This window comes from Lysinibacillus sp. Ag94 (genome assembly GCF_023242215.1).
In the GTDB taxonomy this organism is placed as follows: domain Bacteria; phylum Bacillota; class Bacilli; order Bacillales_A; family Planococcaceae; genus Lysinibacillus.
Genome location: NZ_CP096780.1, coordinates 1,593,533 through 1,651,203, shown reverse-complemented (window position 1 = coordinate 1,651,203; position 57,671 = coordinate 1,593,533). Strand labels below are relative to the sequence as shown.

Sequence of the window (57,671 nt, the reverse complement as noted above, 5' to 3'; positions counted from 1 at the left end):
AACTCCATTCCTCTGCATGCTTGCGTATATAGCGTGCAAGTTCAACAAGTAGCTGTCCACGTTCATATGCCTTTATTTTCCTCCACTCTTCACTTTCAAACGCTACACGTGCAGCACGAACTGCCTCGTCGACATGCGTTTTACTCGCATTCGTAATCTGAGCCATGACTTCACCAGTAGAGGGGTTCATAACATCTAATACTGCCTCGTCCATAGCATCGTAAACCCACTCACCATTTATAAACATCGGAATTTTTTTCACTTTATCCCTCCTAAAGTCCGCGACCTCCGTCTACATGTAATGTCGTTCCAGTAACCATACCCGCTGCATCAGAAAGTAAATAACTTACTGCTCCCGCAATGTCTGATGGATTCACTAAGCGTCCAAGGGGGACCGATTGAACAAAAACACTTTGCTTTGTTTGCTCGATGTCTGCTCCTTGTGGCGTAAATTGACCGAGCATCTGAGTATCGGCTGGCCCTGGGTGAATCGTGTTAACACGTATTTGGCAAGGTGCTAGCTCAATAGCCAATGCACGTGTAAAACTCTCCGCCGCCCCTTTAGAAGCAATATAAGCTTGTAACCCTGGGCGTGGACGTACAGCAGAAATGGAAGCAATCGTAATAATTGAACCTTTGTGCAGCTCTTTCATGTACGGAACGGCTGCCTTTGTTGTAATAAACAAACTTTTAACATTGACATCCATTAACCGGTTCCATTCGTCCATCGTTACTTGCTCAAGCGGTGTTGCTGCCTGCGCTATACCAAGCGCATTAACAAGTCCATCAATGCGTCCATACTTGTCAATAACCTGCTTGAACACTTCGTTCACACACTGCTCTTGTAGGACATTGATTTCAAAGCACTGTAAAGTATCCTGCGCTAAATCACTTAACGAAGCTATTGATAAATCTAGCCCAACTACTATATTGCCCTGCGTTAGTTGTTCCTGAATAATGGCTTTCCCCATACCGCCCCCTGCACCTGTAACGATAATGACCTGTTGTTCTACTGCCATGCTATACACCCCTTGCCGCTAAATTCGTTTTGATAATTTCCTGACAAATGGCATCTCCCATTTGCGCTGTTGTCGCCTGTCCACCAATATCTGCGGTTTTCACAACACCATCTCGAAGCACCTTCTCAATCGCACTCACAATTAACTGTTCTATATCTGGTCTCCCAATATGTCCAAGTAACAAAGCAAGTGACCAAATTTGTGCGATCGGGTTTGCTATGCCCTTTCCTGCGATATTTGGTGCTGACCCATGTACAGGCTCAAACATAGACGGAAATGCTTTCTCCGGATTTAAATTAGCTGATGGTGACAACCCAAGGCCACCAACAATAGCTGACCCTAAATCTGATAAAATATCTCCAAATAAATTGGAGGCAACGACAACCTGAAAATCTTGTGGTCGCTCTACGAAATAAGCTACTAAAGCATCGATATAGATAGATTCTAACTCTAGCGCAGGTGAGCTTTGTGCTAGAACTCTATTAGCATGCTCATCCCAGAACTTCATGGAATGGATAATGGCATTCGATTTTGTCGCACTTGTAATTTTGGTTTTGCCATTTTTATAGGCATAATCACAGGCGGCTTGGACAATTTTTTCAATACCGATACGTGTCATAATCGTATTTTGAATCGTCATTTCCTGCGGTTGATTATGATAAACCCGCCCACCACTATCTGAATATTCCCCCTCCGCATTTTCCCGGAAAATCACAAAATCAATATCCCTTCCGTTAGCAAGCGGTGAGGCTATACCAGGTAATGATTTAATCGGACGGAAATTAACATATTGCTGGAAGCTTTTTCGTATCGGCATAATTAATTCCCATACAGTCACATTATCCGGAACACGAGCATCTCCAATTGCCCCGAATAAAATCGCATCGTATGCTTTTAATATGTCTAATGCATTGTCTGGCATCATACGACCGTGCTTGAGGTAGTAATCGGAGCTCCAAGGAAAAATTGTCGTTGCTATTTGTAAAGATGAATCATGTTCCTGAAGAGAATTCAGTACCTTTAATGCTTCCACCATAACCTCTTTTCCAATGCCATCGCCTGGAATGATTGCGATTTTTGTGTGAGTCATTGTGCATCACCTGCTAAAAAGTTTAGTGCTGCCAAACGGTAAATGGCTGTTGTTTCTGCTAATTCTTCAATATCGACATATTCGTCAATTTGATGAGGAATATCACGATCACCCGCTCCAACGGTAACGATTGGTACTCCATGTACATGAAGGAACGTTCCATCCGTAGCCCCTGGAACACCGTTATATTTCGGCTCTTTTCCCGTTACCTTAGCGACTGCCTCATAAATGGCTTGTACAACAGGATCCTCCTTCGCTGTTGCTGTTGCAGGACGGTTATCTAGCACTGTTAGCTCAACTTTAAAATCTGGATCATCTGCTTGCAGACGTTTAATAATGGTATCAATTTTACCGAGAAGCTCATCATGATCCTGTGCAGGGACTGTACGAATATCAAGTGTTGTCATACAATGATCAGGGATGACATTAATTTGGGCATCTCCTTTTACAGGTGCTCGTAAAATCGTTGGTGTAATAGATGGCCAATGAAGCATCGGATCACGTCCTAAACGTGCCTGCTCTTCTTTTTCTAATTTTTCAAGCTCTACAATAAAACGTGCCATGCGCCAGTTCGGATTAATGCCACTCCAAGAAATTGCACCGTGCGCCATTTTACCGAAAATATCTACTTTCAAACGTATTGCGCCACGCTGTGCAATACAAACATTGTTTTCCTCTGGCTCACAAATAATCGCCCCATCCACATCATCTGCCCAGCCATTTTTTATAAAGTGTTTAATCCCAAGCATCATTCCTTCTTCATCACATGGAATACATAAAATAATCTTGCCTGTAAATTCCTCCTGGTCCAGTAACAACGACTGACAAGCTGTAATCATACAAGCAAGATTTCCTTTTGTATCATTTGTGCCTCGGCCATACATTCGACCATCAATAATTTCTGCACTGAATGGATCGTACGTCCATGCCTCACGATTTCCTTCTGTAACGACATCTGTGTGTCCTTCAAAGAGTAGTGTTTTTCCTGGCTTACCCGAATCAATAATACCAATAACATTCGGCCTTCCGGGCATAACCTCCTCCACATGTGTTTCTATCCCAATATCACGTAAATATTGAGCGACAAAATTCGCAACTTGTTGTTCATTGCCATTTGGATCTGGATCACCTTCTCGATAAACGCTATCTATTCGTACTAGCTTTTGTGTAAGCTCGATAACTGCTTGTCGATCGCGCACATAAGATTCCGTTGTCTTTAAACTTGTTACTGCCAATCAAATGCCCCCTTGTTTTTAGAATATTCTAGAGATCAATGATGCCTCGAAATAATAGCGTCCGGAATCGGCTTTGTGCTTAGGCCTACACGAGGGCCGACACGATGACGTTCATTTCGGTAATGCCACAGGACGTGGTGCTTTTACCGATGCAGGTCAATTAGCCGTTATCGCATGGATGCAATCTTTTTAGGCTAACTAAGTGAACTCCTTTCCGATTCCGTGACATCCGCTGGAAGCTTTAATATTGTCCTATTAGACAAGTATTAGACAAGTATTAGACACTTTGTTAATAATACATAAAATGCTATTAACTTTTTGTTTAGTAGTAAAAAGTTAGAAAACAACAAAATTATCTATCTTATGTTGTTTTTCGATAATAAAAGCTCAGACATTTACCATAATGTGGGATGCATTTCCGTTCTATTGGGCTCTTTCCGAGGAAGTTCGATTTTCACAACAATCACCTTATTCGCATGTCATAGGTTTTATCAAAATGCCATCTCATTTTTAGGTGATAAAAAAATAAATAGCTTTTCATTTTAAGCTGTTTTCGAAAAGATTGTTGCTATTCAACTGGCGGAACAGTTTAGTGCAGTGAGGAAGTAGGATAATATCAAACATACTATGCATTTAAGGTGATTAAAATGAAGAAAGTTTTTGTCGTAGACGGGCATATTTTTTTAAACTTTAAGAAATTATGTAAGGAGAGTTGTTCTTTTTGGAAAGTATGAGGTAGTTTTGGAGAAATTGCTCCGATAAATCTAATAGTGATTTTGGATATGAAGAAACAATAATTAAACTTAATGAAAAGTTGAAAAAATGACATCCAAGTAATGATAAATATGTACTACAAGAAGGAATAAAAAAGAGGAACTGCTTAATGGCAAGAAAATCAGAAAGAATATGTCACAGTTATTTCTTTATAATAAATACCAAGAGAAATTGCGCTATGCAATTTCTCTTGTTGCTTAAACTGAAATTAATTATAATTCATCCTCGGTAACTTCATTATTATTTTTATTACCATTGCCGTTGCCATTCCCTGGCTTCACAACCAACACATCAAATGTTAGTGTGTGCTCACCATACTTTACTATAACCGTCGTGTTACCTTGACCTTTTCCTTTTACAGCCCCTGCTTTTACAGTAGCTATTTTATCATTCTCTACTTCGTAGGTTGCAAGCTTTGTAACATCTTTTTCTGTTGTTTTACCATCAAAAGTAGTTACTTCAGTAATTTTAACTGGAACTTCTTTACCTATTCTAGTTTCCACCTGAGCTTGGTCAATTTCTAGTGTTACTATTGGTTCTTTTACAGCAGGTGCTTTAACTGTAACATTTATAGGTACTTCATTATCACCATATGAAATAGTTATTGTCGTCGTGCCCTCACCTACTGCAGTTACTAATCCATTTACTATTGTTGCAACATTTTCATCTCCAACAACATAAGTAGCTTTTGAAGTTACGTCTTTCTCTGTTGCAGCACCTTCTGCAGGCGTTGTCGTTTCTGTTACCGTAAGTTGTGCAGTTTCTCCAGCTGTTAAGTCTAGCTTAGTTGGATTTACAGAAAGTGCTATTACTGGTTCTACTACTTCTTTTTCATATATCTTCGCTTCACCAACATTCCCGGCAGCGTCTTTAATGATTACTGAAACAGCATTTGTTTCTGCTGTTACTGGGAATGTGAAGCTACCGTCTTGATTTAATTCAAAAGCTACTGGCGCTTGTACTTTACCATTTATCGTCGAAATATAGGAAGCTTTTAATTTATCATTTAAATTGTAATCTAAACCGTATAAATATAGCTCTTCATTGTAGTCGATATATTTATCTGTTACTTGTCCTGTAGCGACACCTTTAGCTACTGTACCAGTAATTTCTGGTTTAGTCGTTTTCACGATAATTGGTCCAACATAATCGGAAACTACTCCTGATGCTGCAAGACCGGTGAAGTCAATTGTATATAGACCATCTGGAATCTTTGTGGCAGGTGCTGTGCCCCATGGTTTGTACTGCCCAGCAATATTCAGCGTATAAGAGCCTTTTCCTAGTGCAGTCCCAGCATGTAGATAACCAATGTAGCCGTCTCCGTATTCTCCACCTTTAGGATTCATAATATCCCAAAGCTCGATATAGTTAGTTGTTACATCTCCAGTTAATGTGAATGACAGTACAGCTGAATCCTTTACCCCATCTCCGTTAAAGGATAGGTCTGTTTCTGTAATCTTAAAATCTTTAATTTCAGTTGCTGCCGCGCTACCAAAGTCAGCTGCGAATGGCAATGAAATTTCTGTATCTCCACTGCTGATGTAAATATACCCTAGTATTTCAGAGCCTTTTGGTGCGTTAGCTTGCGAAGCCGTTAATGTAATATTTAAAACTTGCTCTCCGACTAGATTAAATGTCGGCTGATCGACTGTAACAGCTGCATCACCAAATGTTTTTGTCACATCAATTGATACGTTATAATTGCCGCCGTTCCCTTTAATATCTTTTACTAAAACTTGTTTCGTGACAGAAATATCCCGGTCTTTAAGAGATTGAGGACCGAAAGTAACTGTACCTTTCAAGTTTTCTGCAACTGCACCAGTTCCATCTAAAATTGCGCTATCAAGTGCATAGGCAAGAATTTCCGGATGAGCTGCTGCATAAGCATTTACACGCCCTGCACCTTGAGAAAACACATCGTATTTTGTTTTATCTAAAACCTTTGCTGTATTAGAAAGCGCCACTTTTACATCGAAGGCGTTCCAATCAGGATTTGCTTGTTTAACTAATGCAACAATACCTGTAATATGCGGTGTTGCCATAGAAGTTCCTGTTTTGCGAGCATATGCTTCCCTATAATCTGCAGCAGGGAAATCTTTTTTATACATCGGAATTGTTGACATAATGTTTGTTCCAGGTGCACTTACATCTGGTTTAATATCAAAATTTGGTGTAGATGGTCCACGTGAACTTGAAGAGTTTACATCATCTCCCAGTGTCTTTGTGGAAGCAAATTTACTAAAGCTTACTTTTCCAGTTCCGCCTGCTAATGCAGCGCGAATTGCATCGCCATCCGTTTGTGACATATCAAATGTTGGCAGAAAATCAAATGCATCACCAAGGAATGTGCCTGAAATGTTCGGTGCATTCGTTCCACCAGCAAAGTTATGAATAATTGTTGCGACTGCTCCATTTGCCTTTGCATTCGCAATTTTATCAACGAATGCGATACTGCCACGGGAAATCAATGCCACTTTACCTTTTACATTAATTCCTTCGAAGTCTTTTACTTCCCCGTTTCCAGGAACAGCAACTAGGTCAAATTCCCCTTGAAGCTGTGTTGCTAAATTTTCCCCAAAAGTCGTGCCCATTAACGGAAGCTGCTTTGTTAAATTGTAGTTGCCAACTGTAACATTCACTTCTCCGTTATACATTGTTTCAGGATTTGTTGTATTACCAACAGCAATTCCTAAACGGGCCGTTGCAGGCGTGCCTATTGTTCCGCGATTTGGACCTTCGTTCCCTGTTGCAATTACTCCGATTGTTCCAGCCATCATTGCATTATTAATAGCAAATGAGCCCGCATCCGTTTCAGAGTTTGCGCCCCCGCCAAGTGAAAGGTTGATAACGTCCATTTTTTCTTTTACAGCGGTTTCAATTGCTTTAATAATACCAGATGTAGCTCCACTTCCGTACGCTCCAAGAACACGGTAAGCATAAAGGTCTACTTTTGGAGCAATTCCTTTTATACCGAATTCGTTAGCTCCGATTGCTGCAATTATTCCAGCAACATGTGTACCGTGAGAAGTATAGAACGAGCTTCCTTTTTCATTAAATTCAGGTATTCCGACAGGACGCTCCGAAGGCAATGTTTCCGATGCGTCGTCATCTGCCCGAGGCTTCGTGTAAGTTGCTGAATTCGGAATGAAGTTTTTTCCACCTTTGTAAACTCCAACGAACTCGGGATGATCTGCATCAATACCAGTATCTAATACTGCTACTTTTATTCCTTGTCCTTCAATTCCTTCCTTCCAAAGCTGTTCGATGCCAAGGAAAGAATTACTTGTATTCATTCGAGCTTCTAATGGATCTTCCTTCTTAAGTTCCGATGATTTCATCGGCTTATCTTCCGATGCGTATACAATTGCATCAGGTTCGATTAATGTAATTCCTTCTACTGTAAGCAATTTCGGGAGATCGTTTGCTTTCACTGTTGCCGCAAAACCGTTTAAGACAGTATCAAATGTGTACCCTTGAGTCATTTGAACTTTTTTAGCAGCTAACTCTTTTTTAACTTCTGCTTGCTGTGCTTTTACATTTGAACGAACTTCATTTGCTTGGGCATTAGAGAATTTTTGGCCTTTGACTAGGCTCATTCCTTGCTCTAGTGCCACAGGCTTTTCAGATAAATGAACAATGACTGCAATATCCTGATTGCCTGATACATTTTGTAAGCTTTCGTGAAGAGTTGGTCCATCTTTAGACAAGCTTAGCTGTTCAGCGATAGCCGCCTTTAGTTGAATGATACTTTCACTTTGACTATCCTGCTTGAATAGTTTCGATTCTTCAGCATTAGCACTCGACAATGGAACCAATAGAGAAAGCGCCATAAAGAAAGCTAGAATACTACTTAAGAACTTCGTAAACTTAAACTTTTTCAAATCTCAATTCCTCCCCTGCCTTTAATTGTCACACTTTTCAGTTTAGTGTGATATTTCCAATTTATCACAAGAAAACTATTTCGAGTATCCTGATATTTGAATATTCCGAAATATTGATAATTAGTATCAGTTTATCAAATATAGATTAAATCTATCTTCCTAGTAATTTAATAAAAAAGTAGAACTTTCAAACGACCGTAATTTATTAATTTTTTGCTATAGTTGAAGAAGAAGCCAAACAAGAAATAACAACTTGGAGAAAACAACCTAGTTTTAAAAACATTGCGCTTCGACATCGGAAGACTTAAGACAAATTGGAACTTCCAAAAGAATAGTCATGCTAGAGACTTCCTGTTCGTCATTTGGCCAGCTGGAAAAGTGTGAAATGGTAATAAAAAACCAGCGTCTCTGTTGAACTACATTCATAACAGAGAGCTGGTTTATTTCTTTTATCCACATTATCGGGTCACTATTAAAACTCTTTATTGCTGGCGAGATTCTGTCATTTGCTTCCAAACAGAACCTTTTGCTTCCTCACCCTGTTCGATGCGGGCAATCGCCATTTTTACTTGTAGCTTCACTTCAAACTCTTTATCTTCTGCTGCAGCCTTTAATGCTGCTAATGAATTATCAGTGCCAACCTCATATAAGTACATAGCTGCACGCCAACGAACAAGTTTGTTTTTATCCTGTAATGCTTGTTGCATCACGTCTTCAAATTCTACAAAGCCGAGGTCACTCATACAATCTCCTGCAGTTCGACGGACCGCTGCACTTTTGTCCTGTAATGCCTTTTCCAAATATGGCACGACTGCCACATCTTCAATCATTCCTAAATAAACGGTTGCCAGTCGACGGATAGACATTTGCTCATCTTGTAACGCCAAATCTAAAAGCGGTAAATCCTCTAGCTCTGGATCTGCCATTTGGTCAAGCAATTGGAAACGTTTTTCCCATTCTGGTTGCTTAAACTGTTCAACAGTAATTTTTAGTTTAGCTGGCTTCTGAATAGTTTTCTCTGAATCATTAATCGTTGCAACAATCTCCGTTAAACGTTCCTCAGAATATGTCACATCGATTTCTTGTTTTACTGCTTCCGCAATTTCCTCAAGCTCTCCGTAACGTACGCCATAATCGATCCATTTACGTTGGAAAATATAATTCTCATCCACTGCTGTTTCAAGAATTTTATTGAAAGCTTCCACAAAGCGCTCACCACAGCTTACACGGTACTCACGTTGATTATCAAATACCTTTACTTGCAGTGGTACCTGCTTATAAAATTGCACATGAACGTACACTTCCCCATAAAATTCATTGGCTACTTGTTCTTTGTTTTCTTCCTGTACATCTTCACCTAGCGCTTGGCGAATGCTTGCTAAAATACCTTCCCATGCATACTTTGCGTTACGCTCAACAGCGAAGAAATCCGCTACATGGTAAACACCTTTAACACCTTCGATTGCTAAAATTGCTGCTACTTCACCAGTTGCTTCATCTTTATTATCTTTTGTAAAATTATAGCTTTTGCCAAAAGGTAACTCTGTATCCACGACAATCTTCATAGAATTAGGACTTGGTGTCGGTTCAATTGTGATAATCTTCATGTCTATCGCTCCTTATCCATTTACGATTTCATCTAAATATGACCATCTTTCAATAAGGTGTTCATATTGTGCATTTAGCTCATCTAGCTTCGCCGTTAATTCCTGTAGCTTTGTAAAATCAGCACCAGCGTTGGCGATACCTTCTTCTGTCTCCATAATCGCTGTTTCTGTCTTTTCTATTTCATCAGCAATTGTTTCCCATTCTTTCTGCTCTTTAAAGGATAACTTTTTCTTGTCCGATTTAGGCTTTTCGGTCTTAGTTTTTTCAACTTTTGGCGATTCTACCCTTACAGCGGATTCCTGGTCACGCTTTTGTAAATATTCACTATAAATATCAAGCGTTTCATTAACATGCCCAAGACCATCTAAAATCCATAACTTTTTCGCAATGCGATCTAAGAAAAAGCGATCGTGAGATATAGTGATAACAACTCCAGGGAAATGCTCAATGAAATCCTCGAGTACACCTAGTGTTTCAATATCCAAATCATTTGTAGGCTCATCCAGTAACAGTACGTTTGGTTGCTCCATTAATAATCGTAATAAATGGAGACGTTTACGCTCACCACCCGATAGTTTACCGATAGGTGTACCGTGTGCATGAAGTGGGAATAAGAAACGTTCCAGCATTTGTGCTGCCGAATAACGTACACCCTCCGCATCTGTGATATCATTGGAAGCTTCTCGGATATATTCAATCATGCGCTCGTTTTCATTCATTTTTGGTAAAGTTTGTTTGAAATGCGCTAACTTCACTGTCGATCCAACTAGAATTTCACCAACATCAGGTGTAAGCTCTCCTGATAACATGTTCATTAATGTTGATTTTCCTACACCATTTGCTCCGATAATGCCAATACGGTCGCCCTGTTGCAGTAAAAATGAAAAGCTTTCGAGAATTTTTTGATGGCCAAAAGCCTTTGAAATATTTTCAGCCTCTAAAACTTTCCGGCCAAGACGAGTTGTTGCTAGGCCCATGTCAAGAGAAATATCCTCCGATTTACGCTCTAAGTTATCCTCCAACTGCTCGAAGCGCTGGATACGTGCCTTTTGCTTCGTAGAACGCGCTTTCGCTCCGCGACGAATCCATTTTAATTCTGAGCGATAGCGGTTGCGGTCTTTTTGTGCGGAGGCCGCTTTCATTTCCTCACGAATAGCACGTGCTTCTAAATAATCCCCATAATTCCCAGTATGTCGGTATAAGGTTTGATCAGCTAGCTCGTAAATATGAGTAGACAGCTCATCTAAGAAATAACGATCATGGGTAATAAATATAACTGCTCCCTTTAATCGTAACACCATTTCCTGCAGCCACTCTGTAGACTGCACATCTAAATGGTTGGTAGGCTCGTCCAATAAATATAAATCTGCCGGCTCAATTAATACTTTAGCTAAAGCAACACGCTTTTGCTGACCGCCTGACAATGTTAAAACCTCTTTATCAAACATTTCAATGCCAAGCTTCGTAAGCGCCGTCTTTGCAAGTGCATTGACATCCCACGCCTGCTCCTCATCCATACGATGCTGCAAGCTAAATAGCGTTTTTTGTAAACTTTCTGAAGTCGGATTTAACGCAAGTGCAGCAACGGTTTCTTCATATTCACGATTCAGTTTTAATATAGGAGAATCCCCTGCAAACACTGCTTGTAACACTGTTTCTCCACTTTGAAAAGTAGGCTCCTGTGGTAAATAGGCAACACGATATTTATTTGGGCGGTCTACTTCCATTGAATCCGCTTCGATTTCACCAGCTAACATAGAAAGCAATGTGGATTTACCAGTACCATTAATACCAATTAGCCCAGCTCGCTCTCCTTCATAAATCGTAAATTCAATATTTTGAAAGAGCGTTTTATCGCCCACTGTTTTCGTTAAATTTTGTACTATTAAATGACTCATTACACTTGTCCATCTCTTTCATTAGGTGTTGTTTAGTGTCCATACTACTTTTATATGTAGTTTATTATTGATATCCATTTTTATCATAACACCAAATGACAGGTAAACAAAGGACAACAAACTCTTCTTACCTATCTAAAAAACGGATCCTCACCAAACGTGTGGTTGATCTCCGTTCCGGCTGGGTGCTTACCAGGGGGCGTCCGATGAGCCGCTTCACTTGCGATGCTCGCTCCAGGGTCTCGGGCCAACAGATGTTTTTTGCGCGAAAGCGAAGCGGCAGCAGCACCGATGTTGGTCACGAAGGCGTTATCACAGGATGTGATGCTTTTAGCCTTAGTTCCTCTATTGCTAATCCCCAAGGAATCGCCCAGCCTCCACTCCAATCAACTTATTCACATAGTAGACGTTAAGTCATCCACAACTTTTGATGATAAACAAAAAACGCTCTCTCATGAATTGTAAATTGAAGAAGAGATAGAGTATGTAAAAAAAACATGTAAAAAAACTTCTTAAAAATCCAAAAAAAATATCCGGATAGAAATATTTCTATCCGGATACAGACGCTAATTATTTTACCAATAACCAAGAGCCTTCCACCATAGTCCTCCTACTATGACAAAAATCAGGATGGTAACAATGGAAACGACAAATCCAACTGTCCACCATTTTTTTTGATCAATATAACCTGCACCAAAGAAGACCGGTGCTGGACCAGAACCGTAATGAGTAGTGGCGCCAAATAAATTACTAAATGCCGCTAATAATATAGCTGCCAACATAGCAGGTGCACCCGCTTGCAACATAACAGATAAAAATGCTGCATACATCGCACTAATATGTGCAGTGGAACTCGCAAAGAAATAATGAGAATAGAAATAGACTAAAGCTAATATGACAACAGCCCATATCCAACTATACCCAGATACAAGTCCACCTACTTCATTACTAAACCATGGAATCAGCCCTAGTTTGTTCATAAAAGATGCCATCATAAATAGCGTTGCAAACCAGATTAGTGTATCCCATGCTCCTTCTTCCTTTTTAATATCTGCCCATGTTAATACATCTAACAATAACAGCAATGAAAGACCTATAAGAGCTGCCGTTGTTGCACTAATACCTAAGTAATCTCCACCAATCCATAACGACAACACAGCAACAAATACAACGATCATTCGTTTTTCAGAACTTTTCAGTGGACCAAATTCATCCAGCTTCTTTTTAGCGATTGCTGCTGCCTCTGGTGTTTCTTTGATTTGAGGTGGATAGATTTTATAAATAACATAAGGAACAACGATTAAAGCCGTCAATCCAGGGACAATCATAGCCATTGCCCAACCAAACCAAGTAATAGTTACTCCAGCTGAATCACTTGCTAGCTTAACAATTAAAGGATTCGCTGCCATGGCTGTCATAAACATAGCTGATGTTATTAAATTACCTTGAAAGCCTACCTTTAAAAGAAAGGCCCCCATCTTACGCTCTGTCCCGTCATCTGGTTTAGATCCGAAAGTATGAGATAATGACTGGATAATCGGGAATATAACACCACCTGCACGAGCTGTATTACTAGGAATAGCAGGTGCCAATATTAGATCACTCGCTAGTAAAGAATAAGACAGACTCAATGTTTTTTTCCCAAAAAGACGAACAAATACATAGGCAATGCGTTCCCCTAGTCCCGTTTTTATAAATCCACGAGAAATAAAGAAGGCAATAACAATTAGCCAAATCGTTGAATTACCAAAACCGCTTAATGTCTCTTCAATCGTTAATGTATTTGTTATGGCAATCATAGCCATAGCAATAAATGATATTGCTCCCATTGGCAACGGTTTCGTTATAAAACCTATAATGGTCGCAACAAAAATAGCGAACAAGTGCCACGCTTTTTCATCTACTCCTGAAGGTACTGGACAAAACCAGATAGCCACACCAACAGCAAGGGATATGAAGAAAGGAATCCATTTGACTGCGCTTTTTGCTTCTTTCATGATGTTAAAACTCCTTTGACTATTACCCCAATGTATTTAAAAGGAGATTTCTCCCACGATCTACTAATTATAATGAAAAATAGACCTAATTCAAGATTCCCTTTGTCGAAAAACATAAGTAATTATATATGCTTTATGTAATGAATGAAAAGATTTTTAACTCATTACTAAGAAAAAAATGATCTCGCTTCAGAAATATTTCCCTTTTTGTTAATATTATTGGGAAAAAGTTACTTTTTATCAATTCATTAAAATTAGCATGTGCACAATCCATTAAAAAGATACACACAATGTTTATATCAACTTATATGTCGGGGATCAATCCTCTTTCATTTCATACAGTAAAAAAATTAATCATCTCACGGCCTGTCATTAGAATACAATGTAATATTCTACAAAGCTCAATTATCCCTCGTAAGCTCCTGATGATAGGAATGACTATTTCTCAAAAGATTATTTTGAGGTTCTCCCAGATAATATGCAAGCTTAATAAAAATGCTGTACTTTGAATAGGTCCTCGTTATGTAAAATTTTTTAAGATTTCTTAGTATAAGAATTGCTGGATTATTACAAACTGATAGTATTTATCAATTAGAAAATTATAAAAGGAGTATTCATAGATGCCATTTGTCACCATATTTGGAGGAAAAACTTTTGAAGTAGAAGAAGGAAAAAAATTAGTATTAGCTCTTGAAGATAATTATATAAACATTTTGCATAAGTGTGGTGGAATAGCAAAATGTACAACTTGTAGAGTGGAGGTATTAGCGGGTGAATATAAGGACATTTCAAAAATAGAAAAACACGCCTTCGCTATAAAAAATATTGATGAGAATTTATATGAAGACTGTTTAAGGCTATCTTGTCAAATTCGTGTAATAGGAGACATTACTGTTCGACCAATTTTAACACTAGAAAATACACAGGGCGATAGAGGTCCAAGACCAGCAGATTAACCTAGTATCGATTATATAATTCAAAAGGCATGGAAGTGGTTGCAATGCCCATTAGCTTCCAATGCCAGTTTTTATTTATTTAATATTTTCGTCGCGTTACTTATCCACAGCCTATTTGGAAAGAAAGGTTTAAAGTCATTACACCATGAGCAAATAGAATGATCCCTGTTCCATAACTAGCTTGTGATGAAGCAAACCATGCTGCTACATCCGCATTTTCCCCCGGTCTTCCTTTGGATTTTTTCCAGTTATCGCTACCCATTATGGGTTTCTACGAATAATATTATCTGCCATTCGTATCGCAAGTGCAACCGTTGAGTTTGTCGGGTTTGCTGCAGCAAGAAAAGGTATTACACTGTTGTCTGCTACATACAGACCTGAGACACCATGAATTTCTCCATAGGAATTGGTTGCCGAAGTAGATGGGTCGGTACCCATCCGACATGTACAGGATTCATGGACGTCACTTCCTGGTGGCATTAAGGTAGGCTCACCATCTAATGTAACTCCCATCGCAGTAGCAGATTGAATGATTCCCTCACGCATTTGATTAATAACAACCTTATCCCTTTCACTATAAGAAAAGTTTACTTGCCCTAGTGGAACACCATATTCGTCTCGTTGGTTAGGATCTAAGAAAACCCTGTTCTCTCTTCGAGGCTCTACCAAACCGAAAGTTGCATAGACAACACTAACTTGGTTAGGAAGTACCTTATCTTCAAACTGTTGGTAAGAAAAATATTGATTAGGACCTAATATTTGTATTTGATAAGGAAATTGCTTTGTTTCACGTTTCAAAATTGCTAAATTACCGATATTCTCTGAGAACTGCTTGCGACTTATTTTTCCCGTACCTAATACAAATGAATGATTAGTTAAATAGCGCCCTATAGCTGGACCATCAATACCGGAATTTAGCAAAATTCGAGGTGTCTCTAATGTACTTGCAGAAACAACCACATTTTTGGCCCGAATAGTGTAAGTTTTTTTGTCTTGTGTTGATGCAACACTTACCCCAACAGTTCTTCCGTTTTGAACCAATACTCGCGTCGTATAAGCATTTAACGCAAGATCAAATGGTCTATCATTGAAGGCATACGCAAGAAATTTGATTGAACTAAACCATGCGTTAGAGTAAATTTCCCCCATGCGTGGTCCTCTCATATCAATGGCAAGAGGCATATTCGTGGCTTCTAGAATACCACCAGCGTGAAGCCGATTCATAAGAATCCGTTGCATTGAAGAACCATCTGCATAGGATGTTGTACAATTCAAGACATGCTCTGCCATTCTGAAATATACATCTAATTCATCTGGATGTACAGGCCAATTCTGAAGATGAAACTGAGCAGGTCTCGGACAGGCAGCATTCCAAAACAATGTCCTGCCACCCAGTGCAAATGTTAATCTTGCACCTGAAAATTCTGGTAAACTTTCTCCTACAGGAGTAGAATTATCAGGCCATAGCTGATCGCGCATTCGATCGACATTCATTGTGGGAATATTCAGCGCATGTGAATGAAATAGTTTCGTCCCTTTCTCTAAAATACCGATTCGCTTAGCCCCTTGATGCTTCCACATTTCGCATAAACGGTAAAGCGTTGCCCCACCACCTGCACCACTTCCGACGATTAGAACATCATAGTTCGTATTGGCCATATCCTCCAGCGATTTAGTCGGGATCCAATTATTTGGATAAACCCACATAATACACGTCCTTTCGTGTTAGTCTTTGACATTTAAGTTTATGACTTTCGCTAATTTGATATCACCATTCAAGAACAAAGACCAGGTTTAAAGTGGGTGATGCTCCTATTATTTCTCTTTTTCCTAGAACATAAAGAAAGGCATTGGGAAGGGGAAAATATCTGATAGCTTCCAATGCCAGTTTTTATTTACGCTAGTTTTTAATTAAATCAGCAAGTGCAATCCATAAATTTAACTGTACTGAATGCGGGAATTAATTATATTTTCGTTGCCGTTACCCACGACCTGCTTGAAAAGAAGGATATAAAGTCATGCCACCATCTGCAAATAGAGTGATCCCTGTTACGTAACTAGCTTGGGATGAAGCAAGCCATGCTGCTGTTGCTGCAATCTCCTCTGGTTTTCCGATATAACCCATTGGTACCATACTTTCAACATCTGCACGTTTTTCAGGATCGGCAAATTTCTCAGCATTAATAGGCGTATTGATCGCACCAGGTCCGATATTATTGACACGAATTCCTTTTGGGGCATATTCTAATGCTAATGTTTGTGTCATTAGTTTAATGCCTCCTTTACTAGCTGCATAGTGAACAAACAAAGGCCATGGAATAACTTCGTGAACACTGGACATATTGATCACGGTACCTTTAATATCATGTTCGACGAAATACTTAATTGCTTCCCTACTTCCTAAAAATGCACCTGTTAAATTCGTATTGATTACTTTATTCCAATCTTCAAGCGACATTTCATGTGAGGGTACTGGATTTTCTATACCAGCGTTATTAATTATCACATCGAGTGTTCCGAACTTACTCACAGCTGTCTGGACGAGATTGATAACATCACTTTCGACAGACACATCTCCTTTTACAGCTATCGCTTCCCCTCCTGCTTTTTTCACTCCTTCAACAACAGCATTTGCCTCTTTTTCATTTGAGCGAAAATTTACGATAACTTTTGCTTTCTCCTCGCCAAAGCGTAATGCCATTGCTTTTCCCAATCCTGTTGAAGCACCTGTAATAACAATAACTTTTCCCTCTAAATCTGGATACATCTAAAGTTCTCCTCCTTATACTTTCGCCATTCCTACCATAAATCCAGCAGCGACATAACAATAATCCCAATGAAAATTACTATAAGTTGTCGTTTTGTTTTTTTCTCACCTATGAAAAAATCTGCCCACCGGGTTTCCACTTTCTTAAAACGTAATAATAATATGGAACGAAGCAAAACTTTTATACCATTGAAAAACGTTACTTTAAAATAAAGAAGAATCCATGTGAACATTCGTTCAAAATGGATTCTTAATATGATGCTATAAAGGTACCGTCAGGAAAATGCAAATTTGCAGCGCACTGCCCGTTTCCGAGATAATTTCCCCATTTCTAACAACGCTTAGAAATCTAGATAAAACGAATTAAACAATAACCAGTCACTGGTTCAATACCGTAACTGGCTATAAATAGTATTTTCTTACTGTTAAAAAAGAGATAATTATTTGTAAAATTTCACTCGATCTTCAAGTGATTGGAATTCTTTTTCGCCTGGTGTTACCGTTGGATTGCCAAAGGGCATTTGTGCAATGAGCTTCCAATTTTCAGGGATATTCCATTCTTTTTTCACTTCTTCATCAATTAGTGGATTATAATGTTGTAAAGAAGCTCCTAATCCCTCTGCTTCTAATGCTGCCCACACAACTAATTGGTGCATACCTGATGCTTGATTTGACCAAATTGGAAAGTTCTCAGCATATGCAGCAAATTGCTCTTGAAGCGATTTAACTACAGCCTCATCTTCTAAGAATAATACTGTACCATAACCCGCTTTAAAAGAATCCATTTTTTGTTGAGTGGCAGAAAAATCTCTTTCTCCAACGACTTTTCTTAATACTTCAGTCGTAATGTCCCACAATTTATTATGTGCCTCACCTGATAATACAACAATACGTGCAGTTTGAGAGTTGAATGCTGACGGGGTATATTTCACAGCAAATTCTACAATTTCTTTAATTTTTTCATCCGATATTTTTACCTCTTTATTAATTCCATAGTAAGTACGTCTTTCTTTAAGTGTAGTGTAAAAATCCTTTGTCATCATTTTCCTCCTCTTAAAATTATAAATGGCACTTTTAACTACTAAGTCCTCGCCTAATTACAGCAGGAACCACTTGTTCATAATGAGCATGATAATAATATGGTATCCAAACAAACGAAAGAGTATTCAAAATGTAAAATGTCTAATACAATTTTTTCAAGTTTGCGGGTGTAATGTTGCATCGGCTTTTTATGCAGTAAAGGTAACTTAACTTTCACATTTGAATATATCGCAATAACTTACATGTTTTTTCTCCTTTCCAAGTAAATGAATCAACCTATTAGCCCTAAAAAAATCCGTTATCTATTGAAATAGACAACGGATTTTTTAGGGTGAGGTATTACTCACCTATTTCATTTTGTAATTGCTCTAAAAACTGTACCATAAATTGATGGCGTTCTTTAGCCATTTGCTTACCCTTCTCGGTAATCATTAAATCCTTCAGCAATAATAGCTTCTCATAAAAATGCGTAACTGAGGATGTATTTTTATTGCGATACTCCTCCTCTGTCATATCATTACGTGCATTCTCTTCCTTATCGTAAAGCTTTCGACCCTTAGCTCCACCATAAGCAAAGGTGCGCGCAATACCGATTGCTCCAATCGCATCTAAACGATCTGCATCTCGTACTATTTTTGCTTCTAGAGAAGTTATTTCAAGCTCATTGCCACCATTAAACGATACTTGTGCTATGCAATCTCGAATATGTTGCTTCTTCTCCTCGCTTAATGACAGCTCAGCAATTAGCTTATTCTCTTGCTCCTTACTATCGGTATACTTTTTATCACTAACATCATGCAACAGTACAGCAATTTTTACGACCTCTGCATCGGCTTCTGGTTCTGTTTGTAATATCGTTAACGCATTTTGATAAACACGTTCAATATGTTGAAAATCATGACTAGCATCAAATTGCTCGTAAATCCCTCGTACTTTGTCCATTAAATTGTTCATATTTTTAGTTCAGTCCCTTCATCCTTTATTATACGGTATCTCTTAGTATAGTTGGTAATTAAGTAACGTCTAGGCTTAAAAAAATTGGGAAGTTGTTTTCAATTGACTGATTTTACAGAATATTGTATGATAAATGAACAGAACAACTATTTTTGTTCTGTAGGTTTACTATTTCAGTGATGTACAAAAACTATGTTTTGAACAGATTAAACAACTTCAGCGGGCTTTACAATTGAATACTGTGTTGAAAGATGACGTTCGTATAATGAAAACCAATCATCTAAACAAATAAAAGTGAACACTTTCCCTTAGAAATTCTTTGTTTTAACCCGCATAGTGAATGTACATGACGAGATAAGTGAACAAACAATTATTTTATTTTCACAACCGAGAAAGCTTGGAGCATATGTAGCAAGCGTGTGATATTTTTATCATTAATAGACGTTACCTTCTTCTATTCATTATCTTGAATATGTGTGAACGTAACTCCTCCTATTAATGGCAAATAGCATACCAGTTTCTTGCCAACATTATGCGAAAAGTCAAATCATCAGAGTTGTGCTAACAAGACTAGAGAATTCTTTTTTAGGCAACGATTTTTATGAGTTTTATTGAAGCCGTAAGTATTAGAAGGAAGTAGGAACGATAGTTATGTTATGTAATACCAACCCGCTGAAGAAACAATAAAAGCTGCCCATCTGATTTCTTGTAGATGCTGGCAGCTTTTATTGTTTCTTCAATGCCCAACACGGGAAATTTTAGGGTTATGACGAGCCTTATTACCCTTTTTGTTATTTATTTTCACGATTTTGAATTTGCCTCTTGGATTTGGATACGCTACACAGATTAAAAAATCAATATCCATTCCGGGCTATTAATTTTCTCTTCCCTTTTTTAGTTTTTAGCGGTTGTAACTGAAAAAGCTGCCCTTAATAACTTATAGGAGCAGCTTTTGCAGTTATATATTCTTTTGTACTTCTTTCACGCTAGAACAACCCTACCGCATGTCCTTCATTATCAACATTCATACGCAAAGCGGCTGGTGCTTTTGGTAAACCTGGCATTGTCATAATATCCCCAGTTAAGCATACTAGGAAGCCAGCACCAAGTTTTGGAATGACTTCGCGAATAGTGATTGTAAAGCCTTCTGGACGTCCTAAAAGACTTGGTTGGTCTGATAAAGAGTATTGCGTTTTCGCCATACAAATCGGTAGAGAATCCCAACCAAATTTTTCAATTTGGGCAATTTGTTTTTTTGCTTGGTCGGTAAATTGCACATCTTTCCCACCATAAACTTTTTGCACAATTGTACGTACTTTTTCCTCAATAGATTCTGTTACATCATATAAAGGTGAGAAATTGTTGTCTTCATCAAGAACAGCTAGCACTTGTTCTGCTAAGCCTAGACCACCTTTTCCGCCTTCCTCCCAGACATTTGTACGTGCGATACGAACATGATTTTCTTGACACCAATTCAGGACTGCTTCTAACTCAGCCTCTGTGTCCGTGATAAAACGATTTAAAGCGATAATCGGCTCAACGCCAAATGTACGAATCGTCTCAACGTGCTTGGCTAAATTTTCAATTCCTTGTAAAAGTGCCTCTACATTTTCGCCAACTAGTTCCGTTTTCGCTACACCACCGTGCATTTTTAATGCACGAATTGTAGCTACGATTACAACTGCACTTGGCTTAAAGCCCCCTTTACGCGCTTTAATATTCATAAATTTTTCAGCACCTAAATCTGAACCAAAGCCTGCTTCTGTCACAACGATATCTGCAAGCTTACGAGCTGTTTGTGTCGCCATAATCGAGTTACAGCCGTGTGCGATGTTAGCAAATGGTCCACCGTGAATAATGGCAGGTGTTCCTTCAAGCGTTTGCACTAAGTTTGGTTTGAAGGCATCTTTTAATAACAATGTTAAGGCCCCTTCTACTTGAAGATCACGGACGAATATAGGCTCACGATCAAATGTATAACCGATGACGATACTTGATAAACGTTCACGTAAATCTTCAATACTTGTAGCTAAACAGAAAACGGCCATAATTTCTGATGCAACAGTAATGTCAAAGCCATCCTCACGTGGCATCCCTTGAACAGGACCACCTAGACCCACAACTACTTTACGCAGGGCGCGATCATTTAAATCCATTACACGCTTCCAAATTATACGGCGAGGATCAATGTTTAAAGCATTTCCTTGATGGATATGATTATCAATAAAAGCTGATAATGCATTATTCGCAGTCGTTATCGCATGAAGGTCACCAGTGAAATGCAAGTTAATATCTTCCATTGGTACAACCTGTGCATATCCACCACCTGTTGCGCCACCTTTTACACCCATTACAGGGCCAAGTGATGGCTCACGTAAAGCAACAACAACTTTTTTATTTAATTGATGAAGTGCATCAGCAAGCCCAACCGTTACAGTTGATTTCCCTTCACCTGCTGGAGTTGGACTAATAGCTGTTACTAATACAACCTTAGCATCCTCACCATGTGCTGTAATTTTTAATGGATCAATTTTTGCTTTGTAGCGACCATACTGTTCAAGTGAATCTTCTGGAATACCTACTGCTTTCGCTATTTCAGTAATAGGTTGCATAACCGCTTGATTAGCGATTTCTAAATCTGTCAAAGGTTGTTGTTTTTTCGTTGTCATTTGGCATCCTACTTTCTATGTCGGTCAATTATGCCTCGGCATAATTGCGTCCTGAATCGGCTTTGTGCTTAGGCCTGCACGAGGGCCGACACGATGTCGGTCATTTCGGTAATGCCACAAGACATGGCGTTTTTACCGATGCAGGTCAGTTAGCCGTTATCGCATTTAGGCTAACATCCTCTAAGACTGCTTTTCCGATTCTGGGACATCCGCCGGAGGCCTTAACTTTTTTCAGCAGAAATTTGCTGAAAGAAGTTAATTCCATTATAGACTTTATTGTGAAAAAAATCATAGTAAGTTATTCAAGTATTTCGACAATCGATTGACAACATTGCACAATTCATGTATGTTCTAAATGAAAATGCATTTTTTCACATTTTCACAATTTATGTCACGACTTAATTGATTTTATTCTACATTCAAGCGCATGGGAGGCGAATGCTTATGCAACAGGGAATCGTAAAGTGGTTCAATAATGAAAAAGGTTATGGCTTTATTGAATGTGATGATGGAGAAGATGTATTTGTACATTTTACGGGAATCCAAGAGGAAGGCTTCCGTACACTTGATGAAGGTCAAAAGGTATCATTTGAAGTGGTCGAAGGTAATAGAGGGCCACAGGCGTCAAATGTAGTGAAACTATAAACTCAAAGGAGCTGTTCGGTGGATGAACGGCTCCTTTTTTTCAAATGCTGAAATTAGCGCTACTTTATAACACTATAACTTCAGCGATTGATCCAATAAAAAGCTCCGGGAAAAACTAGCGTTTCCTTCGTTCTATTAGTATCTATAAGAGTAACCCCAAACGCCCCTTCATGTAAATGACCTAGTGTCATAGCAGCTGCAGCCACTTCGTCATAAAAATCCAGTCGAATATTGGGTAGATGTAAGGAGATAAATTGCTCATGTTGTTCAGGTTCAGGTAGTTGTAATACTTCTTTCCATAACTTCACTGTTGCTTGCACATCTTTCACATAAAATTGGACAGATTCCATCGATATTGTTTGATTCGTATCAATGGCTCCATTTGCTTTTAATTGTGCAAAACGTTCCTCATCTGTATCCGTCCACTCAATCAAAAATGGAAAATCAATTGCCTGCTCTGGCTTCCCAAAATGCAATAGCTTCCATTCTACTACAGAGCCATCTGGTCTTGTACGACTACAAGCATCAGGCCCATATACTTCAAATCCAAGCGCACGTAAACGTTGTGCCTCTTGTTCTATATTTTTTGTCCGTAATGCAATTCTTGAAAAACCATAGCGCTCGTTAGCACGTTTAAACGTATAATGTAGGGAATAAGGTAATTTCACTGCATTTTCAAATAAAGTACGATCATAAATCGCTATTTGCTCAATATAGTTTAATCCAAAATAGCTTAACGTATTGTATGTCCCCCACATTGTATGTTGACCACCGTTAACTGTATGGATATTACGTTTATTTAAAAAAACCTTTGTATTTTCTGGTGATTGAACTTGATGAACTAGATGGTCAAAATATAAAGTCATGACTGAACCCCCTTTTTTTCTCTATTATATACTTTACCTGTTAGTTTTGTTGGTTTAAAATAAAATTTAGAATATTATAATTATTAAAAGTTGCTATATTTTACGATATCAGCAACAAAAGGATTTCGATCTAGTAGTTTATTAAAAAACAATAAAGAGGTGATTAAAATGACAGACAAAGTAGCTGCTTTTAAACTAGCATTAGGTAATTACCCAACAGGTGTTACCGTTGTCACTGCTTGTAATGACGTAGGTGAACCTATTGGCTTAACTGTCAATTCCTTTGCGTCAGTTTCCATAGACCCACTCCTTATTTTGTGGTCGCTCGATAAAAAATCACAGCTACATCCATATTTTACAACGACTCAAAAGTTTGCTGTCAATATTTTAGCGAGCAATCAAGAACACTTATGTACGCTATTTTCAAGTAAAATCCCAGATCGTTTCGCCCAGGCTAAATGGTCAACCTCTGCTTTAGGTCTACCGGTTTTACATGATACTGCGGCCATTTTGCAATGCACAACATCTCAGCAAATCGATGCTGGAGATCATACGATATTTATTGGGCAGGTTCTAGAAATTGAGAATTCACAGAAGGAACCCTTACTCTATCATCGCAGGCATATTGGTGAAATCCCAAATAGTTTTTATGAATAGGCTATTGCAAGAAAATATAGACGCAAAAAAACAGGATGACTCGTCGTAATCATCCTGTTTTTTTGACGTATTTTTCCGCTCTTTATCGAAATAATAAGTTTGATTGATGAAACAATAATTAATGAGGTGAATGACAAATGTTAAAAAAATCCCTTTACATGTTACCTATTATTTTTTTACTTTCGACTAATGAATGGGTAACCGCAAATTTTCACACCGCCCCTCCTTCGTTTGAAGAAAAATTCGCTGAAGGTGGATATATATCCGTGGAAAAGGCCGTTAAGGAATTTGAATATCATTGTAAGTGCAAGGTAAAGTTACCTCAATTTATGCCACCGATTTCCTTCACACATCAATTTGGGAAATTTTACGAAGATAAAAAATATAACGTGAATGAAGCATTGAGTATTATGTTTGTTAATAAAGAAATAAAAGAAAATATTTATAAAATTGAGATTCGATCAATAGAGCATAAAATAAACTTTAAAGACAAATTGAACTTAAAAGGTAAAGAATATACTCTTCTAGATGATACAAAAGCAATTTATTTTGAAGACCAACTATTTAACTTTTTTGTCTTTGAAAAAAATAATTTGCAATATTTACTAGGTATTTATAAAGAGGTAACTAACACTGATACACCTTACACATTAGTTAAAATAGCTAACTCTTTAACATAATCTATGCTGTTGCTATGGAGCGCTCATCAGTTCCTAAACATAAAATAGCCAACCTAAACAATCGAATTATCCCCTATACTGTTATTTTTTCTGCGGAAATCTTTGTTTTTCAAGTCTGTTAATTTGCACAATGACACCATCTTGAATCGTAATGTGTACTTCTCCAAATTCCAAATTTTGAATTGCCTTTGCAATTGCCTCTAGTTTATTGTCATTTACCTTTGCCTGTTGAGTCATCCAATACACCCCTTCTTTTAACATATTTGAGGCCAAAACATTAATTATAGCCACTTATCGTATATAGCTCTTTGGATTTGACCTACATATTTATAAAGCTTCTTTTTAGGCCAAGTTGTAGGTATTTCGCTTCTTTGGAATAATTCTATAATTCTGAAAACCGATTGTCAACATAAATATTATAAAACTTATTTGTTTACTAAGGAATTAAAAAACGAAAAAACACCAAAACAAAAACTGTGTAGATTTATTTACCTCTACACAGTTTTTTATTAATCATTTTGTAGGCAATCCATTAGTGCTGTCGCTGTCTTTTGCTTGCCCATAACCTTCATCGGTTTTCCTTTAGCCGGTACAATCCAGTGTGGCTCATCACCACCATATAAAGATTGTGAGCTATTAGCTACCATAAACTGAGCGTTGGCAGATTCCATCCGTAGACGTGCACGGGATAGTAAAAATTCCTCGTCATCTGTTGCCTCGAGTTTAAAGCCTACTAAAGTTACTTTAGGCTGCCACCCTTTTATTTGACCTAATACTTTAGGCGCCTTTTTAAAGTGAATGATAGGTGGCTCATCAGATGGCATTTTACCTGCTTCCTCCATTAAATTTCCAGATTGGTCATACACTTTGTCAATGAGCCAATCAGAACCTGCAGCTGCCATAATAACGATATCCACATGTTCTTCCTGAACAGCATGTCGAACTTTGTCGCCTAAATCTTCAATACCTTCAAATCGAATGGTACGCATTTTGTCTTTGTTCGCCGGAAGCTGTGCAAAATAACCGTGCATATACAATACGTTTGCTCCAGCCTCTAGTGCCGCTTCAGCTAAATAACAGCCCATCGACCCTTTCGATAAATTCGTATGTCCACGCACACGATCCCATTTTTCAAGTGTTCCCCCACTTGTAATGAGTACGGTCTTACCTCGTAATGTCCCCATACACTCACCTTTTTCTAGAAAATATACAATTACTATTTTATCGTAATGCTATGTTATGCTTCAATGTTGTTTTATAAGGTTGGCATTAAATTAATACTATTTCCTATTTTGCTCTTGTAACCAGGAACTTAATATCTCAGCAAATTTCTTGGTCACTGGTGAAGCATGATGTTTCATAGCAATTCCAATTGTGCGATAGCCACCTTGTTTTAAAGGTATAGCTTTTATCGTAGGAGGTAAGTTATACGTCACTAATTTCGGTAAAATACTAATGCCAAGCTGGTGAGCAATCATTGAAATGATCCCTACTTCTTCCGATAGTTCAAAGCGAATATTAGGCTTCACGTGATATTGCTCTAACAACACTTTTACATCATTTGTCCCTTTATATGAAGTCATGATAAATGGCATGTTTTCTAGTTCAACAATATCAATTTCGTCTTTATGATAAAGTGGACTTTTATCGGAGACAATACACAGCAACGGATCCTGCTGAAGTTCGGTAAAATGATACTGTTTAGACTTTTGACCATTTAAAAATCCCGCATCAACCTCTCCACTTAATAGCCATTGTTCAATTTCATAATAATCTCCCTCACGCAATTCGACTTGTATACCAGGAAATTGATTGTCCATAATACGAACAATTTCCGGCATCCAGTTCGAAGAAATACTTGAAATTACACCAATTCTTACTTTTCCTCTCGTAACGCCAAGTATGTGTGCAGCTTCTTGCTGTAATAGTTCTTGTGCATCGAGGACATGTCTCATTGCCCTCAGCATTGTATTCCCTTCACTCGTTAACGTGACACCAGCTCGACTTCTGTGAATGAGTGCAAAGCCGAACTCCTTTTCTAAGCTTGAAACAGCATGACTTACAGCAGATTGGGTTAATCCCAATGCATCTGCTGCTTTTGTAAAGCTAGCTACCTCAGCCACTTTATTCAAAATCTCATATTTGACTAAACTCATCGCCTTGTCCTCTATATACATGAATTTTTTTAATACCAACCATTATAAACATTCGTTTTACTAATCACAATACAAGATTTATAGTAAATTTTAGAATAAAAACTGTTTTAGTACACAGATTGTAGGTGAGCATAATGAGTATCCAAGGAAAAGCAAATTTATTAATGGTTATTGTGACAATGTTTTGGGGCTTATCTTATACTTTTATGGTAATGGGGCTTGAAACATTGGCTGTTTATAATGTGGTGGCTTTGCGTTGTATCATCGCATTTTTCGTAGCTGGTATTATCTTTTATAAACGCATGATTAAAGTCGATGTGAAGACACTAAAATATGCAGCTATACAAGGGTTTATATTATTCATTGTGTTCGTTCTAAGCTTATTCGGACTAGAAACGACATCGGTATCAAATGCTGGTTTTATTTTAAGTCTAACAGTTATCTTAGTACCTATTTTCAGCAGTTTTATTGACAAGAAATTACCTTCAAGAGCAGTTAGCTTTGCAATTATTTGCACAATGATTGGGATTACAATTTTAACGGCACATGGCTCATTTACCTTTCAAAAAGGAGATATTCTAGTAGCCATTGCTGCACTATGTTATTCGTTTTACTTACTATTAAACAGCTCATTTACACGGAGCGTTGAATCAATTTCTTATGGCGTTTACCAGCTCGGTTTTGCTGGACTTTATGCACTTGTATTAACATTTATTTTCGAAACACCAACACTTCCAAATACAACGACTTCTTGGATTGCTATTATAGGACTTGGTGTCATTTGTAGTGCATTTTGCTTCGTAGGTCAAACTGTTGCACAACAGTTTACCTCTGCTACACATACAGGACTAATATTTTCCTTAGAGCCAATTTTCGCGGCGATGTTTGCCATGCTGTTTATCGGTGAAGGAATAACAGTAAAAATAGTAATAGGTGGTAGCTTTATTCTAATTGGTAATCTCGTTGCCCAATTAGAGCATCTCCATGTTTTACGCTTTATTAAAAAACATGAACAAGAAAAAGCTATAAATTAATTCAGAGTGGTGCATGTGCACTCACTCTGTTTTTTAAAACTCACCTTGTTAAAGTGAATCAAGGCAAATAGCAATTATCATCAAAGTATATATTATGTCGTCATAGGTTCAGCTGACTGCTCAGCGAATAATACGATAACACCCTGTTCAACGAGATGAGCATAGTAAGCTGTTTGACCTTCCGTAAGGTCAAATCGCTTAAATCCTTCTTTTACAGCCGATTCACCGGTAAACCAAGACTTAATTTGATCAACCCAATTCCCCACCTCATGGGTTTTAACATTAGCACCCCATTTTACACCATCAAATTTGCTTGGATCCTTTGCAATAACATAAATGTCCTCTATTTGACATGCCTCTAAACGCAAACTTTCTAAAATATGGAGCATTTCTTCCCTCGTATGGGCCACTTCAATTTGTGGGTTTTGCTCATTTATCATGTTCAATTCCTCCTAATTTGTTTGGCTTACTAAGAATCTTACCTTCCTATTCAAGAAATAAATCCATTTTACCCATTCTTTTAACGAACTTTAATATTTGTAATATCTTTGTGATCCATGTTCACCTTTTGAAACAATGGTCTAATACTTTTATGAAATATTAAAAAAATAGGCAATGGAAGTACATTATAGTCCCCTTTGCCTATCATTTAATTGGTTTTCAATGCCCAAGGAATGCCTTCAACATCCATGTATGCTTCTCTAACGATTGATACATAGCATTTAGTATATCCTCTGTTCGATCGTCTCCTTCTTCTGCCGCAAGCTCCATCGTCGAATTCAAAGCCTTCATAAGTTTTTGGAAATCTGCAATGATTGTTGCTACCATTTCTTCTGTCGTCTCATTCCCTGCCGCTTCCTCTATAAAGGATAGCTCAAGATGCTCTTTTAACGTAGCAACTGGTTTTCCATCTTTCGAAAGAATACGTTCTGCAATTTCATCTAGATTTAACGTTGTTTCATTATATAATTCTTCAAATTTTGCATGTAGTGTAAAGAAAGCTTTCCCCGTCACATACCAATGATAATTGTGCAATTTCGTATAAAGTACAGACCATGTAGCGACAAGTTTATTTAATTGTTTGTTTAAGTTTTGTGACATTATTTCTCCTCCAATGTACCAGTTATTCTAGTCTCTTTAGTATGCGTTGCAAAGTATGCTAGCTATACACACATTTTTCTCATTGGAAAAAATTCTAAGGTCATCTGTAGATAAAAAATACAAAACCAAAACATTTTCCGCTACATAACCAGTCCTAAAATACAAATGGATACCATCAATTGGAAGTTTAAAAATCATCAAAACTAATAAGAGATTGTCATTTACAATTAGACTACTTTAGTTCCTCTTTTATCTTTGTCACTGGAAGCTTTGAAACTTAGCAATCCACTCTTACATCCCCCTTACCTTAAATACAGTATAACTATTACGAACATAAGTTTCTAAACTATTGTTACATTTTTAAGAACATTGAAACTATTACCTATAATTATTTCACTTTCCGAAATAGTTTCGTTATAATGGAATCACTTACTAAAAAGGGGTGTTCATAAATGGAGGTATTACCATTACGAAAAGATGTACCAGTAGAACAAACATGGGACTTAACAGATTTACTTAAAAATGACGCGGATTTTGAACGTGCTTTAGCGCAGCTTGTAGAAGATGCAATAAATTTCGAAAGCACGTATCAAGGTACAATTACGGGTGCTCAAAAGGTAATTGATGTTTTAAAAGCTTATGAAGCACTATATGAAAGCATAGTTCCTATTGGTACTTATGCAAGCTTAAATAATCAGGCTGACCATACAAATAACGAAGCTCAAATGCGTGCTGCAAAATATGGTACGGCAGTCGGAAAAATAAGTAGTACAATTTCTTTTGTACGCAGTGAATTACTAGCACTAGATGAGTCTATTTTAGAGGAAGCTGCTACATTAAGCCCTAATTATAAAGTCTATATAGAGGAATTATTAAAACAAAAGCCGCATCAGCTACATCCAGAGGTGGAAAAAGCACTAGCTGCATTTAGCTCTACTTTTGATGCACCGTATGAAACGTATAATACGACAAAGCTTGTAGATATGCATTTTGGAGAATTTGATGCCAATGGCGAAAAACATCCACTTAGTTTTGTATTATACGAGAATGATTGGGAGTTTGACGCCGATACAAATGTTCGCCGTGCAGCTTTCCAAGCATTTTCGAATAAGTTGCGCGATTATCAGCACACAACTGCAAAAATTTATAACACACATATTCAACAGGAAAAAACGATGGCTGATTTACGAGGTTTTGATTCTGTCATTGACTATTTATTATTTGATCAAGATGTTGATCGTACGCTCTATAATCGTCAAATAGATTTGATTACGAAAGAGCTTGCTCCACATATGCGCCGTTACGCAAAGCTTATTCAACAAGCAAACGGCATTGAAAAAATGACATTTGCCGATCTAAAGATTGCCCTTGATCCAGACTATGATCCGAAATTAACAATGGCTGAAGCAAAAGAATATGTTGAAAATGCATTAGACGTTATGGGTGAAGGTTACAAAGAGATGCTCGAAAAGGCCTTTAACGAACGCTGGATTGATTATGCACCAAACAAAGGAAAATCGACTGGGGCATTCTGCTCAAGTCCATATGGTAGTCATCCGTATATTTTAATGTCTTGGAATGAACGTATGAATGAGGTATTCACTTTAATTCATGAGCTTGGGCACGCAGGTCATTTTGTGAATGCACATAGCCATCAATCCTATTTTAACAGTCGTCCGTCGTTATACTTTATCGAGGCACCATCAACAATGAATGAAATGCTGCTAGCCAATTATTTATTAACCCATAATGACGATCTTCGCTTCAAACGTTGGGTAATTTCAAATATTGTATCCAAAACGTATTATCATAACTTTGTCACACACTTACTAGAGGCAGCTTATCAACGAAAAGTATATGAATTAATCGATGCGGGAGAAGCTGTGAATGCTACTGTTTTAAATCACTTAAAACGCTCCGTATTAGAAGATTTCTGGGGTGACACCGTCGATATTACGGAGGGAGCAGAGCTTACTTGGATGCGTCAACCACACTATTATATGGGCCTATATCCATACACATATAGCGCTGGCTTAACAATTTCCACACAAGTATCTAAGCGTATCTTAAAAGAAGGGAAGACGGCTGTAGATGAATGGTTAGCAGTCCTTCAAGCTGGAGGTACAAAATCACCTGTGGAGCTAGCTCAAATGGCGGGTGTCGATGTTACAACAGATCAGCCGCTTCGAGATACGATTGCTTATATTGGTCACCTTATTGATGAGCTCGAAAGATTAACGATAGAAATGGAAGCTGTCAAAGGCTAAACAAAGTAATTAACCATCTATGCTATTTTTAAAGCGTAGATGGTTTTTTAGTTCTAAGCAGGGAAATATATACATATACTAGAATCAAGCCACCCCCCTAATGTTTTTTTTGATATTTCTAAATAGACAATCATTTTTCTTCGTACAAATGTACCGTTATTATTAATTGTATGCAATTTATTTAGCAAAATTCTACTAACAATTTTCAAAGGAAGTGTTTCTAATTATGGTAAAACGTAATGATCCATGCCCATGCGGTAGCGGCAAAAAATATAAAAAATGTTGTGAAGGTAAACAACAGGTTACCGTAGAAGCTGTAGCAATCGAAGAATTAGAGCGTGTACTACAAACATTTTACTTAGAATATCCAGAACGTAAAGATGTTCGTGCCTATATAGAGCATGTAGGTTCATGGCAGCCTAAATTAGAGAGCGTACTACAAAGAGAGCTGATCGAGGCGATCGCGTTAGACGACTTCTTCTTCCATCAGGAACCATCAATTTGGAAAGGTTACTTAAAGAAAACAAAGAAAAAAACGGTAAGACCTTCTACGGTAAAAGTGTTAGAAGGCTGGTCACAACCTCGTTTATTTATTGGTTCGGTGTTAGTTGTAGAAGAAAAATATTTCAAGGCTACACATGTGTTAACAAATGAAGAGATTCATATTCGTCGTGAAAATGACAAACCAATCCCTGAAGGTATGCATGTCTTTGCATTCATCTTACCAGATGGTACAAAAAAATCGGAACATTATTTAGCTGTATCAACGCTTATCTTCTTCCCAGAAGATCATGCTAAAGTATTTGAGCAATTTAAGAAAACTTTTGATGCTTCTGAGAAGAAGGCAGGAGCATTCCTAAAAGAAGAGCATTTATCCTTCTGGGAACTACTTGTGTCAAACGGTTATAAAGGCGAGGAGTTCACGAACTTTGAGAGCAATGTAATCACTCAGGTTAAAGATTTCCTTGAGCAAAATGAGCGTGAAACAGCTCCTTTGTTAGAGCTTTTAGAGGACTATTTAATTGAAGGACAACCATCTGCGCGCAAAGAGGCTGCTATTGCTGCCGGCGCGATTCGATATGGTCAAGAAAAAGAGTTATTCGAGCCGTTATCACTGACTGTAAAAGAAATTGCGGCGACGTTCGATATTTCAGCTTCCTCTCTCACAAAATACTACCAAGACTTAAGTAGCTATGCTGCAACTAAATAATGCTTAAAATAGCGCCACACACCCTGGAGGAGATTTAGAGTGTGTGGCGCATTTTAGTTACCATAGAAAAAAGCTACTTTTATTATCGGCAATGAGCCAACAACAAAGTAGCTTTTTCTATGGTAACCAACCAATACTATTATTTCCGAACATATTGTTATTTATGCATCGAAATTAGTAAATATGATTATTTATTGAGCAAAAATGAAATAAGCTTTATTTTATTTAAACATAGTCTGTTTAGTTCCTATGATTACTTTGCGACATTTCTGTACTGGTTAAAAACATTATTTACTATACACCTTCAAGAGCTCTTCTCCAAGAAATTGTAGTCGCTCTCCTACGGTGCACGCTTCAATACAAAAGCGGTGAGCTCCAGGTTTACCACGATCTTTTCGTAATTGCTTTATCACTAAGCAATCGGCACAATACGTATCATGTAGTTCGTCAATATCTTTCATAACCGTCACTTTATCCAAATTGAACTCTCGCTCCTTTCACGTCCAAATTTTACTTCCTACTATTATGAAGTGAACATTTTGAACAAGCAACTATTTTGTTTATCCATTAACATCTTTCTGCAAATCTCTTTTGTATCGACAGGCACAGGTGATTTTGTAGTTACAAAATGCCTTTTGTATCGAAAGCATAGCGACAGGTACATTTCTCATCTTTTTAAGCAGTGAGATAAAAGCGGATTTGGGCTACTTTCTTTTCAGCAGGTGTCTAAACCTTGCTGAAAGAAGTAAAGCCTCTGGCAGATGCCACTAAAATTATGCCAAGGCATAATCGATCTTCTACTTAGATATTGTGAAAAAGCACTATTGATGTACAATTAATGTATAATCTAAATCAAAAAGTAGGGATTTTATGTTAGAAGTATATATTGATGCTGCTAGTGCAGGAAATCCTGGCCCCAGTGGTATTGGGATATTTATTAAAGGAGAAGGCCATCATATACAAATCAGTGAGTATATCGGGCAAACCAATAACCACATTGCCGAATTTACTGCCTTAGTACGCGGTCTTGAGGAAGCACAAAAGCTTGGTTCAAACCTAGTCTCAGTGCGCTCCGATTCAAAAATTGTTGTAGCCTCTATGGAAAAAGAATATGTGAAAAATGAGGAATTTAAACCTTATTTTGAGCAGGCACTTACACTTGCAAATAGCTTCGATTTATTTTTCATTAAATGGGTTCCAGATATACAAAATAAAGCGGCAGATGCACTTGCACGTAAAGCGATTCAAAAAGAAAAAAATTAAACAATGGGGACTGTCCCTTGCCTTACCAAGAGTCGGTCTCCTCCCTTCCTTTATTCAGATACTTACTATCCCCCAATATTTCATTTTTATCATTCTTCATATATAAAAAAAAATATAGACTTATGCTTATGAGCAATCTCATAGCAATCGCCAAGTCCTCATCCAATTAACTTACATACATGGCATTTATATATAAATATCACCCCTGATTTTTGATGATGAACCATAAATCAATATATTTTCCAATTATTATTAGTATAATTTGTATCTTGAATGTTATTTTATTGACATACTTTTGTAATATTACAATGATAATATCATATATGTATTAAGTTTTTAAAAGTTTTCAGGAGGATACATATTATGAAAAAGAAGAATAAAAAGTATAGATGGGGATTGAAATTAGCTACATTGGCTTTAAGTTCATCTGTACTTTTTTCAACAATTGACACAGCATCGGCAGCAACTTATACAGTAAAATCTGGTGATTCTTTATGGAAGATTGCCAATCAGTACGGTGTTACTTATCAAACATTGATGAAATGGAATAACTTATCTTCTACGACAATTCGCGTTGGACAAAAGTTAAACCTCAATACCCCACTCACATCAGCAACAATATCAACACCTACACCTAAGCCAACAGCTGCACCTAAACCAACAGTTACACCTAAACCAACTACTAATCTAGTGCAAGTTGCTAAAAAACAATTAGGCGTAAAATATACATTTGGTGGAAGTAAGCCGAGTACAGGTTTTGATTGCTCAGGCTACGTCACTTATGTGTATAATAATGCTGGTATTTCTACAGCTCGTAAGTCTGCAGCAGGTTTTTACAGTTCAGCTAAAAAAGTAAGTTCACCTCAAGTAGGTGATTTAGTATTCTTCGCTAATACATATAAAGCTGGTATTTCTCATGTAGGCATTTATATTGGAAATAGTCAAATGATTAGTGCAAGTGACGGTGGTGTTTCTGTTGCTAACTTAAATAGCTCTTATTGGAAATCACACTTTGCTGGATATGGTCGTATAAAGTGAATAAAAAAACAGTTGGGATGCCCGAAGGCACTGAAAAAGTCTATATCTTCTCACATTGCGAGGTATTCAACGATATAATCGTTGAATACCTCGCTTTTTTCATTTGGCACTGTGACTCTACTGTTGTTTTCCGAAGCATTCCGCTCGCTTTCCGCGGGCGAGCGCCGAGCCTCCTCCTACGCTTCGCTTCGTGCGGGGGCTCGTCTGTCTCGCTTTCCCGCAGGAGTCGAGCGATGCTTCTCCAAACAACGCAATGTATCACACTATTATTTTAGTCACGCTTTCCTTTATAATAAAAGAATTAATGTGCAGGTGGTGCCCCCGCGACAAGAAAAGCACGTACGGGTAAAAAAGGGACGAGTAAGAGTCAAAGTCAGACCTATTATTTTGACATTGAAAAATGCAAAGTATGTCCAATGAGAGAGGGCTGTTATAAAGAAGATGCAAAAAGTAAAACATATTCTGTCACAATTAAGTCGGATACACATGCCGAACAAGAGGCATTTCAAAATACGGAAGCATTTAAGCAATTAGCCGCAAATCGCTACAAAATAGAAGCGAAGAATAGTGAATAAAAAAACGGACATGGATATGATACGGCATCGACTGCGGGTCTATTTGGCATGGAAATTCAAGGTGCTACAACGATATTCGCTGTCAATTTGAAACGGATATTAAAGCAACTAAACGAAAATGAATAAGGAATAGAGACAGAAATAAGGCACTTCTTGTTCAATTTTGAACAGGAAGTGCCTTATTTTTATCTGAAAAAGGTTCGCTATTTTAAAACCGTAAGTTTTTCAGTACCCACGGGATGCCCCAACTGTTTTTTATTTATACATGTGCTACTTTTTTCGCTTTTATTTTTAATAAACGTATTAAATAAATGATAAAGACTACAACTAGCGAGCCTGCTCCAGTTAGATAGACAGAAGAATAGCCTACTTGCACGGCCACCATTCCTAAAATATAAGAGCCAAGCGCAATACCAATGTCAAACATCGTAAAGAACGTTGCTGTTGCATAACCGCTGCGTGTATGTGATGTGGACTGTATAGCTAATGTTTGTAAGCTTGTAGTTACTGCCCCATAGCCAAATCCAATAAAAATGGCTGCCAATAAAAATAGTGCTGGTCCTGAGACAAATGCGAGCATAACAAGACCGATAGCAAAGAGTATAATACCAGGTATAATAACAAACTGCGGCCCTTTTGTATCATAAAGTTTGCCTGTATATGGACGTGTAATAAGCATTGCTGCTGCAAAAACTGCATAAAATAGACTTGCTACAGCCATTAAATCTTTTTGCTGAGCGTAGACTGATAAAAACGATAAAACACTCGAATATGAAAATGCTACTAAACTAGCAATCGCTGCAACTGGAAGTGCACGATATTCAAATAAATCATTAAATTTAAATGTCAATTTACCCTGATGTTCTGACTTAGATAAATCATCAGTATTTATCGTTACAGCTAAAATGCCCCCTGCTAATATACAAATACTCATCACAATAAATAGCACATTAAAGCTACTATATTGAATAAGTAGCAAACCGATAAATGGTCCAATAACTACTGCTAAGTTAGTAGACATTGCGAAATAGCCTAGCCCTGCACCTTTTCGATTGGCTGGCACTATATCTGCGGCTAAAGAGCCAGCTGCTGTTGTAATAACACTAAAAAATATCCCTTGAATAAAACGTAATCCTAGTAAAAGTCCAAAAGGATGAATAAATAAATAGAAGACTGTACATAAAAAATAGCCTATTATTGATATAACTAAAAGCTTTTTCTTCCCAAAAACATCTAATAATTTACCCGAAAAAGGACGAACTATAATAGCTGATAATAAAAATCCTGATATTAACAATCCCGCTTCCTTGTCTGTCTGATGCAACTCACCGATCGCATATAACGGCAAAGTCGTTACCAATCCATAAAAAACAAAAAATACCGAGATATTTGTTAAAAAGAGACTAATAAACCGTTTCGTCCATATTTTTGTATTCCCCTCTTGCTGCACATCTATCAACCTTTCATTTTTTCCAATAAAATTATAAATTGCTGTTGTTCTTCATCTGTCAATGCCCCTACCATTTCTTCCTCAAAAGCTAAGATGGTTTCAGTGATAGCAGGCAAATGTTCCTCTGCATATGGTGATAAAGTAACGATTTTTTCACGTTTATCTTCACCATCCATTCTAAGCACCCAACCTAAAGCCTCAAGTCGAGTAATTGCTCTAGTTATACTCGGTGCCTCAACATTTAAATACTTCCAAATTTGTGTTAATGTCATTGGCCCATGATTATGTAAGCAATATAAAATAGCCCATTGTGAGCTATACAAGTTGTGCTGTTTCAGTACTTCATTTAAACAATTCGTTAAATAACGACTTTTTTGGAATAAAGCATGAAAAATAGGATTCATGTTAGCGTCCTCCTTATTTATTTACCTAGCTAAATAAATACTATACGCTTCATTTTTTTCACTGTAAAGTGTTTGAAGTTTTGATGGCGCATAACCACAGCAACTTACGTATTTGTACATCAGTGATAAGCTTGCATTTTATCAGCGATTTTCTCCGAAGCACTAACTATCAGAAGGGAATTTTTTAAAAGTGTCGAATTAAGCTAATAGATTACAAATAAAAGGAGATGGAAGCATGGGGAAAAAGGTATTAATACTTGCAGGAGACGCAGTTGAAGCTTTAGAAATTTTTTATCCTTATTACCGTTGTCTTGAGGCTGGCTATGATGTAACGATTGCAGCACCATCCGCAAAAAAATTACAGACTGTATTGCACGATTTTGTCGATGGTGTCGATACATACATCGAGCGTACAGCATATGGTATAGAAGCACACGCATCCTTCGCAGAAGTAGATCCAGCACAATTTGACGGACTCATCATTCCTGGTGGACGAGCGCCAGAATACATTCGTTTAAATGAACATGTTCCAGTACTAGTGAGCCATTTCTTTGAAAAAAATAAACCAATCGCTGCGGTATGTCACGCACAGTAGCAGGTGCAACGTATGTCGATTCTACTCTTCATACAGACGCTAATTTAATTAGTGGTCATGCATGGCCAGATTTACCTGGCTTAATGCGAGAATTTATTCAAAAGCTAGAAAGCTAACGGAATGAGGATGCCTGAAAGGGCATCCTCTTATTTTATGGAGTGGTTTCTTGGAATTCAATTTTCACTACTTTCTTTGTATTGGTGTCATATTTAATTCGAACATGTACACCGAATTCCTTGTCACTTTGTTTTAGCAAAAGTTTAAATTTTTCAATAGTGGCATCTTCAACAACCTCGCTTCCCTCATACAAATAATCGAGGATTTTTGCTTGAGGGTATTTTGCGTGTGTCTCTTTTATTACTACTTTTCCCCATTGAGCATGGGCTGGAATTCCCTGTTGAGCATAAGTAATCGTTGGAGTGATGTATACAGTAAACAAGACAAGAAAAATGCCAAGTTTCATACAAAATTTTCGCAAGTTCATCAACCTTTCAATTTTTTGGGTATAAAGTAGCCAAAACAGCAAAAAATAAGTGCTCCTTAAGCATTCACAACCTTAAGGAGCAATTTTCATTATCTTTTACTGGATTGTTTTGGTTGTTGAGGATTGTTATGAATTACTTGATTAAATTCTGCTGAATATTCTTCACGATCATTTCTTTTATGTGTATCTTCTTTCTTTTTCTTTTTGAAGCTCGTTTTATTTTTCTTTGCCATTATTTAAGCCTCCAATTTCGGTTATTTATTTTTGTTGGACTGCTGATTTTTCTTATGGTTCGTTTTATTATCTTTATTTTTGGCTTTCGCATCAAATTCTGCAGCGAATTCTTCATTGAGATTGTCATTCGGGTTATTGTTATTACTATTTGATTTATCGAGGTCTATTTTTTTGTAGGTATCAAAAGGATTATGCGTTCTCACATTCATTGTTTTATTGTTGTTTCTGTTGTTTCGATTGGTGTTTCTATTGGCCACGGATATTCACCTCCTACATGTAATGTGCTCAGGATAAAAGGTTTTATGCTTTGGGGATAACTGCAGGCATTACTAAAAGGTTTCCAGTCCAATCAATTTTCGCCTTGGCATAATTGCGTCCGAATGAGGCTTTGGGCCAACATCGCGAAAGCGGCATGATGTTGGTCAAACAGTCGTGTGTTGTTGTTATTGTTGCTGCCGCTTCGCTTTCGCACAGACAAATTGCCGCAGGATGTGGCGTCTTTTACAGTAGGTGTTTGGAAAAAAACAGATTCGTTCAGCTCTTCTTTCCGTCGCTCCGTTTTCATCCTTCTTATAGGTAGAACTCTTCTACTGAATGAAGATAAAAAAAATGTACATCACTAACTTTAATTAGTAATGCACATTGTATTTAGACAATCGTATATTCAGTTATATTTAATAATGCACCAACTGCACCTGAAAAACCGTGGTCATTAATAAAGACGGGTGTATGCTTTTTCGTACGAGTGTAATTGGCAATAACACGTGTAAGATGATCATTATTACTTAAAGTTGAGCCAATATAAACGATATGTTGAGCATTTTTTTCTTCAGCATATTGAATACTAAGTGTGGTAATAACCTCACCTACAAGTCCTTGTACAGTTGCAATAATATCTTCTGTTGGATGTTTGATGGATTCCGTAATACCAACTTTCCCAAAATTACTAGCTGTCAGTTGCCCATCAATAGGTGTGTCCATCCCTTGATAAATATCCTTTACTAGTAAATCAATTTCTTCTCGATTACCTTTAGAGGCCAGTTCTCTTATTTCATTGTAATCCGTGATGCCAGTTGTAAGCGCTGACAATCCAATCACTGTTCCACCACCAACGCCTGTACCACCAACACGAACATGCGTATTATCTTCCATATAATGAATTGAAGTACCAGTACCAATATTCGTAATCATACTTCTCTCGAAGAAGTAGCCCTCTTTATGCAATAAAAATCGAACGCCCTTCAATGTGGCTTCAAACTCTACTATATAATGAATCGATTTCATTGTTTTGATGACATCCAGTAATTGTTCTGTACGCCCTCCCGTAACACCAATATCCTCAATATCTGGATGATTAATAATCCAATTTTGCACTGCTAGCAAATCATTTGACGGGAAAGTTATTAAAACGAGCTCATTATGCTCATCTAAATAAGCAACTTTTGTCAATGTTCCGCCTGCATCAATACCTATAGCCTTTGGCATACCATTCTCCTTTGACTTTACGTACAATCTCTATTTCAGATGGTGAGATATATACTAGATTTTGCTTGTATTCAAGAGGCGCTTAGAAGCCAGTTGAATATCGTTCATGCCTCCACAAATATCACGGATTTTGCAAGGAGTTATTGTGCCAAAATCCGATGTATTGTAATTCAGTACCGAAAGCAAATCAACTGCTACAATTACTCGAAAAGTGAAGTTGTATCTCTGTCCTTCCTAAACTTTAACGCTGTTGAAATAAATGTGCAATAACTTAGCAAACTTTCATGAAAAAAAGACGAAAAATATCAATTTTTTTCTATTAATCACACGATTTTCGTCACATTTTTATAACTTTAACATTATTCTACTATAAAAACACAAAAGAACTGAAAATGCAATGACACTCGAGTGCATTATCGATTCTAGCAAGTGGATATCGTTAAAAATTTAAAAGTTGAGCGCTAATTCCTAAAAGTGTTCGATAAAACTAATAAAACGTATGTCCTATGAACTAGTTGATGGCAACTCCTAGCGGAATTAGCTGATATCCTCCAAAAGTTCGCTTCTTGAAATCAATTTTGCTATTGAAGTCCTACCTATAAAAATTGCAATCTCGTTATTCGTTATTAATCCCCACTTTGTCTTCATTTATACCATTTGAAAATAGTTGATTATAAATTGAACAATCTGTTTTATCTTTCATCACTTTTACGATACGATATACTATAGATGTGTGACCATTTGAACGGAGGAATACAAGTGAAAGATCAAAAAAAACTTTATAAAGAAGCGATGCAAGTTTTAAAGGAAACTAGTCGCACTTTTTATATACCGATTACTTTTTTAAAAAACGATTTAAAATTGTCTGTGGCAGCCGCGTATTTAGCAATGCGTGCTATAGATGAAATTGAGGATCATGAAAATCTTTCTAATGACGTAAAATTCGATTTACTTAATGCAACAAGTGAGTTATTAAAGGAATCATTTAATGCTGATGCCTATGAAGCATTATTAGCGCCATATGTAGATCAGCTACCTGAAGTATCTCTTCGTTTAGCAGATTGGCTAACGTTTTGTCCTGAGGGCTCCCGTAAAATTGTCCAAGCTTCAACAAGTGAAATGGCATTTGGGATGGCAAAATGGGCAAAAGCAAACTGGCAGGTGCATACGCGAGAGGATTTAGATGATTATACATACTACGTTGCAGGGCTTGTTGGGACAATGCTGTCTGAGCTTTGGGCGTGGGGTGCTGACATTCAAACAGATCGCGATTTAGCTATTGGCTATGGCCGTGGTCTCCAAGCAGTCAATATTTTACGTAATCAGCATGAGGATATGGACGAGCGCGGAGTAAGTTTCGTTCCTGATGGCTGGACACGTGAAGATTTATTTGCATATGCAGAGGAAAATCTCGCGAAAGCGGATCTTTATATGAAAGATATTAATAAACGTACTGTATTATTATTCTGTCGTCTACCACTTGCATTAGCCCATAAAACATTGAAGGCAATGCAAGAAGGTCGTGAAAAAATGTCACGAGCAGAAGTAGAACAAACAGTCGAAGAGGTACAGGCTGACTAAAACTTATACCATTTAAACAGCCCCAGTATGAGAAATTCTCGTACTGGGGCTGTTTTAGTTATACGGACTGAACTAGATTAACAATCATTTCATAACTAAAAAAGACTGAAAGCATCGTTAACAACATAAATACTACCTTTTCAGCTTTACTACCCGTTTTTATAGTCATAGGTAGACGTACTGAAATGGATACTGGGAAGAACAGCTTAACACCCTTCTTCGTCCCCATATCAAGGAAAACATGACTTGCCATCCCTAATAAAATGCCTAGTGAAATGGATTCGTAAGGTATAAACGTATGTAGTAACATCCCTACTAGAAATAAAAAAAGCAAACTATGTGTAAATGAACGATGTCCAAACAAAGTATTGACGATCTTTGAAATAACGGGAAACTTCCTCCCGATTTTGCTGCCTCCATGGCAAATATCTGGAAGTAATGCACCGATAACGCCCGCTCCTACTAAAACAAGTGGATTATCATTAGAAATTTGTGCAAAAGCAAGGCTAGCAGTGATGCCCCCGATAATATGTGTATTCCCTTGCATTATTTACTTCTGCTCCTTATATCTCTATATTTTTATCCTTCTTAATTTACCACACTCCAGCACAAAAGGGAACATATATTCCGAACGTATAATCCCTTTTTTTGTTCACGAAATTAACTTTCATATCAAATTCAGAAACATTTCAGGTTCTTATTGTATATATAGGATATTTAGAGATAAAAATGAATATTGGAGGTTATTTATGAAATCTATCAAAGGAATTTTGTTTATCATACTAATCATGAGTAGTAGTGCTTTACTGTGGTCTCTCGCTACACCTATAGAACCTATCCAGTCAGTTAACAAGCTCAGTCACATCATTGGAGGCATGGCCATTACAGGCTTTTTTCTTGTCTTTTTGCTAGCAACAAGAATGAAAATGTTTGAGCGTTGGTTCCATGGTCTAGAAAATGTTTATTTTTATCATAAATCTTTAGCTATTCTTTCACTAGTATTAGTGGTTATTCATGGACAATTACAAGATCTGGTCCCCCACTGGGATAAAGTACAAAGAACTTCACTCAGCGAATTTGCGAAAGAACTAGGATCACTTGGTCAATATGGTTTCATAGCGTTAATTGTCATTGCGCTTTTTGCTAAATTTCTAAAATATGAGCATTGGCGGATCTTTCATCGATTAATGCTTATTCCTTATACATTTGGAATTTATCATGCCTATTTTTCAAGCAGATACGATTTATTGCAGCCTACACCTTTAGGAATTTTCACAGCAATCACTACAACTATTGGATTTATGTCGGCATTATATATGTTGACGATGTATCAGGATATGTTTTTCAAATATACAGGCAACATTACAGGAATCAAGAAAATGGGCTCCAATGTTATTGAACTGGAGCTAACTCTTGAAAGAAGCCTCCCCTTTCGTCATGGACAATTTATTTTTATCAAAATTTTGCAAGATGGCATAGAAAAGGCGCCTCATCCCTTTTCAATTTCAGGTGGCGATGGAAAAAAATTATTTGTCACTATAAAGGCGGTTGGTGATTTCACAAAAAAAGTATATGATTCAGTTCAACTGAATACACCAATCACACTCGACGGTCCTTATGGGCATTTAAACTTTGAAAATGGAACACAGCAACAAGTTTGGATAGCTGGCGGTATAGGTATTACTCCATTTTTATCTTATTTACAATCGCAACCATTGGATCGTGATATTGAGTTATTTTACACTTACCATGGTCAAAACAATGCTATCTATAAAGATTTTTTACAGGAGTATGCAATAACTAATCAACAATTCAAAGTAAACTTTATTGATACTACCCAAATGGACAGACTTTCATTTGAAAATTTTCCAGTGCCCCCACAAACAAGTATTTTTATGTGTGGCCCCGAAAAAATGCTAAAACATTTTGCCAAGCAATTGAAAACCCACAATAAAGATATAAACGTTGACTTCGAGGCATTTAAATTTAAGTAATAATTATCGATTATGCCCTAGCATCATCGCGTCTGAAATCCGTGGAGGCTTTAGGTCAACACATGTTTTTTGCGCGGAAGTGTAGCGCAGCTGTTTGGACACCCGTTGACAGAAGTTAATCAATTTCGAGCAATTTACTTGGAATTTCAAAAAGTATATCGTATAGTAAAATCTCATTAAAAATAAAGGAGATATTTTGACTTGACTACACCAATAAGTTATTTAAATAAAGTAATGCATGATCGTAAATCTGTTCGTAAATATGAAGCAAATTATAAAATTCCTCAATCAGATTTAGAGGAATTACTTGTGATAGCAACAACCGCTCCATCATCAAGTAATTTACAACCTTGGCGCTTTTTAGTGATCCAAGATGAGGAAGTAAAAAAGGAACTACGTTTAATTGCAAATAACCAGGAGCAAGTAGAAACTGCGTCTGCCATCATTGCGGTATTAGGCGATACTGCAATGTACAATAATGTTGAAGAAATCTATACAAAAAACGTCGAGCTTGGCTATATGGACGAAGCAACAAAAAACATGATGATTGAAAATTCGTTAAAGATTTATTCAAACCTTCCTACAGAAGTTCTAAAAAATATAGCTACATTTGATGCAGGCTTAATTTCTATGCAAATTATGCTTTTAGCAAAAGATATGGGCTATGATACGGTTACAATGGGTGGCTTCAATAAAGAGGCTTTTGCGAAGCACTTTGCATTAAAAGATAATCTAGTGCCAATTGTCTTAATCGCTATCGGAAAAGCAGCAGCACCAGCTTACGGCTCATCTCGTTTAGCGCTAAATGACATCGCAAAATTCATTTAATCCAAGGGAAAGAACTGTATCAATAAGGCTTGGCTTAAAATGCTCGCTAAAATGAAGAAAAATGTTCTTTTTCGAATAAATATGATACACTAAATATAGAATAAAAAAGACTGGATGCGTCAACATCCAGTCAAAGCAACAATCATGCCGCAACGATGGCGGCTGACCAAGTTAAAGTTTTAGCAATAGCCACCTTACTTAGCCGGCAGGGTGGCTATTTCTTTTTATTTTGAGAGACAATAATGCTAAGCATCAGTGTCAGTACTGCAATTAGCAAAAGGCTACACTGCACAATCAAACTGAATGCTTCAAATACTGTCATCCGCCTCACCCCCCTTCAAAAGGGAGTTCAGCCGCCACCTGCATAATGAATTGTTGCTAATGTTAGTCTAACAATTTTACGAAATATATTCTATGGAAAATCCCCAGAAAATTTAAAATTGCTACTCACTTACATAATTAGTCAAAAGACGCTAAAAAGTTGCTTTGTACATTAATCCAAGTCTGACAATTTAGCTAATGACTCTTTCAAAAGCTGTAATTCTGACAGTGACAACGTAACACCTTTCCCCATCTTTGTACGATCTTCCGACCAATCTCTAATATCGTATTTCGGCTCACGACCATTCCAGCTAATTAAATTTAATTCTTTTTTCCAGCCTTTATTGCCTTCCGATAATACCGCAACAGTTTCCACAATTTCGTATTTAATTTCAGCCATATTCATTCCTCCTTGTTGTACCTGTAATAAGAACTATATCTTGAACTAATAGGATTATCAAACGTGACAACACTTGCCAATAATTATACTGCCTAAGAAATGTAAAATCCGTCAGAATTAATGACATGCTTCCTCCTACTCCTTCACCTCAACTAAATATATACCTTTCGCAAAGCCTCCGCATTTGTTCTTCTTCTGAGTACGTATTTGTTCTAATTGTTCATAGGGCACGTCGTACATTTGTATAGCTGTATGTACTAAAAATATCCGCAAGTTCCTCTACGGCCTCTTTTGGTGAGGCTGCCTCTAGAAATTCTAATGCTTCTTCTTGCATTTTCACTTTTATTTCCTCTAAGTGATCTCCTTGTTCTAATACTCTTATGCTACATGTTTTACCATTCTCTTCAATTACTTGAGGAATTAAATCACGTACTAATTTATTGTATATTGGCATGCCAACTGTCCCCTTTACATAAGATTATTTTCCATATTTCTGCTGAATCGTTTGAATATGTTGTTTTTTGACTTCATTGGATACTTGCATTTGAGGTACAAGCTTATTGTAAATTGCTTGAATATCGTCTTGAGAGAAAAACTGTTTTGCAGTTTGCTTTTGTGTTTGGATAAAACGCCCAACATTCTCTCGTTTTATAACATGAACATTTTGGGAAGTTACTACCACTTTTTTTAATGTACAGCGTTCACTAAAAACAATGACTGAATGAATTGCATCTTTCGGGAGGTCTAAAAAATCTTGAATTGCACGGATATGCGTAGCATTTTGACGGATTGGATTGAAAAATTTATATTTTTTCTTATTCGGCATCGTTTGTGTCCATTGTTGTTGTGTTTCATTACCAAAAATCCAACCACTATAGTTTTTTGACTCAATTACATAAAGACCAGTTCGATCAATATAAAGTAAATCAATCTCCGTTAATTCATCTGAATTTCTTTTTGGAATATAGACATTTAATAATTGTCTATGACTTTGTAAGGCATGCCGTTCAATAATCTTCGATGTTAAGTACTCACCATTTCTCCCTTTATTTAGTTTAACTGCAAAGTAATTATTTTTTGTCTGTTTATAATAGACACTTTTCCGATAATGTTTTTCCATAAAGTAAAAGCTTATTACTATCGATATTAAAATTATAATTAGCATAAACATACTCCCCTATCTATTGTTTCTTTTACCTCAATAAGCCAAAAATCCTAAAACTATTATACCAATATTATCATGGATATTTTTAGGATTTTTTACATTAGTACTCAATTTTTCATCAAAATAGTTTCTTGTTTGGAAGCTATCTGTTTAAACACTGTTTTTTTGGTGACATCTACTACCCTTTGCTAACCCCTTTTTTGTTCCAATCATTCATTTATTAGAAATTATCATTAATACAATTTTTACATCTATCGGAATAGTACAAATACATCATTAACATTAAATTCCGGATAAAATTAACTGTAGATATATGACTTTAGTATTGTTATTATTATGAAGTATTTTTTTGAAAGGGGGGTTTTCTTATGTACGATTCTTCATATTACAATGATTTCGATGATTTAGATTTGGAATTTCTCATTATTATGTTAATTTGTATTGCATTGCTAAGTATTGCAAGCTATGTCATTAGTTCACTTATTTATTACCAGGCATCTAAAGTAAATGGCTTTAGCAAACTGGCTTACATTGCTTGGATTCCGATTATTGGTATTTATAACCTTTTCTTATTAACAGCAAAGGGTGATAATGACGCAACAGTTCGAGCAGCAGCAATGAAAAATGCTATTATTTATGCTGTATTGGTATTTGTTTCATTTATTCCGTTTCTGTTTCTAGATGTGATTGCTTCAATAGGTCTTCTTGGCTTTATTTTCTATTTCACATATCGTCTTTTCTATCGTTGGACTGGTGGAACTGGGAAAGCTGTACTTTATACGATTTTATCGTTCATCACATTAGGACTATTCTATTCGATCTATGGCTTACTAAAAATGAATAAACCTTTCGTTGCATAATACATATGCCCGTACAAAAACCTCTTTACACCATTTTAGGTGAAAGAGGTTTTCTAGTTATTCACGTAATTTTACACTATAATGTCTTATGGACTTAGGAATACCTTTTAATGCGAGCACCCCACTATAGACTAAAAATCTTATTCTAGATTCTAAAAAGAAGACACTAGGAAGCTCTTCAATCAAAGGTAAGAGTTCCGCAATCACTGCCCCTGTCTTGATAAAATCTGTTGTTGCTTGTTCACTATGTAGCCTTTCTATCGTCTCTATAATAAGTGGATCAAAATAATTTTCTGGTACCCCTTTTATTCCATTATTAGTCCATAAGCGCAGAATATCGTTAGTTTGCGATAATGTTTCCCATTCATTTTGGAACATACGACGCTCCTGGATAGTTAATGGCTTTTTTTCTTCCATGTTCATAAAAAGCTGCGCTAATTGCTGTGAACTAAGATGGCTTGTCGCACAATTATCCTTACTTTGTTCTGTTGTATTAATAAGAAAAATCTCATTTGATTTATCTCGCAATAAATAGAGGAAAAAACGAAGCCCGCATTGTTCATCGGCATTATTACCATACCAAATATAGATAGGAACATAATTCGAAATATCTTCTATTTCACGCAAAGTATTTGTAAACTTATTTTGATAAACATCTTCCTGTCCATCGTTAATATTTTCAAATAACCAATTGTTTCGGGATGTTTGACCTCTTTTCTCCTCTAGCTTCCACAATGGTCCAATTGAAAAGCAATCTGGGAATCCAATCACATGTTTTGGTGGTGCAAGTGCTACTCTCACTGAGCCAGCTGCAGATTCAGAGCTCACAATATGAACAGCCTGTGTTGTTATTCGTTGATCCACAGAACAATGTTTTTGAATACAGTCATTAATAATTTCTACGATATCGCTTAAGTCATGTTGCTCAAACGACAACCCCCACCCGTCAATTGCTTTACTTTCTTCATGGTTGAACGCTTCAAATTGAACATGATGCTGTAATTCATAAGCCTCCCATTCACTCCTATCTATCAAATCCGATGCGTTCAAATAATTATGTGATTTAATTCGATAGACAAAAACTATATTTGATTCCAGCAAAAAATAAATATATGGATACTTTACTTTCGATTCCATCACTTAGCCCCCTTCTATAAAATTTTACCATACAAAAATTAGGAGCTAATCAGCTTTATTTTCTACTCTCTTACGACACTCGATCTATCAAATTTTGAAAAATAAGTTAGATAACAGAAAAATATGCTATATTATAGTTAGAAAATTTCGAATTTCTAATTTTTAATACAAAGGGGTTTGATGATTGTGTATGAAAATATTTTAAGACATCCAGGACCTACGCCAATTCCTAAAAAGGTTCAACTTGCAATGAATCGCGATATTATTAGTCATCGAAGCAATGAATTTGTAGCACTTTACCGTGAAACAATTGAATTAGTAAAACCTATTTTCGGGACAAAGCAGGATATTTTACTTCTTCCATCAGGTGGAACAGCAGCTTTAGAGGCCGCGGCGGTTAACACTGTTTCTGCTGGTGAAAATGTTGTTGTGATCACTGTTGGAGCATTCGGAGACTATTTTGTTTCGATTTGTGAGAAATATGGGTTTCATGTACATAAGCTTGAAAAAGAATGGGGACAAGCTTGCACAGCTAAGGAGCTACGAAAATTCTTGCAACCGTTGAAAGATATTAAAGCTGTTTTTGTCACATACAATGAAACTTCGACTGGTATATTAAACCCAATTGCTGAATTAGCACAAGTTGTACGTGAGGAAACAGATGCATTATGTATTGTCGATGGTGTAAGCTGCATAGGTGGAGCTCCAGCTGAAATGGATGCCTGGGGAATTGATATTCTTGTTACTGGATCTCAAAAAGCGATGATGCTACCTCCAGGACTTTCTCTTGTCAGCGTTAGTGATAGAGCTTGGAACGTTATTGAAGAAAACAATACACCGTCCTATTATTTAAACCTATTAAGCTATCGTAGCTGGGCAGAAAAAGGGATGACGCCAAACACGCCTACTGTAACACTTATTTCTGGACTTCATGAGGTTTGTAAACTTATAGAGGAAGAAGGAGGCTTTGAACATACAGTTGCCCGCCATGAACTAATGAAAAACATGGTACGTCATGCGATGAATGCCCTTCATATTGAACTTCTCACTACAGATGAGCATGCTTCTCCGACCATTACAGCGATTATGGCACCAAAAGGGATTGCACTCGGTAACTTCTTGGCACATTTAAAACAACAATATCATTTAGATTTTGCTGGTGGCCTCGGCCATTTGCAAGGTGAAATTTTTAGATTCGGCCATATGGGCTATTGTTTCCCAAGTGATATTTTACAAGCAGTTTCTTTAATAGAAGCAGCACTTCAAGACTTTGAATATGACTTTGAGCCAGGTGCAGGTGTACTGGCAGCACAGGAAGTATTTTTAACCGCCCAGCGAAAACAATGCCACGATAAAGTGAAACTTTAATCAGCGAGGCCTTCTTCATCCGCACAGATATGATTTGTCTTCACCAATTAGGATTATATCGGTAATTATTCTTCCTCTTATTGCTTGATAAATGAGATAAAGATTTAAACTTCCAAATCTATGTATGGATTTGGAGGTTTGTTTATTTATTGGCCAATTGAACAAAAGGGCCTTTATATCTATACGTAAAAAAGTAAAACCCTTTTAGACTAAACATCTCAAAATCTTCAACATTAATCTCATCAAGTATACCTGTCATTAAATCTTAAGTTCATAAACAAGCATAGAAATCGTCAGAGAACGATATACCTAAGTAAAATTCCAATTTCGGCCAGTACTTCACGGCATGATCGACTCGAATTATGAATATAAGTGCATTTTCAAAAGCTAAAAGTGTTATACTAATAAACACGTTATAAATTGAGGAGTTAGACAGTATGAAATATTTTAAACCACAAATGCAGCAACTTGTGAAAGAAAACCGTGAATTACATGATCGCCTAAAAGAATTAATGTCTGAAATGGATTTGCAAAAAAATTATGCTTTAAAAGCTTTATATCACGCTGAAGTAGCGGACGGTGGACGCTATCAGCAAGATTATCAAGCGTTGGACTATTTATATAAATAACTTTAAAAGTAATAAACGCAAGAATGTTGATTCCGATAACATTCTTGCGTTTTCTTATTAACGAACTACCTTAATCATTCATTCTGCTACCGGCACATCTTGCCATGTATTCCTCACGCATTTCCTCCGGCACCATACTTCCACCTGTTGCCCATACAAGATGGGTAGCTTGCTCCATCTTATTAACTAAATCATGCTTTTCTAAATAACTTTGTCCATTTTTCATTAACTGAATTGGTCCGAACATCCCTGCATGTGCAGATGGTTCTAAAAACAGGCCTTCCGAATCCATCGCTAAACCGAGTGACGTAAATAATTCTTCATCTTTCACTGTATAACAACCACTAATATATGTTTCCATCACTTTGCCAACAAATTTTGACGCACGACCAACAGCAAGGCCATCTGCTTCGGTTTTATTAGTAAGACCGATATCTTCTACACTAATTTCATCATGTAAACCTGTCATTAAGCCAATTGTCATACAAGGAGATGCTACAGGCTCTGCGAAAAATATATGGGCATGCTCTCCAAAAATTTCACGTATCCCGTACGCAATTCCCCCCGGTCCTCCACCTACACCACATGGTAAATACACGAACAATGGATATGCAGCATCCACTGAAATATTCGTCTTTTCAAACTGCGCTTTTAAACGCTTCGCCGCCACTGCATAGCCGGCAAATAGGTCCTTCGAATTTTCATCATCAATAAAATGACACATAGGATCTTGTTCAGCCTCTCGACGACCCTGTTCTACAGCAACACTATAATCTGCTTCATATTCAATAACTGTCGCACCTTTTTCACGCAGTAATGCTTTTTTCCACTCTTTTGCATCACTCGACATATGTACAACGACATTAAAGCCGAGTTTTTTGCCCATAATGCCGATACTCAATCCTAAATTACCTGTAGAACCTACGGCAATTGTATATTGCTGAAAGAACGATTGAAAGTCCTCTGTTGCTAGCACCGCATAACTATCCTCTTTTGTTAGCTTACCACTAGCGATCGCAAGCCGTTCTGCCTGCCTTAATACTTCAAAAATACCACCACGAGCTTTAATAGAGCCGGAAATTGGCAAGGCATGATCGCATTTTAAGATAAATTGACCTGGTATTAATACATCAAATTCTTTTTCAAGAGCTTTCTTCATGTAAGGTATATCTAGTAACGACGATTCAATAAGCCCTTTGCTTTCCAAAAGCTCTGGAAATGCTAAAGTTAAATAGGATGAAAAGCGTTTAAGTGTTTCTTCTGCCTCCTCAACTTCCTCCATTGAAAAAAGATTTGTTTGCGCCTTTATTTCTCGATTTGTATTTTCCCAAAGTACAGTATGATGATTTGCTAACTCGTTTAGTCCCGGAAATTGATTTAATAGTTCGTGTTTACGCTCATTTTCCACCTTCAGATTCCTCCATTTTTTGAGCTAAAATCGCTCGTTCACAAATTTGTCGAAAATTCAATTCAAACGAAATATTGTTTTCTTGAGTTCGTTTTTTAGGCCCTTTCGTTCGTCCTCCAGCACGTCTAATTTTCTGTCCAACATGACGCATATCGAGCAAACGTTCGATATTTTCATTGGACATCTCTCTTCCATTTTGATCGATTGGATAACCTCCTCTTGCCAAAACCATAGCTGCTAAACCGTAATCCTGTGTAATGACAATATCATGTTTTGAAAGCGCATTCACTAGCGTAAAATCAACCGAATCCGGACCCTTAGGAACCATAATTGTTATTACATTATCACGTTCGATACGGTGGGATGTATCGCAAAACAAGATTGTTTCAATCTCAAACTCAGATGATATAGATAACGCTAAATCCACGACTGGACAGGCGTCAGCGTCAATTAAAACCTTCACAATAAAGCATCATTCCTTTCTCATAATTAGATAGATCGCTCAACCTATTGTTATTTTAATATAATAAATTCCTCCCCTCGTTTGCTCAATTTTTCACAAACTTTAGACTGTTGGAAAAAGTATTTTATTGAATAGTGCGAAAAATAGATATACGATACAACTATCAAATAACTGGAGGTTTTTTACTATGACAACTACAACTGTAAGCAACGAACAATTAGCAAAAGAATACGTTGATGGCGTATTCGAGCAACTAAAACAACAAAATAGTTATCAAGCAGAGTTCTTACAAGCAGCTGAAGAAATTTTCATTTCATTAGTGCCTGTATTTGCTCAACACCCTGAATATATTAAAGCCAATATCTTATCTCGTATCGTTGAGCCAGATCGTATCATTTCTTTCCGTGTAGCTTGGCAAGATGATAACAATGAAGTTCAAGTAAACCGTGGTTACCGTGTGCAATACAGCAACGTAATGGGACCATACAAAGGCGGTCTTCGCTTCCACCCTTCCGTAAATGAATCCATTATCAAATTCTTAGGCTTTGAACAAATCTTTAAAAATGCTTTAACAGGCCAACCAATCGGTGGAGGTAAAGGTGGTTCAAACTTCGATCCTAAAGGTAAATCAGATTCGGAAATTATGCGTTTCTGTCAAGCATTCATGACTGAATTATACCGCCATATTGGTCCAGATGTCGATGTTCCAGCAGGTGATATCGGTGTTGGCGCTCGTGAAGTAGGTTATTTATGGGGCCAATATAAGCGTTTAACAAAAGCAAGCGAATCTGGTGTATTAACTGGTAAAACTCCTGGCTACGGTGGTTCTTTAGCCCGTAAAGAGGCAACTGGTTATGGTACTGTTTATTTTGTGAAAGAAATGCTAAAAGATGTCAACGATTCATTTGAAGGTAAAACAGTTGTAGTTTCTGGTTCTGGTAACGTTTCAACATATGCGATTGAAAAAGCACAAGCTTATGGCGCAAAAGTTGTTGCTTGCTCTGACTCTTCAGGCTATGTTTATGACCCAGAAGGTTTAGATCTTGATGCAATTAAAGAAATTAAAGAAGTAAAAGGCGATCGTATCTCTACTTACCTAAACTATCGTCCAAATGCTACATTTACAGAAGGTTGCACTGGTATCTGGACGATCCCTTGTGACATCGCGCTTCCATGTGCTACACAAAATGAAATTAATGGCGATTCAGCTCGTACTTTAATCTCTAACGGTGTGAAAGCTATTGGTGAAGGTGCAAACATGCCATCAGATCTTGAAGCAATTAACGAATTCTTAAATGCTGGCGTATTATTTGGTCCTGCCAAAGCTGCTAATGCTGGAGGTGTTGCTGTATCTGCTCTTGAAATGGCGCAAGATTCAAGTCGCGTTTTCTGGTCATTTGAAAAAGTAGATGCTAAATTACATGAAATTATGAAAAACATTTACGCGGACAGCAAAGCAGCTGCTGAAAAATATGGCTACCCCGGAAATCTTGTAGTTGGCGCGAACATCGCTGGCTTCATAAAAGTGGCTAATGGTATGCTAGCTGAAGGCGTTTATTAATATTAATTTCAGAATCCTTTCAATCCATTCAAGGTGATAACGAACATTCGTTATCACCTTGTTTTATCATTGGAAACGAAGTTAAAAACATAAAAAAACATCTTTTAAAACGAACATTTTTAGTATTAAATATTTAAAACATTCGTGTTATAATAATGAAGTACTATGAAAATTGGAGGGTTTTTTGTGGAATTATTGTATACAGGTAAAACGAAAAATGTGTTTCAATTAGAAGATGGTCATTACTTATTAAAATTTAAAGATGATGTAACTGGAGAAAACGGCGTATTCGACCCAGGTGCTAATACTGTTGGGTTAACAATTGACGGCGCTGGTTTAGCTGGACTTCGCTTAACTTCTTATTTCTACTCAAAGCTAAATGAACAAGGTGTTCCTACTCACTACGTTGATGCAAACTTCAACGATGCAACAATGACAGTAAAGCCTGCAACTGTTTTTGGTAAGGGTTTAGAGGTCATTTGCCGCTTCAAGGCAGTAGGCTCTTTCCTACGTCGCTACGGTGCTTACGTAAAAGAAGGACAAGACTTAGATTCTTTCGTAGAAGTTACCATCAAAGATGATGAACGACTAGATCCTCCCATTTCTGAAGATGCTTTAGCTATGTTAAACCTGTTAACACATGAAGAATACGCAATTTTAAAGCAACGTACAATTGAAATTGCTAAATTTGTTGCTGCAGAGCTTGACAAAAAAGGGTTAACACTTTATGATATCAAACTAGAGTTTGGCCGCGATGCTAAAACAAATGAAATTTTATTAATAGATGAAATTTCAGGTGGGAATATGCGTGCTTACAAAGGCGAACAATACATAGAACCATTAGAGCTTGAAAAAATTATGTTAGCTGAATAAAAAACTATTCTATTAAAATGCCATGCCTGACTAAATACGAGTAATCAAAAAGAGTCGCTTTCTTGCGGCTCTTTTTGTCTAAAATGTTTTTTCGAAACTTTTCATCGAATCACTCGTATACTAATTATACGCATCATGCATTTATTCTATTATTTTGGAGGTAATTTAATGGATGACTTTAATGAAAGATCACAAGAAAGGAAAAAGGTTAATCCATTTTTGTCTATTTGGTTGCACCCAAAGCAAACAACCCGTTACATGATAGAAGAAAAATCAATTGGTTTTGCTCTTCTTCTTTTGTCAATTGGTTATATTGGTGTTACACTTTCAGACCTTATTGATAAAACATCCGTGATAGACTTTTCTCCTTGGCTTATCTTACTATTTTGTATTATTGCAGCACCGATTTCAGGAATAATCGGTACAGCTTTTCTTGCACTAATCGCTTGGCTGTTCGGTAAACTTTTTAAAGGGACAGGTACATACTCACACTTATTCAAAGGGTTAAGTTTAACTGCTATTCCATCTATAGTACTTATTCCTTTTTATTTAATTTGGTTATTTACATCACCTGAGTCTTTAATGGATCCTGACTTCGCCGGGCCTTACCCTTGGGTTATTTGGATTGCAATTTTATTATCGATTGTGGTTGCAATTTGGAACCTTGTTATTACAGTAGGAATTATTGCAGAAGCACACCAAATAACCAATTGGAAGGCCTTCTTTACACTCTATATTCCAGGCATTCTTCTCATTGTCCTCATTATTCTGATAATTGTTCTCTTTGCAGCTATCGGCATTTTAGCCGGAACGTAAAAAATCTCCCCTCTCTCTATGAGAGTGGGAGATTTTTTCACGTTAAACAGAAAGCACTGTATTTTGTTGGAATAGCTCTGACACACCAGACTCAACAGCTGCTCCACTTACAGCTTGGGAAACAATTTCAACCACCCGCTCATCTAATGATTTAGGTACAATATATTCTTCCGTTAATTCCTCATCACTTACAAGAGCAGCTATCGCTTCAACTGCAGCTATTTTCATAGCCTCATTAATATCTGTTGCTCGAACATCCAATGCCCCACGGAAAATACCAGGGAAAGCAAGCACATTGTTAATTTGATTTGGATAATCGGAGCGTCCTGTCCCCATAATACGTACACCCCATGCTTTAGCATTTTCATACGTAATTTCAGGATTTGGATTTGCTAGTGCAAACACGACTGGATCATCATTCATTGAAGCAATATGTGCTTCTGTTAATAAATTAGCAACCGATACGCCGATAAAAACGTCAGCACCTTTAATGGCATCTTCCAAAGTTCCATGCATTTTTTCAGGATTTGTTAAATGGGCCACTGTGTCTTTAATTGGATTCATACCTTCAGCGCGACCTCCATAAATGAGACCTTTTGTATCGCACATATAAATATTTTTATAGCCCATTTGCACAAGAATACGCAAAATAGCAATACCGGCTGCTCCTGCACCATTAATGACAACCTTCATCGTTGCCACATCTTTCTTCACAATACGATTAGCATTAACCATCCCTGCACCTACTACAATCGCCGTTCCATGCTGATCATCATGGAACACAGGAATATCACATTCTTGGCGCAGACGATCTTCAATTTCAAAGCATCTTGGCGCTGAAATATCTTCTAAATTTACAGCACCAAAAGTGGGAGCAAGCGCCTTCACAATGCTGACGATTTCATCCGTATTTTTCGTATCTAAACAAATAGGAAAAGCATCAACATTGGCAAAACGCTTTAATAAAATAGCCTTCCCCTCCATTACTGGTAATGCTGCCTTCGGGCCAATATCCCCTAACCCTAATACCGCCGTACCATCTGAAACAACCGCTACCATATTCCCTTTCATTGTATAGTCGTAAACAAGCGATGGATTTCTTTCAATCTCTACACAAGGCGCAGCTACCCCTGGCGAATACGCGAGACTTAAATCATATGAATCTTGCACAGGTACTTTAGAAATCACCTCTAATTTCCCACTATAATACTCGTGCATTTCTAAAGCCTTTTTCATAATATCCATTCAATCCCATCCTTTTCTTTTCGAATTATTATATATTTTAGAATCATAATACTTTGTGAAAATAAAGTCAACGAATTTTCTGTCAATTTTAATTTCACTTCTAAATAACGCCATTTATTATTATCTTCACTTATTTCACGCCTTGTTATCAAGTTCACAATCAATTATTTCAATATAACATTTACATCGATTAGCTTTATAAAAAATGTATAAATACCGCCACTAAACCTGTTCAACTTTTCACATAGTATTTTTCTTGTGTAAATGAGAAATTTTTCACAAACTAATGTAAGCGTATCCATTATTCCAGCTGGTTCCGTCACATTTTCTTCACATTTTTTCACAAAGTTTTTTATTATCCTTCTTAAACCCAAATTATTCACCACCACATACAAAATCCCACGGAAAAGTTGCTTGTACTTTTCCGTGGGATTCACTTTTGCACTTAAAAGATGAAAAAAGAATCCATTTCTGTTAAGGTTATTGCGACTAAACAAATACCAAAGAGATGATTCTTATGATGACTACTTGAACGCAAAATATCCTACATTTCAACCGTTCTTTTTACAAAAATCGACTTAATGGAAAAAGAGGTGTATTGTCATGAAAAAAATATATGTTCTATTCTTTATTTTGATAATTTATGGATGTGATGTTCCTAATAAATCACATGATATTAAAATGGACCCCGATATATTTCCTTACCCAGAGCTACTAGAAGATACAACTGACAAACAAGGTGAAATAGAGAATAAAGAGCGATTTGAAAAGTTTCATAATAATGTTCAGCAAAATAAAACAGATAATATAAGATTAGTTAGATATACACCTGAAGGTAATCTGGTATTTTATTATCTTGAATACCAAAATGAAATGATCTATTTAACAATTGATACTAAAAGCAATATAAATGAGCAAAAAAGTCTTATTCAAACAACTTGTATTTCACTTAAAAAAGTACAAATGAACATTAGTGAAAAATACTTACT

At 37.0% G+C, this 57,671-nt stretch carries 55 protein-coding genes and 2 pseudogenes (2 of these 57 running past the window's edge); 21 read left to right on the top strand and 36 right to left on the bottom strand.

Annotated elements, in window-relative coordinates; translation table 11 throughout:
- The 8 genes from MY533_RS07465 to MY533_RS07430 form a co-directional block, all read right to left on the bottom strand.
- On the bottom strand, positions 1-262 hold the 5' portion of the coding sequence (locus MY533_RS07465) for an aldehyde dehydrogenase family protein (protein ID WP_248718586.1). It extends 1,196 nt beyond the left edge of the window; the window shows 262 of its 1,458 coding nt (coding positions 1-262); its start codon is at positions 260-262; its stop codon lies beyond the left edge, outside the window.
- A gap of 10 nt (positions 263-272) precedes the next feature.
- Positions 273-1,019, bottom strand: a complete 747-nt coding sequence (locus tag MY533_RS07460) for an SDR family NAD(P)-dependent oxidoreductase (RefSeq protein WP_248718585.1) — start codon at positions 1,017-1,019, stop codon at positions 273-275.
- Position 1,020: 1 nt separating this feature from the next.
- Positions 1,021-2,109 (bottom strand): tartrate dehydrogenase, encoded by a 1,089-nt coding sequence (locus MY533_RS07455; RefSeq protein WP_248718584.1) that lies wholly within the window; start codon positions 2,107-2,109, stop codon positions 1,021-1,023.
- Positions 2,106-3,344, bottom strand: coding sequence for a M20 family metallopeptidase (locus MY533_RS07450; protein WP_248718583.1), 1,239 nt, complete (start codon positions 3,342-3,344; stop codon positions 2,106-2,108). Before MY533_RS07450 ends, MY533_RS07455 begins: the two co-directional genes overlap by 4 nt.
- A 986-nt stretch (positions 3,345-4,330) precedes the next feature.
- Entirely contained in the window at positions 4,331-7,999 is a 3,669-nt protein-coding gene (locus MY533_RS07445) for a S8 family serine peptidase (protein WP_248718582.1), read from the bottom strand.
- Positions 8,000-8,481: 482 nt separating this feature from the next.
- Positions 8,482-9,606, bottom strand: coding sequence for a conserved virulence factor C family protein (locus MY533_RS07440; protein ID WP_248718581.1), 1,125 nt, complete (start codon positions 9,604-9,606; stop codon positions 8,482-8,484).
- A gap of 12 nt (positions 9,607-9,618) precedes the next feature.
- A complete protein-coding gene (locus MY533_RS07435; protein WP_248718580.1) occupies positions 9,619-11,505 on the bottom strand; it encodes an ABC-F family ATP-binding cassette domain-containing protein in 1,887 nt (628 codons plus the stop codon).
- 575 nt (positions 11,506-12,080) lie between these two features.
- Positions 12,081-13,502: an anion permease gene (locus MY533_RS07430; protein WP_132358872.1), complete on the bottom strand. Its 1,422-nt coding sequence runs from the start codon at positions 13,500-13,502 to the stop codon at positions 12,081-12,083.
- A 620-nt stretch (positions 13,503-14,122) separates the two neighbouring features.
- Between MY533_RS07430 and MY533_RS07425 the strand changes: the two genes are divergently transcribed.
- Entirely contained in the window at positions 14,123-14,458 is a 336-nt protein-coding gene (locus MY533_RS07425; protein WP_248718579.1) for a 2Fe-2S iron-sulfur cluster-binding protein, read from the top strand.
- A gap of 100 nt (positions 14,459-14,558) precedes the next feature.
- Here the strand turns inward: MY533_RS07425 and MY533_RS07420 are convergent, their stop codons facing one another.
- The 6 genes from MY533_RS07420 to MY533_RS07395 form a co-directional block, all read right to left on the bottom strand.
- The gene (locus tag MY533_RS07420) at positions 14,559-14,720 is read right to left on the bottom strand and encodes a hypothetical protein (protein ID WP_371873311.1); all 162 of its coding nucleotides are present in this window, start codon (positions 14,718-14,720) and stop codon (positions 14,559-14,561) included.
- Positions 14,720-16,165, bottom strand: a complete 1,446-nt coding sequence (locus tag MY533_RS07415; RefSeq protein ID WP_248718578.1) for a GMC oxidoreductase — start codon at positions 16,163-16,165, stop codon at positions 14,720-14,722. Before MY533_RS07415 ends, MY533_RS07420 begins: the two co-directional genes overlap by 1 nt.
- A 274-nt stretch (positions 16,166-16,439) precedes the next feature.
- Positions 16,440-17,225 carry a glucose 1-dehydrogenase gene (gene gdh, locus MY533_RS07410; protein ID WP_248718577.1) on the bottom strand — a complete coding sequence of 262 codons (786 nt, stop codon included), beginning with the start codon at positions 17,223-17,225 and terminating at the stop codon, positions 16,440-16,442.
- Between the two features lie 440 nt (positions 17,226-17,665).
- Entirely contained in the window at positions 17,666-18,265 is a 600-nt protein-coding gene (locus MY533_RS07405) for a nitroreductase family protein (RefSeq protein WP_248719173.1), read from the bottom strand.
- Positions 18,266-18,605: 340 nt separating this feature from the next.
- Entirely contained in the window at positions 18,606-19,220 is a 615-nt protein-coding gene (locus MY533_RS07400) for an HD domain-containing protein (protein WP_248718576.1), read from the bottom strand.
- Between the two features lie 986 nt (positions 19,221-20,206).
- Positions 20,207-21,889 (bottom strand): formate--tetrahydrofolate ligase, encoded by a 1,683-nt coding sequence (locus MY533_RS07395; protein ID WP_248718575.1) that lies wholly within the window; start codon positions 21,887-21,889, stop codon positions 20,207-20,209.
- 444 nt (positions 21,890-22,333) lie between these two features.
- Between MY533_RS07395 and MY533_RS07390 the strand changes: the two genes are divergently transcribed.
- The gene (locus tag MY533_RS07390; protein WP_248718574.1) at positions 22,334-22,534 is read left to right on the top strand and encodes a cold-shock protein; all 201 of its coding nucleotides are present in this window, start codon (positions 22,334-22,336) and stop codon (positions 22,532-22,534) included.
- A gap of 80 nt (positions 22,535-22,614) precedes the next feature.
- Here the strand turns inward: MY533_RS07390 and MY533_RS07385 are convergent, their stop codons facing one another.
- Entirely contained in the window at positions 22,615-23,400 is a 786-nt protein-coding gene (locus tag MY533_RS07385; RefSeq protein WP_248718573.1) for a VOC family protein, read from the bottom strand.
- Positions 23,401-23,568: 168 nt separating this feature from the next.
- Between MY533_RS07385 and MY533_RS07380 the strand changes: the two genes are divergently transcribed.
- A complete protein-coding gene (locus tag MY533_RS07380; protein ID WP_248718572.1) occupies positions 23,569-24,057 on the top strand; it encodes a flavin reductase family protein in 489 nt (162 codons plus the stop codon).
- Between the two features lie 137 nt (positions 24,058-24,194).
- A complete protein-coding gene (locus MY533_RS07375) occupies positions 24,195-24,737 on the top strand; it encodes a carbon monoxide dehydrogenase (RefSeq protein ID WP_248718571.1) in 543 nt (180 codons plus the stop codon).
- A gap of 81 nt (positions 24,738-24,818) precedes the next feature.
- Here the strand turns inward: MY533_RS07375 and MY533_RS07370 are convergent, their stop codons facing one another.
- From MY533_RS07370 to MY533_RS07360, 3 genes are all read right to left on the bottom strand, one after another.
- Positions 24,819-24,974, bottom strand: coding sequence for a YezD family protein (locus MY533_RS07370; protein ID WP_132358892.1), 156 nt, complete (start codon positions 24,972-24,974; stop codon positions 24,819-24,821).
- Positions 24,975-25,246: 272 nt separating this feature from the next.
- Complete coding sequence (locus tag MY533_RS07365; RefSeq protein ID WP_248718570.1) at positions 25,247-25,921, bottom strand: phosphopantothenoylcysteine decarboxylase domain-containing protein; 675 nt, start codon at positions 25,919-25,921, stop codon at positions 25,247-25,249.
- 96 nt (positions 25,922-26,017) lie between these two features.
- A complete protein-coding gene (locus tag MY533_RS07360; RefSeq protein ID WP_248718569.1) occupies positions 26,018-26,893 on the bottom strand; it encodes a LysR family transcriptional regulator in 876 nt (291 codons plus the stop codon).
- A gap of 134 nt (positions 26,894-27,027) precedes the next feature.
- Between MY533_RS07360 and MY533_RS07355 the strand changes: the two genes are divergently transcribed.
- Positions 27,028-27,927, top strand: coding sequence for a DMT family transporter (locus MY533_RS07355; RefSeq protein WP_248718568.1), 900 nt, complete (start codon positions 27,028-27,030; stop codon positions 27,925-27,927).
- A 92-nt stretch (positions 27,928-28,019) separates the two neighbouring features.
- Here MY533_RS07355 and MY533_RS07350 read toward each other — a convergent pair whose 3' ends face one another.
- The gene (locus tag MY533_RS07350) at positions 28,020-28,367 is read right to left on the bottom strand and encodes a general stress protein (protein WP_248718567.1); all 348 of its coding nucleotides are present in this window, start codon (positions 28,365-28,367) and stop codon (positions 28,020-28,022) included.
- Between the two features lie 220 nt (positions 28,368-28,587).
- Entirely contained in the window at positions 28,588-29,028 is a 441-nt protein-coding gene (locus MY533_RS07345; RefSeq protein WP_248718566.1) for a Dps family protein, read from the bottom strand.
- A gap of 452 nt (positions 29,029-29,480) precedes the next feature.
- On the opposite strand from MY533_RS07345, the gene pepF reads away from it, so the two are divergent.
- Both pepF and MY533_RS07335 read left to right on the top strand, forming a co-directional pair.
- A complete protein-coding gene (pepF, locus tag MY533_RS07340; RefSeq protein WP_248718565.1) occupies positions 29,481-31,295 on the top strand; it encodes an oligoendopeptidase F in 1,815 nt (604 codons plus the stop codon).
- Positions 31,296-31,521: 226 nt separating this feature from the next.
- A complete protein-coding gene (locus MY533_RS07335) occupies positions 31,522-32,505 on the top strand; it encodes an SEC-C domain-containing protein (RefSeq protein WP_248718564.1) in 984 nt (327 codons plus the stop codon).
- Positions 32,506-32,792: 287 nt separating this feature from the next.
- On the opposite strand, the gene MY533_RS07330 is transcribed toward MY533_RS07335, so the two are convergent.
- Positions 32,793-32,984, bottom strand: coding sequence for a zinc-finger domain-containing protein (locus MY533_RS07330; protein ID WP_132358910.1), 192 nt, complete (start codon positions 32,982-32,984; stop codon positions 32,793-32,795).
- A gap of 391 nt (positions 32,985-33,375) precedes the next feature.
- On the opposite strand from MY533_RS07330, the gene MY533_RS07325 reads away from it, so the two are divergent.
- The 3 genes and pseudogenes from MY533_RS07325 to MY533_RS07315 form a co-directional block, all read left to right on the top strand.
- Positions 33,376-33,768: a ribonuclease HI family protein gene (locus MY533_RS07325; protein WP_248718563.1), complete on the top strand. Its 393-nt coding sequence runs from the start codon at positions 33,376-33,378 to the stop codon at positions 33,766-33,768.
- Between the two features lie 363 nt (positions 33,769-34,131).
- Positions 34,132-34,806: a C40 family peptidase gene (locus MY533_RS07320; RefSeq protein WP_248718562.1), complete on the top strand. Its 675-nt coding sequence runs from the start codon at positions 34,132-34,134 to the stop codon at positions 34,804-34,806.
- A gap of 305 nt (positions 34,807-35,111) precedes the next feature.
- Positions 35,112-35,507, top strand: a pseudogene (locus tag MY533_RS07315) (transposase); the annotation flags it as partial.
- Positions 35,508-35,640: 133 nt separating this feature from the next.
- Here MY533_RS07315 and MY533_RS07310 read toward each other — a convergent pair.
- Positions 35,641-36,837, bottom strand: a complete 1,197-nt coding sequence (locus MY533_RS07310) for an MFS transporter (protein WP_248719172.1) — start codon at positions 36,835-36,837, stop codon at positions 35,641-35,643.
- Complete coding sequence (locus tag MY533_RS07305; protein WP_248718561.1) at positions 36,837-37,235, bottom strand: MarR family winged helix-turn-helix transcriptional regulator; 399 nt, start codon at positions 37,233-37,235, stop codon at positions 36,837-36,839. Before MY533_RS07305 ends, MY533_RS07310 begins: the two co-directional genes overlap by 1 nt.
- Before the next feature lie 235 nt (positions 37,236-37,470).
- Here MY533_RS07305 and MY533_RS07300 point away from each other — a divergent pair.
- Positions 37,471-37,946, top strand: a pseudogene (locus MY533_RS07300) (DJ-1/PfpI family protein).
- A gap of 35 nt (positions 37,947-37,981) precedes the next feature.
- On the opposite strand, the gene MY533_RS07295 reads toward MY533_RS07300, so the two are convergent.
- The 4 genes from MY533_RS07295 to coaW all read right to left on the bottom strand — a co-directional run bounded on the left by MY533_RS07295 (position 37,982) and on the right by coaW (position 40,033).
- Positions 37,982-38,356, bottom strand: a complete 375-nt coding sequence (locus tag MY533_RS07295) for a DUF3889 domain-containing protein (RefSeq protein ID WP_248718560.1) — start codon at positions 38,354-38,356, stop codon at positions 37,982-37,984.
- 47 nt (positions 38,357-38,403) lie between these two features.
- Positions 38,404-38,547, bottom strand: a complete 144-nt coding sequence (locus tag MY533_RS07290; protein ID WP_185903432.1) for a hypothetical protein — start codon at positions 38,545-38,547, stop codon at positions 38,404-38,406.
- 21 nt (positions 38,548-38,568) lie between these two features.
- On the bottom strand, positions 38,569-38,757 hold the full coding sequence (locus MY533_RS07285; protein WP_049667178.1) for a hypothetical protein: 189 nt from the start codon (positions 38,755-38,757) through the stop codon (positions 38,569-38,571).
- Positions 38,758-39,196: 439 nt separating this feature from the next.
- The gene (gene coaW / locus MY533_RS07280) at positions 39,197-40,033 is read right to left on the bottom strand and encodes a type II pantothenate kinase (RefSeq protein ID WP_248718559.1); all 837 of its coding nucleotides are present in this window, start codon (positions 40,031-40,033) and stop codon (positions 39,197-39,199) included.
- Positions 40,034-40,792: 759 nt separating this feature from the next.
- Here coaW and MY533_RS07275 point away from each other — a divergent pair.
- Positions 40,793-41,614: a squalene/phytoene synthase family protein gene (locus tag MY533_RS07275; RefSeq protein WP_132358930.1), complete on the top strand. Its 822-nt coding sequence runs from the start codon at positions 40,793-40,795 to the stop codon at positions 41,612-41,614.
- A 58-nt stretch (positions 41,615-41,672) separates the two neighbouring features.
- On the opposite strand, the gene MY533_RS07270 is transcribed toward MY533_RS07275, so the two are convergent.
- Entirely contained in the window at positions 41,673-42,161 is a 489-nt protein-coding gene (locus MY533_RS07270; RefSeq protein ID WP_132358933.1) for a metal-dependent hydrolase, read from the bottom strand.
- Between the two features lie 202 nt (positions 42,162-42,363).
- Between MY533_RS07270 and MY533_RS07265 the strand changes: the two genes are divergently transcribed.
- Both MY533_RS07265 and MY533_RS07260 read left to right on the top strand, forming a co-directional pair.
- Positions 42,364-43,608: a ferredoxin reductase family protein gene (locus MY533_RS07265; RefSeq protein WP_248718558.1), complete on the top strand. Its 1,245-nt coding sequence runs from the start codon at positions 42,364-42,366 to the stop codon at positions 43,606-43,608.
- A gap of 234 nt (positions 43,609-43,842) precedes the next feature.
- A complete protein-coding gene (locus MY533_RS07260; protein ID WP_248719171.1) occupies positions 43,843-44,436 on the top strand; it encodes a nitroreductase family protein in 594 nt (197 codons plus the stop codon).
- 214 nt (positions 44,437-44,650) lie between these two features.
- On the opposite strand, the gene MY533_RS07255 is transcribed toward MY533_RS07260, so the two are convergent.
- The 4 genes from MY533_RS07255 to MY533_RS07240 form a co-directional block, all read right to left on the bottom strand.
- The gene (locus tag MY533_RS07255; protein WP_220443510.1) at positions 44,651-44,758 is read right to left on the bottom strand and encodes a putative holin-like toxin; all 108 of its coding nucleotides are present in this window, start codon (positions 44,756-44,758) and stop codon (positions 44,651-44,653) included.
- Positions 44,759-44,929: 171 nt separating this feature from the next.
- Positions 44,930-45,157, bottom strand: a complete 228-nt coding sequence (locus tag MY533_RS07250; RefSeq protein WP_248718557.1) for a YdbC family protein — start codon at positions 45,155-45,157, stop codon at positions 44,930-44,932.
- 220 nt (positions 45,158-45,377) lie between these two features.
- A complete protein-coding gene (locus MY533_RS07245) occupies positions 45,378-45,611 on the bottom strand; it encodes a nucleoside triphosphate pyrophosphohydrolase (protein ID WP_371873309.1) in 234 nt (77 codons plus the stop codon).
- A 24-nt stretch (positions 45,612-45,635) separates the two neighbouring features.
- Positions 45,636-46,322, bottom strand: a complete 687-nt coding sequence (locus MY533_RS07240) for a nuclease-related domain-containing protein (protein WP_248718556.1) — start codon at positions 46,320-46,322, stop codon at positions 45,636-45,638.
- Between the two features lie 368 nt (positions 46,323-46,690).
- Between MY533_RS07240 and MY533_RS07235 the strand changes: the two genes are divergently transcribed.
- Positions 46,691-47,182 carry a hypothetical protein gene (locus MY533_RS07235; RefSeq protein ID WP_248718555.1) on the top strand — a complete coding sequence of 164 codons (492 nt, stop codon included), beginning with the start codon at positions 46,691-46,693 and terminating at the stop codon, positions 47,180-47,182.
- 57 nt (positions 47,183-47,239) lie between these two features.
- Here the strand turns inward: MY533_RS07235 and MY533_RS07230 are convergent, their stop codons facing one another.
- Positions 47,240-48,319, bottom strand: coding sequence for a DUF1835 domain-containing protein (locus MY533_RS07230; protein ID WP_248718554.1), 1,080 nt, complete (start codon positions 48,317-48,319; stop codon positions 47,240-47,242).
- 186 nt (positions 48,320-48,505) lie between these two features.
- On the opposite strand from MY533_RS07230, the gene MY533_RS07225 reads away from it, so the two are divergent.
- Together MY533_RS07225 and MY533_RS07220 are read left to right on the top strand one after the other, a co-directional pair.
- Positions 48,506-49,687: a pyridoxal-phosphate-dependent aminotransferase family protein gene (locus tag MY533_RS07225; protein ID WP_248718553.1), complete on the top strand. Its 1,182-nt coding sequence runs from the start codon at positions 48,506-48,508 to the stop codon at positions 49,685-49,687.
- Positions 49,688-50,124: 437 nt separating this feature from the next.
- The gene (locus tag MY533_RS07220) at positions 50,125-50,316 is read left to right on the top strand and encodes a hypothetical protein (protein WP_049666523.1); all 192 of its coding nucleotides are present in this window, start codon (positions 50,125-50,127) and stop codon (positions 50,314-50,316) included.
- A 70-nt stretch (positions 50,317-50,386) separates the two neighbouring features.
- Here the strand turns inward: MY533_RS07220 and MY533_RS07215 are convergent, their stop codons facing one another.
- Positions 50,387-51,724 carry a D-serine ammonia-lyase gene (locus MY533_RS07215; protein WP_248718552.1) on the bottom strand — a complete coding sequence of 446 codons (1,338 nt, stop codon included), beginning with the start codon at positions 51,722-51,724 and terminating at the stop codon, positions 50,387-50,389.
- Positions 51,714-52,187 carry a YaiI/YqxD family protein gene (locus MY533_RS07210; protein WP_248718551.1) on the bottom strand — a complete coding sequence of 158 codons (474 nt, stop codon included), beginning with the start codon at positions 52,185-52,187 and terminating at the stop codon, positions 51,714-51,716. The genes MY533_RS07215 and MY533_RS07210 overlap by 11 nt, the downstream gene beginning before the upstream one ends.
- 187 nt (positions 52,188-52,374) lie before the next feature.
- On the opposite strand from MY533_RS07210, the gene gdhA reads away from it, so the two are divergent.
- The 3 genes from gdhA to MY533_RS07195 all read left to right on the top strand — a co-directional run bounded on the left by gdhA (position 52,375) and on the right by MY533_RS07195 (position 55,437).
- Positions 52,375-53,748 (top strand): NADP-specific glutamate dehydrogenase, encoded by a 1,374-nt coding sequence (gene gdhA / locus MY533_RS07205; protein WP_248718550.1) that lies wholly within the window; start codon positions 52,375-52,377, stop codon positions 53,746-53,748.
- 186 nt (positions 53,749-53,934) lie between these two features.
- Positions 53,935-54,621, top strand: a complete 687-nt coding sequence (locus MY533_RS07200; RefSeq protein ID WP_248718549.1) for a phosphoribosylaminoimidazolesuccinocarboxamide synthase — start codon at positions 53,935-53,937, stop codon at positions 54,619-54,621.
- A 168-nt stretch (positions 54,622-54,789) separates the two neighbouring features.
- Positions 54,790-55,437 carry a Yip1 family protein gene (locus MY533_RS07195; protein ID WP_248718548.1) on the top strand — a complete coding sequence of 216 codons (648 nt, stop codon included), beginning with the start codon at positions 54,790-54,792 and terminating at the stop codon, positions 55,435-55,437.
- Positions 55,438-55,479: 42 nt separating this feature from the next.
- Here the strand turns inward: MY533_RS07195 and MY533_RS07190 are convergent, their stop codons facing one another.
- Entirely contained in the window at positions 55,480-56,682 is a 1,203-nt protein-coding gene (locus tag MY533_RS07190; protein ID WP_248718547.1) for an NAD(P)-dependent malic enzyme, read from the bottom strand.
- A 603-nt stretch (positions 56,683-57,285) separates the two neighbouring features.
- Between MY533_RS07190 and MY533_RS07185 the strand changes: the two genes are divergently transcribed.
- Positions 57,286-57,671, top strand: partial view of a DUF4362 domain-containing protein gene (locus tag MY533_RS07185; RefSeq protein ID WP_248718546.1) — the 5' portion only. Its footprint extends 55 nt past the window's final position; the window shows 386 of its 441 coding nt (coding positions 1-386); its start codon is at positions 57,286-57,288; its stop codon lies beyond the right edge, outside the window.

What these genes read in the sequence shown, in the direction of transcription:
- MY533_RS07385 (WP_248718573.1), bottom strand. Translation starts at nt 23,400, where the DNA reads ATGACTTTATATTTTGACCATCTAGTTCATCAAGTTCAATCACCAGAA.
- MY533_RS07420 (WP_371873311.1), bottom strand. Translation starts at nt 14,720, where the DNA reads ATGGGTAGCGATAACTGGAAAAAATCCAAAGGAAGACCGGGGGAAAAT.
- MY533_RS07370 (WP_132358892.1), bottom strand. Translation starts at nt 24,974, where the DNA reads ATGACTCAACAGGCAAAGGTAAATGACAATAAACTAGAGGCAATTGCA.
- MY533_RS07270 (WP_132358933.1), bottom strand. Translation starts at nt 42,161, where the DNA reads ATGCAAGGGAATACACATATTATCGGGGGCATCACTGCTAGCCTTGCT.
- MY533_RS07360 (WP_248718569.1), bottom strand. Translation starts at nt 26,893, where the DNA reads ATGAGTTTAGTCAAATATGAGATTTTGAATAAAGTGGCTGAGGTAGCT.
- MY533_RS07220 (WP_049666523.1), top strand. Translation starts at nt 50,125, where the DNA reads ATGAAATATTTTAAACCACAAATGCAGCAACTTGTGAAAGAAAACCGT.
- MY533_RS07230 (WP_248718554.1), bottom strand. Translation starts at nt 48,319, where the DNA reads ATGGAATCGAAAGTAAAGTATCCATATATTTATTTTTTGCTGGAATCA.
- MY533_RS07435 (WP_248718580.1), bottom strand. Translation starts at nt 11,505, where the DNA reads ATGAGTCATTTAATAGTACAAAATTTAACGAAAACAGTGGGCGATAAA.
- MY533_RS07455 (WP_248718584.1), bottom strand. Translation starts at nt 2,109, where the DNA reads ATGACTCACACAAAAATCGCAATCATTCCAGGCGATGGCATTGGAAAA.
- MY533_RS07405 (WP_248719173.1), bottom strand. Translation starts at nt 18,265, where the DNA reads ATGACAAAGGATTTTTACACTACACTTAAAGAAAGACGTACTTACTAT.
- MY533_RS07265 (WP_248718558.1), top strand. Translation starts at nt 42,364, where the DNA reads ATGAAATCTATCAAAGGAATTTTGTTTATCATACTAATCATGAGTAGT.
- MY533_RS07350 (WP_248718567.1), bottom strand. Translation starts at nt 28,367, where the DNA reads ATGATAAATGAGCAAAACCCACAAATTGAAGTGGCCCATACGAGGGAA.
- MY533_RS07245 (WP_371873309.1), bottom strand. Translation starts at nt 45,611, where the DNA reads ATGCCAATATACAATAAATTAGTACGTGATTTAATTCCTCAAGTAATT.
- MY533_RS07240 (WP_248718556.1), bottom strand. Translation starts at nt 46,322, where the DNA reads ATGCTAATTATAATTTTAATATCGATAGTAATAAGCTTTTACTTTATG.
- MY533_RS07285 (WP_049667178.1), bottom strand. Translation starts at nt 38,757, where the DNA reads ATGAATGTGAGAACGCATAATCCTTTTGATACCTACAAAAAAATAGAC.
- MY533_RS07320 (WP_248718562.1), top strand. Translation starts at nt 34,132, where the DNA reads ATGAAAAAGAAGAATAAAAAGTATAGATGGGGATTGAAATTAGCTACA.
- MY533_RS07305 (WP_248718561.1), bottom strand. Translation starts at nt 37,235, where the DNA reads ATGAATCCTATTTTTCATGCTTTATTCCAAAAAAGTCGTTATTTAACG.
- MY533_RS07195 (WP_248718548.1), top strand. Translation starts at nt 54,790, where the DNA reads ATGGATGACTTTAATGAAAGATCACAAGAAAGGAAAAAGGTTAATCCA.
- MY533_RS07290 (WP_185903432.1), bottom strand. Translation starts at nt 38,547, where the DNA reads ATGGCAAAGAAAAATAAAACGAGCTTCAAAAAGAAAAAGAAAGAAGAT.
- MY533_RS07190 (WP_248718547.1), bottom strand. Translation starts at nt 56,682, where the DNA reads ATGGATATTATGAAAAAGGCTTTAGAAATGCACGAGTATTATAGTGGG.
- MY533_RS07345 (WP_248718566.1), bottom strand. Translation starts at nt 29,028, where the DNA reads ATGTCACAAAACTTAAACAAACAATTAAATAAACTTGTCGCTACATGG.
- MY533_RS07390 (WP_248718574.1), top strand. Translation starts at nt 22,334, where the DNA reads ATGCAACAGGGAATCGTAAAGTGGTTCAATAATGAAAAAGGTTATGGC.
- gdh (WP_248718577.1), bottom strand. Translation starts at nt 17,225, where the DNA reads ATGTATCCAGATTTAGAGGGAAAAGTTATTGTTATTACAGGTGCTTCA.
- MY533_RS07400 (WP_248718576.1), bottom strand. Translation starts at nt 19,220, where the DNA reads ATGAACAATTTAATGGACAAAGTACGAGGGATTTACGAGCAATTTGAT.
- pepF (WP_248718565.1), top strand. Translation starts at nt 29,481, where the DNA reads ATGGAGGTATTACCATTACGAAAAGATGTACCAGTAGAACAAACATGG.
- MY533_RS07365 (WP_248718570.1), bottom strand. Translation starts at nt 25,921, where the DNA reads ATGGGGACATTACGAGGTAAGACCGTACTCATTACAAGTGGGGGAACA.
- MY533_RS07335 (WP_248718564.1), top strand. Translation starts at nt 31,522, where the DNA reads ATGGTAAAACGTAATGATCCATGCCCATGCGGTAGCGGCAAAAAATAT.
- gdhA (WP_248718550.1), top strand. Translation starts at nt 52,375, where the DNA reads ATGACAACTACAACTGTAAGCAACGAACAATTAGCAAAAGAATACGTT.
- MY533_RS07250 (WP_248718557.1), bottom strand. Translation starts at nt 45,157, where the DNA reads ATGGCTGAAATTAAATACGAAATTGTGGAAACTGTTGCGGTATTATCG.
- MY533_RS07375 (WP_248718571.1), top strand. Translation starts at nt 24,195, where the DNA reads ATGTTAAAAAAATCCCTTTACATGTTACCTATTATTTTTTTACTTTCG.
- MY533_RS07440 (WP_248718581.1), bottom strand. Translation starts at nt 9,606, where the DNA reads ATGAAGATTATCACAATTGAACCGACACCAAGTCCTAATTCTATGAAG.
- MY533_RS07395 (WP_248718575.1), bottom strand. Translation starts at nt 21,889, where the DNA reads ATGACAACGAAAAAACAACAACCTTTGACAGATTTAGAAATCGCTAAT.
- MY533_RS07355 (WP_248718568.1), top strand. Translation starts at nt 27,028, where the DNA reads ATGAGTATCCAAGGAAAAGCAAATTTATTAATGGTTATTGTGACAATG.
- MY533_RS07255 (WP_220443510.1), bottom strand. Translation starts at nt 44,758, where the DNA reads ATGACAGTATTTGAAGCATTCAGTTTGATTGTGCAGTGTAGCCTTTTG.
- MY533_RS07425 (WP_248718579.1), top strand. Translation starts at nt 14,123, where the DNA reads ATGCCATTTGTCACCATATTTGGAGGAAAAACTTTTGAAGTAGAAGAA.
- MY533_RS07430 (WP_132358872.1), bottom strand. Translation starts at nt 13,502, where the DNA reads ATGAAAGAAGCAAAAAGCGCAGTCAAATGGATTCCTTTCTTCATATCC.
- MY533_RS07460 (WP_248718585.1), bottom strand. Translation starts at nt 1,019, where the DNA reads ATGGCAGTAGAACAACAGGTCATTATCGTTACAGGTGCAGGGGGCGGT.
- MY533_RS07380 (WP_248718572.1), top strand. Translation starts at nt 23,569, where the DNA reads ATGACAGACAAAGTAGCTGCTTTTAAACTAGCATTAGGTAATTACCCA.
- MY533_RS07325 (WP_248718563.1), top strand. Translation starts at nt 33,376, where the DNA reads ATGTTAGAAGTATATATTGATGCTGCTAGTGCAGGAAATCCTGGCCCC.
- MY533_RS07260 (WP_248719171.1), top strand. Translation starts at nt 43,843, where the DNA reads ATGCATGATCGTAAATCTGTTCGTAAATATGAAGCAAATTATAAAATT.
- coaW (WP_248718559.1), bottom strand. Translation starts at nt 40,033, where the DNA reads ATGCCAAAGGCTATAGGTATTGATGCAGGCGGAACATTGACAAAAGTT.
- MY533_RS07235 (WP_248718555.1), top strand. Translation starts at nt 46,691, where the DNA reads ATGTACGATTCTTCATATTACAATGATTTCGATGATTTAGATTTGGAA.
- MY533_RS07415 (WP_248718578.1), bottom strand. Translation starts at nt 16,165, where the DNA reads ATGTGGGTTTATCCAAATAATTGGATCCCGACTAAATCGCTGGAGGAT.